General features: G+C 45.1%; 60 protein-coding genes, 5 tRNA genes and 2 pseudogenes (1 of these 67 cut by a window edge). 22 read left to right on the top strand and 45 right to left on the bottom strand.

Annotation, left to right across the window (positions count from 1 at the left end):
• From HW45_RS21995 to HW45_RS30375, 15 genes and pseudogenes are all read right to left on the bottom strand, one after another.
• Positions 1-322: the 5' end (the start) of an ABC transporter substrate-binding protein gene (locus tag HW45_RS21995; protein ID WP_038229793.1), read on the bottom strand. Its footprint begins 935 nt before the window's first position; 322 of the gene's 1,257 nt are visible here — the first part of the coding sequence; its start codon is at positions 320-322; the stop codon falls past the left edge of the window.
• 98 nt (positions 323-420) lie between these two features.
• Complete coding sequence (locus HW45_RS21990; RefSeq protein ID WP_038229791.1) at positions 421-1,875, bottom strand: ATP-binding protein; 1,455 nt, start codon at positions 1,873-1,875, stop codon at positions 421-423.
• 3 nt (positions 1,876-1,878) lie between these two features.
• Positions 1,879-2,607 (bottom strand): response regulator, encoded by a 729-nt coding sequence (locus tag HW45_RS21985; protein ID WP_006074338.1) that lies wholly within the window; start codon positions 2,605-2,607, stop codon positions 1,879-1,881.
• A 161-nt stretch (positions 2,608-2,768) separates the two neighbouring features.
• Positions 2,769-4,226, bottom strand: coding sequence for a protein adenylyltransferase SelO (locus HW45_RS21980; protein ID WP_038229789.1), 1,458 nt, complete (start codon positions 4,224-4,226; stop codon positions 2,769-2,771).
• Positions 4,227-4,650: 424 nt separating this feature from the next.
• Positions 4,651-4,941 (bottom strand): hypothetical protein, encoded by a 291-nt coding sequence (locus tag HW45_RS21975; RefSeq protein WP_038229787.1) that lies wholly within the window; start codon positions 4,939-4,941, stop codon positions 4,651-4,653.
• Positions 4,934-5,902: an OmpA family protein gene (locus HW45_RS21970; RefSeq protein WP_038229785.1), complete on the bottom strand. Its 969-nt coding sequence runs from the start codon at positions 5,900-5,902 to the stop codon at positions 4,934-4,936. The genes HW45_RS21975 and HW45_RS21970 overlap by 8 nt, the downstream gene beginning before the upstream one ends.
• Positions 5,903-5,918: 16 nt before the next feature.
• Positions 5,919-6,785: a flagellar motor stator protein MotA gene (motA, locus tag HW45_RS21965; protein ID WP_038229783.1), complete on the bottom strand. Its 867-nt coding sequence runs from the start codon at positions 6,783-6,785 to the stop codon at positions 5,919-5,921.
• Positions 6,773-7,480: a sigma-70 family RNA polymerase sigma factor gene (locus HW45_RS21960; protein ID WP_038229781.1), complete on the bottom strand. Its 708-nt coding sequence runs from the start codon at positions 7,478-7,480 to the stop codon at positions 6,773-6,775. The genes motA and HW45_RS21960 overlap by 13 nt, the downstream gene beginning before the upstream one ends.
• 9 nt (positions 7,481-7,489) lie before the next feature.
• The gene (locus tag HW45_RS21955) at positions 7,490-7,927 is read right to left on the bottom strand and encodes a flagellar biosynthesis sigma factor (protein ID WP_231892944.1); all 438 of its coding nucleotides are present in this window, start codon (positions 7,925-7,927) and stop codon (positions 7,490-7,492) included.
• Positions 7,927-9,138: a flagellar hook-length control protein FliK gene (locus tag HW45_RS28465; protein ID WP_051868287.1), complete on the bottom strand. Its 1,212-nt coding sequence runs from the start codon at positions 9,136-9,138 to the stop codon at positions 7,927-7,929. Before HW45_RS28465 ends, HW45_RS21955 begins: the two co-directional genes overlap by 1 nt.
• Positions 9,138-9,440 carry a hypothetical protein gene (locus tag HW45_RS21945; protein ID WP_038229780.1) on the bottom strand — a complete coding sequence of 101 codons (303 nt, stop codon included), beginning with the start codon at positions 9,438-9,440 and terminating at the stop codon, positions 9,138-9,140. The genes HW45_RS28465 and HW45_RS21945 overlap by 1 nt, the downstream gene beginning before the upstream one ends.
• Positions 9,424-9,828, bottom strand: a complete 405-nt coding sequence (fliS, locus tag HW45_RS21940; RefSeq protein ID WP_006074328.1) for a flagellar export chaperone FliS — start codon at positions 9,826-9,828, stop codon at positions 9,424-9,426. Before fliS ends, HW45_RS21945 begins: the two co-directional genes overlap by 17 nt.
• Positions 9,829-9,840: 12 nt before the next feature.
• Positions 9,841-11,163 carry a flagellar filament capping protein FliD gene (gene fliD, locus HW45_RS21935; RefSeq protein ID WP_038229779.1) on the bottom strand — a complete coding sequence of 441 codons (1,323 nt, stop codon included), beginning with the start codon at positions 11,161-11,163 and terminating at the stop codon, positions 9,841-9,843.
• A gap of 62 nt (positions 11,164-11,225) precedes the next feature.
• Positions 11,226-11,546, bottom strand: a complete 321-nt coding sequence (locus tag HW45_RS30380) for a flagellin (RefSeq protein WP_443083045.1) — start codon at positions 11,544-11,546, stop codon at positions 11,226-11,228.
• 368 nt (positions 11,547-11,914) lie between these two features.
• Positions 11,915-12,407: pseudogene (locus HW45_RS30375) on the bottom strand (flagellin N-terminal helical domain-containing protein); the annotation flags it as partial.
• A gap of 165 nt (positions 12,408-12,572) precedes the next feature.
• Between HW45_RS30375 and HW45_RS21925 the strand changes: the two are divergent.
• Positions 12,573-14,660: a flagellar biosynthesis protein FlhA gene (locus tag HW45_RS21925; RefSeq protein ID WP_051868285.1), complete on the top strand. Its 2,088-nt coding sequence runs from the start codon at positions 12,573-12,575 to the stop codon at positions 14,658-14,660.
• 69 nt (positions 14,661-14,729) lie between these two features.
• Here HW45_RS21925 and HW45_RS21920 read toward each other — a convergent pair whose 3' ends face one another.
• Complete coding sequence (locus HW45_RS21920) at positions 14,730-15,245, bottom strand: glycine zipper 2TM domain-containing protein (RefSeq protein ID WP_038229773.1); 516 nt, start codon at positions 15,243-15,245, stop codon at positions 14,730-14,732.
• Between the two features lie 192 nt (positions 15,246-15,437).
• Here HW45_RS21920 and HW45_RS21915 point away from each other — a divergent pair, with 192 nt between their 5' ends.
• Entirely contained in the window at positions 15,438-15,791 is a 354-nt protein-coding gene (locus HW45_RS21915; RefSeq protein ID WP_038229771.1) for a hypothetical protein, read from the top strand.
• A gap of 60 nt (positions 15,792-15,851) precedes the next feature.
• Positions 15,852-16,451, top strand: a complete 600-nt coding sequence (locus tag HW45_RS21910; RefSeq protein ID WP_038229769.1) for a thiol:disulfide interchange protein DsbA/DsbL — start codon at positions 15,852-15,854, stop codon at positions 16,449-16,451.
• A 68-nt stretch (positions 16,452-16,519) separates the two neighbouring features.
• Here the strand turns inward: HW45_RS21910 and flgA are convergent, their stop codons facing one another.
• The 19 genes from flgA to HW45_RS21815 all read right to left on the bottom strand — a co-directional run bounded on the left by flgA (position 16,520) and on the right by HW45_RS21815 (position 32,209).
• Positions 16,520-17,227, bottom strand: coding sequence for a flagellar basal body P-ring formation chaperone FlgA (gene flgA / locus HW45_RS21905; protein WP_038229768.1), 708 nt, complete (start codon positions 17,225-17,227; stop codon positions 16,520-16,522).
• Positions 17,220-17,639, bottom strand: a complete 420-nt coding sequence (locus HW45_RS21900) for a hypothetical protein (protein WP_038229766.1) — start codon at positions 17,637-17,639, stop codon at positions 17,220-17,222. The genes flgA and HW45_RS21900 overlap by 8 nt, the downstream gene beginning before the upstream one ends.
• Positions 17,629-17,916, bottom strand: coding sequence for a flagellar biosynthesis anti-sigma factor FlgM (locus tag HW45_RS21895; protein WP_038229765.1), 288 nt, complete (start codon positions 17,914-17,916; stop codon positions 17,629-17,631). Before HW45_RS21895 ends, HW45_RS21900 begins: the two co-directional genes overlap by 11 nt.
• A 60-nt stretch (positions 17,917-17,976) precedes the next feature.
• Positions 17,977-18,984 carry a hypothetical protein gene (locus tag HW45_RS21890; protein ID WP_038229763.1) on the bottom strand — a complete coding sequence of 336 codons (1,008 nt, stop codon included), beginning with the start codon at positions 18,982-18,984 and terminating at the stop codon, positions 17,977-17,979.
• A gap of 13 nt (positions 18,985-18,997) precedes the next feature.
• The gene (locus tag HW45_RS21885) at positions 18,998-20,002 is read right to left on the bottom strand and encodes a FliG C-terminal domain-containing protein (protein WP_006074317.1); all 1,005 of its coding nucleotides are present in this window, start codon (positions 20,000-20,002) and stop codon (positions 18,998-19,000) included.
• A 25-nt stretch (positions 20,003-20,027) separates the two neighbouring features.
• Positions 20,028-21,701 (bottom strand): flagellar basal-body MS-ring/collar protein FliF, encoded by a 1,674-nt coding sequence (gene fliF, locus HW45_RS21880; RefSeq protein ID WP_038229761.1) that lies wholly within the window; start codon positions 21,699-21,701, stop codon positions 20,028-20,030.
• 14 nt (positions 21,702-21,715) lie between these two features.
• Positions 21,716-22,099: a flagellar hook-basal body complex protein FliE gene (locus HW45_RS21875; RefSeq protein WP_038229759.1), complete on the bottom strand. Its 384-nt coding sequence runs from the start codon at positions 22,097-22,099 to the stop codon at positions 21,716-21,718.
• A gap of 21 nt (positions 22,100-22,120) precedes the next feature.
• On the bottom strand, positions 22,121-23,038 hold the full coding sequence (locus HW45_RS21870) for an OmpA family protein (protein WP_038229757.1): 918 nt from the start codon (positions 23,036-23,038) through the stop codon (positions 22,121-22,123).
• An 8-nt stretch (positions 23,039-23,046) separates the two neighbouring features.
• The gene (gene flgL / locus HW45_RS21865; protein ID WP_038229755.1) at positions 23,047-23,931 is read right to left on the bottom strand and encodes a flagellar hook-associated protein FlgL; all 885 of its coding nucleotides are present in this window, start codon (positions 23,929-23,931) and stop codon (positions 23,047-23,049) included.
• A gap of 10 nt (positions 23,932-23,941) precedes the next feature.
• Positions 23,942-25,321: a flagellar hook-associated protein FlgK gene (gene flgK / locus HW45_RS21860; protein ID WP_038229753.1), complete on the bottom strand. Its 1,380-nt coding sequence runs from the start codon at positions 25,319-25,321 to the stop codon at positions 23,942-23,944.
• Positions 25,321-25,917 carry a rod-binding protein gene (locus HW45_RS21855; RefSeq protein WP_235225520.1) on the bottom strand — a complete coding sequence of 199 codons (597 nt, stop codon included), beginning with the start codon at positions 25,915-25,917 and terminating at the stop codon, positions 25,321-25,323. The genes flgK and HW45_RS21855 overlap by 1 nt, the downstream gene beginning before the upstream one ends.
• Complete coding sequence (locus HW45_RS21850; RefSeq protein ID WP_051868283.1) at positions 25,917-27,044, bottom strand: flagellar basal body P-ring protein FlgI; 1,128 nt, start codon at positions 27,042-27,044, stop codon at positions 25,917-25,919. Before HW45_RS21850 ends, HW45_RS21855 begins: the two co-directional genes overlap by 1 nt.
• Positions 27,044-27,676 carry a flagellar basal body L-ring protein FlgH gene (gene flgH / locus HW45_RS21845; protein WP_051868310.1) on the bottom strand — a complete coding sequence of 211 codons (633 nt, stop codon included), beginning with the start codon at positions 27,674-27,676 and terminating at the stop codon, positions 27,044-27,046. The genes HW45_RS21850 and flgH overlap by 1 nt, the downstream gene beginning before the upstream one ends.
• A 129-nt stretch (positions 27,677-27,805) precedes the next feature.
• Positions 27,806-28,591, bottom strand: a complete 786-nt coding sequence (gene flgG / locus HW45_RS21840; protein ID WP_038229751.1) for a flagellar basal-body rod protein FlgG — start codon at positions 28,589-28,591, stop codon at positions 27,806-27,808.
• 11 nt (positions 28,592-28,602) lie between these two features.
• The gene (locus HW45_RS21835) at positions 28,603-29,337 is read right to left on the bottom strand and encodes a flagellar basal body rod protein FlgF (protein ID WP_038229749.1); all 735 of its coding nucleotides are present in this window, start codon (positions 29,335-29,337) and stop codon (positions 28,603-28,605) included.
• A gap of 4 nt (positions 29,338-29,341) precedes the next feature.
• Positions 29,342-30,568, bottom strand: coding sequence for a flagellar hook protein FlgE (gene flgE, locus HW45_RS21830; RefSeq protein WP_038229746.1), 1,227 nt, complete (start codon positions 30,566-30,568; stop codon positions 29,342-29,344).
• A 129-nt stretch (positions 30,569-30,697) separates the two neighbouring features.
• On the bottom strand, positions 30,698-31,363 hold the full coding sequence (locus HW45_RS21825; RefSeq protein WP_038229744.1) for a flagellar hook capping FlgD N-terminal domain-containing protein: 666 nt from the start codon (positions 31,361-31,363) through the stop codon (positions 30,698-30,700).
• A gap of 45 nt (positions 31,364-31,408) precedes the next feature.
• On the bottom strand, positions 31,409-31,837 hold the full coding sequence (flgC, locus tag HW45_RS21820; protein ID WP_006074304.1) for a flagellar basal body rod protein FlgC: 429 nt from the start codon (positions 31,835-31,837) through the stop codon (positions 31,409-31,411).
• Between the two features lie 24 nt (positions 31,838-31,861).
• Positions 31,862-32,209 carry a flagellar basal body protein gene (locus HW45_RS21815; protein ID WP_038229742.1) on the bottom strand — a complete coding sequence of 116 codons (348 nt, stop codon included), beginning with the start codon at positions 32,207-32,209 and terminating at the stop codon, positions 31,862-31,864.
• Positions 32,210-32,379: 170 nt separating this feature from the next.
• On the opposite strand from HW45_RS21815, the gene HW45_RS21810 reads away from it, so the two are divergent.
• The 6 genes from HW45_RS21810 to flhB are packed head-to-tail and all read left to right on the top strand — an operon-like array spanning position 32,380 to position 36,479.
• Entirely contained in the window at positions 32,380-33,147 is a 768-nt protein-coding gene (locus HW45_RS21810; protein ID WP_038229740.1) for a FliM/FliN family flagellar motor switch protein, read from the top strand.
• A complete protein-coding gene (locus tag HW45_RS21805) occupies positions 33,140-33,523 on the top strand; it encodes a FliM/FliN family flagellar motor switch protein (protein WP_051868279.1) in 384 nt (127 codons plus the stop codon). Before HW45_RS21810 ends, HW45_RS21805 begins: the two co-directional genes overlap by 8 nt.
• 26 nt (positions 33,524-33,549) lie before the next feature.
• On the top strand, positions 33,550-34,287 hold the full coding sequence (gene fliP / locus HW45_RS21800) for a flagellar type III secretion system pore protein FliP (RefSeq protein WP_038229737.1): 738 nt from the start codon (positions 33,550-33,552) through the stop codon (positions 34,285-34,287).
• The gene (fliQ, locus tag HW45_RS21795; RefSeq protein WP_006074299.1) at positions 34,284-34,553 is read left to right on the top strand and encodes a flagellar biosynthesis protein FliQ; all 270 of its coding nucleotides are present in this window, start codon (positions 34,284-34,286) and stop codon (positions 34,551-34,553) included. The genes fliP and fliQ overlap by 4 nt, the downstream gene beginning before the upstream one ends.
• 5 nt (positions 34,554-34,558) lie before the next feature.
• Positions 34,559-35,338: a flagellar biosynthetic protein FliR gene (fliR, locus tag HW45_RS21790; RefSeq protein WP_038229734.1), complete on the top strand. Its 780-nt coding sequence runs from the start codon at positions 34,559-34,561 to the stop codon at positions 35,336-35,338.
• Complete coding sequence (gene flhB, locus HW45_RS21785; protein ID WP_038229732.1) at positions 35,331-36,479, top strand: flagellar biosynthesis protein FlhB; 1,149 nt, start codon at positions 35,331-35,333, stop codon at positions 36,477-36,479. Before fliR ends, flhB begins: the two co-directional genes overlap by 8 nt.
• Here the strand turns inward: flhB and fdhF are convergent.
• Entirely contained in the window at positions 36,460-40,575 is a 4,116-nt protein-coding gene (fdhF, locus tag HW45_RS21780) for a formate dehydrogenase subunit alpha (RefSeq protein WP_038229730.1), read from the bottom strand. The two genes, flhB and fdhF, sit on opposite strands and share 20 nt — an antisense overlap.
• Before the next feature lie 424 nt (positions 40,576-40,999).
• Here fdhF and HW45_RS21775 point away from each other — a divergent pair, with 424 nt between their 5' ends.
• On the top strand, positions 41,000-41,407 hold the full coding sequence (locus tag HW45_RS21775) for a hypothetical protein (RefSeq protein WP_051868276.1): 408 nt from the start codon (positions 41,000-41,002) through the stop codon (positions 41,405-41,407).
• Between the two features lie 99 nt (positions 41,408-41,506).
• Here the strand turns inward: HW45_RS21775 and HW45_RS21770 are convergent.
• Positions 41,507-41,583 (bottom strand) — tRNA-Pro (locus tag HW45_RS21770).
• Positions 41,584-41,838: 255 nt separating this feature from the next.
• Between HW45_RS21770 and HW45_RS29040 the strand changes: the two genes are divergently transcribed.
• The 3 genes and pseudogenes from HW45_RS29040 to rluF all read left to right on the top strand — a co-directional run.
• Positions 41,839-41,979: a DUF3149 domain-containing protein gene (locus tag HW45_RS29040; protein ID WP_038229728.1), complete on the top strand. Its 141-nt coding sequence runs from the start codon at positions 41,839-41,841 to the stop codon at positions 41,977-41,979.
• 139 nt (positions 41,980-42,118) lie between these two features.
• Positions 42,119-42,700 carry a DNA endonuclease SmrA gene (gene smrA, locus HW45_RS21760; RefSeq protein ID WP_038229727.1) on the top strand — a complete coding sequence of 194 codons (582 nt, stop codon included), beginning with the start codon at positions 42,119-42,121 and terminating at the stop codon, positions 42,698-42,700.
• Positions 42,701-42,776: 76 nt separating this feature from the next.
• Positions 42,777-43,643 (top strand): annotated as a pseudogene (gene rluF, locus HW45_RS21755) (23S rRNA pseudouridine(2604) synthase RluF); the annotation flags it as partial.
• A gap of 183 nt (positions 43,644-43,826) precedes the next feature.
• On the opposite strand, the gene ybaK reads toward rluF, so the two are convergent.
• From ybaK to hemA, 8 genes are all read right to left on the bottom strand, one after another.
• Positions 43,827-44,303: a Cys-tRNA(Pro) deacylase gene (gene ybaK / locus HW45_RS21750; protein ID WP_038229724.1), complete on the bottom strand. Its 477-nt coding sequence runs from the start codon at positions 44,301-44,303 to the stop codon at positions 43,827-43,829.
• 117 nt (positions 44,304-44,420) lie between these two features.
• On the bottom strand, positions 44,421-46,085 hold the full coding sequence (gene ushA / locus HW45_RS21745; protein ID WP_038229722.1) for a bifunctional UDP-sugar hydrolase/5'-nucleotidase UshA: 1,665 nt from the start codon (positions 46,083-46,085) through the stop codon (positions 44,421-44,423).
• 373 nt (positions 46,086-46,458) lie between these two features.
• On the bottom strand, positions 46,459-47,310 hold the full coding sequence (gene kdsA / locus HW45_RS21740; RefSeq protein ID WP_038229720.1) for a 3-deoxy-8-phosphooctulonate synthase: 852 nt from the start codon (positions 47,308-47,310) through the stop codon (positions 46,459-46,461).
• Positions 47,311-47,327: 17 nt separating this feature from the next.
• Positions 47,328-48,137 carry a SirB1 family protein gene (locus tag HW45_RS21735; protein WP_006075552.1) on the bottom strand — a complete coding sequence of 270 codons (810 nt, stop codon included), beginning with the start codon at positions 48,135-48,137 and terminating at the stop codon, positions 47,328-47,330.
• 3 nt (positions 48,138-48,140) lie between these two features.
• On the bottom strand, positions 48,141-48,524 hold the full coding sequence (locus HW45_RS21730) for a SirB2 family protein (RefSeq protein ID WP_006075551.1): 384 nt from the start codon (positions 48,522-48,524) through the stop codon (positions 48,141-48,143).
• Between the two features lie 33 nt (positions 48,525-48,557).
• The gene (gene prmC, locus HW45_RS21725) at positions 48,558-49,406 is read right to left on the bottom strand and encodes a peptide chain release factor N(5)-glutamine methyltransferase (protein WP_174522836.1); all 849 of its coding nucleotides are present in this window, start codon (positions 49,404-49,406) and stop codon (positions 48,558-48,560) included.
• A gap of 9 nt (positions 49,407-49,415) precedes the next feature.
• Positions 49,416-50,504, bottom strand: a complete 1,089-nt coding sequence (gene prfA, locus HW45_RS21720; RefSeq protein WP_038229716.1) for a peptide chain release factor 1 — start codon at positions 50,502-50,504, stop codon at positions 49,416-49,418.
• Positions 50,505-50,531: 27 nt separating this feature from the next.
• The gene (hemA, locus tag HW45_RS21715) at positions 50,532-51,791 is read right to left on the bottom strand and encodes a glutamyl-tRNA reductase (RefSeq protein ID WP_038229713.1); all 1,260 of its coding nucleotides are present in this window, start codon (positions 51,789-51,791) and stop codon (positions 50,532-50,534) included.
• 172 nt (positions 51,792-51,963) lie between these two features.
• Between hemA and lolB the strand changes: the two genes are divergently transcribed.
• From lolB to HW45_RS21670, 9 genes are all read left to right on the top strand, one after another.
• Positions 51,964-52,584 (top strand): lipoprotein insertase outer membrane protein LolB, encoded by a 621-nt coding sequence (gene lolB, locus HW45_RS21710; RefSeq protein WP_038229711.1) that lies wholly within the window; start codon positions 51,964-51,966, stop codon positions 52,582-52,584.
• A gap of 11 nt (positions 52,585-52,595) precedes the next feature.
• The gene (ispE, locus tag HW45_RS21705; RefSeq protein WP_038230132.1) at positions 52,596-53,468 is read left to right on the top strand and encodes a 4-(cytidine 5'-diphospho)-2-C-methyl-D-erythritol kinase; all 873 of its coding nucleotides are present in this window, start codon (positions 52,596-52,598) and stop codon (positions 53,466-53,468) included.
• 27 nt (positions 53,469-53,495) lie between these two features.
• Entirely contained in the window at positions 53,496-54,446 is a 951-nt protein-coding gene (locus HW45_RS21700; protein ID WP_031495558.1) for a ribose-phosphate pyrophosphokinase, read from the top strand.
• Between the two features lie 121 nt (positions 54,447-54,567).
• Positions 54,568-55,158 (top strand): aminoacyl-tRNA hydrolase, encoded by a 591-nt coding sequence (gene pth / locus HW45_RS21695; protein WP_038229709.1) that lies wholly within the window; start codon positions 54,568-54,570, stop codon positions 55,156-55,158.
• Positions 55,159-55,168: 10 nt separating this feature from the next.
• Positions 55,169-56,260 carry a redox-regulated ATPase YchF gene (gene ychF / locus HW45_RS21690; protein ID WP_031495560.1) on the top strand — a complete coding sequence of 364 codons (1,092 nt, stop codon included), beginning with the start codon at positions 55,169-55,171 and terminating at the stop codon, positions 56,258-56,260.
• Positions 56,261-56,553: 293 nt separating this feature from the next.
• Positions 56,554-56,630, top strand: a tRNA-Met gene (locus HW45_RS21685).
• Positions 56,631-56,668: 38 nt separating this feature from the next.
• Positions 56,669-56,753 (top strand) — tRNA-Leu (locus HW45_RS21680).
• A 34-nt stretch (positions 56,754-56,787) separates the two neighbouring features.
• Positions 56,788-56,862: transfer RNA gene (locus HW45_RS21675), tRNA-Gln, on the top strand.
• An 82-nt stretch (positions 56,863-56,944) separates the two neighbouring features.
• Positions 56,945-57,021 (top strand) — tRNA-Met (locus HW45_RS21670).
• The last annotated feature ends 97 nt before the right edge of the window (positions 57,022-57,118 follow it).

Genomic DNA, 57,118 nt, shown 5'->3' with positions numbered 1-57,118 from the left:
CAACATCATCAAGATTGGTCAGAAAACCTAAACCTCCCCACTCTTGAATATCCTCACCTTTGATCTGGGCAGCTGACGGGGGATTACCCGAGACCGCTCGAGTTTTCAATACTGTCATAGCGCTCTCACCACCGCCACCAGCAATGGCAAAATCCTTCCAGGTGTAACCTCGCTGCTCCAATTTCTGTTTTAGGATTTGAACTGATTTAGCTTCACCGCCTGATGTCCACCAGTGCAACACCTCAACTTCACTCGCTTGCAGAAAAGTAGGGAAAATTGTGGAAGTAAGCAGTAACGCTAGTAGTGATTTACGCATATTCATTGCCGTTATCTGTGCATCGATATCACTTTGGTGATATCGAGTTATTGGATTCAGTGACTTTAACGCTCTGTCTGAGGTTAATTCAGTAGCTAGCCTGCTTAGGCCTCTAGGTTAGGCGGAATAAACACTTGTACTTCTAGCCCACCAAAATCTGCGTTACGAATGATCAAATCGCCGCCAAGGCCGTGCAAGATACTGCGACAGATCCCCAAGCCTAATCCATGCCCCTCTTTATCCGTTGCAATGCGAACATATGGCTCGAACACTTCTTCGATGCGAGCTTCCGGGATACCAGGCCCTTTATCCAAAATAGTAATGATGATCCATTTGGGATTCTCTTCAATGCTGACAAATGCTCTATTGCCGTATTTAACCGCATTATCGATTAGGTTGGTTAGCACTCGTTTAATGGCTAGTGGTTTAACAACCACTGGCTCCATTGGAAGCGCGGTGAAGCTAACCAACGTATGCACTTGGTTATGCGTCTCCGAAACACTGCGGATCATCTCATTGAGGTCAATGTAGGCATTGTTTTCATGCAAATCGGTATCACGCACACATTGCAGCGCGCCTTTCACCATCATTTCAAGGTCATCTAGGTCTTGGTTAAACTTGTCTCGCCTGACATCATCATCCAGAAGCTCTGCTCTCAACCTCAAACGTGTAATAGGTGTTTTCAAATCGTGAGAGATCGAAGAAAACAGGTGTTCACGGTCAGATACATACTGGCGAATACGTGTCTGCATACGGTTAAACGCACGTGTTGCCGTCACGAGTTCAGAAGCGCCAGCTTCTCTTAATGGTGGCTGATCGATGTCCATACTCATTTCATTCGCAGCTTTCGCCAATCTTCTCAAAGGCTTAACTTGAGCACGAACCAAAAGGAAAGTCAGGATCAGCAACAAGGTTGTAGAAGTAAATAAGAACACCATTTGATCTTGAGTCAGCATGGTGTCTTCGAGCTGGATATATGGCGAAGGCAATAAAGCCGCGATATAGATCCACTCATCTTGATTAAGCTTCAATTGCACCACCAGAATTGGCGGGTCTAGTGGACCTAGCGTTAACGTATGGTGTGCCCAAGACTTAGGCAGATCCTTGATAAAAATATCATTTTTAAGCAGTCGTAAATTCTCTGCTTTCGAGAAATTCACCTTCACAGCTTCTATGGTCGGCAGCTTCTCTTCCAGCACTTTGGTCACCGAATCCATAGACGCCAGTTTAAGCGGTGTGTCTGGAATCGGGTCAACGATAAGCTCTTCTTTATTGAATGAAACGAAGAAACGAGTACCACCCATATTACGTATCTGGTCGAGAACAATATGGCGATATTTAATCGGGAGTTTTTGGAAAAAGGTCACCGTTGAGGCGAACATGGTCGCCATACTAGCAGAGGTATCACGAATACCAGATAGCTCATCTTGCTTAGTTTTTTGGTACCAAATTGCCGTAAGTACACCTTGAGAGCACACAACTGCCAACAGCGTCAGCAGCAGTGTTCTCGCGACTAAAGAGTTAGGGCTAAAACGCTTTAGCCAATGAGTTCTAGACATGTGTTATTGGCCATATTCCACTGGAACAGACAGAATATACCCATTACCACGCATGGTTTTAATGTAGTGTGGGAAGTTTTTACTGGTGCCTAATCGATTTCGAATTCGGCTCAATTGAACGTCAATACCTCGTTCGTAAGGCAAGGCTTCACGACCACGAGTCGCAAACGAAATAGTATCGCGATCAAGAATTTCGTTCGGGCGCGACAAAAACAGCATTAGCAACGCAAAGTCACTACCGGATAAATCATGCGTACGGCCATTCACCTTGTTGGTCATACGATGTGCAATAGTATCCAAATGCCAATCACCAAAATCAATCGTTCTTGGTGGCGTTTCTTCTGCCTTATCACCATTGAGATGGGTCCGACGCAACAGCGCTTTAATTCGAGCCATCAACTGACGCGGACTAAATGGTTTCGCAATGTAATCGTCAGCACCGATTTCTAAACCAATAATTTGATCGGTTTCATCGGATACTGCGGTTAGCATAATAATGGGTACTTGCGAGTCTCGTCGAACACGCTGACAAAGAGTAAAACCATCGTCTCCTGGCAGCATGACGTCGAGCAGAATAAGATCCGGGTAGCCTTTGGCCTTAATAAACAGCTCCATTTCTACCCCATCTTCAGCAGTAGAAACTTGAAAGCCAGATTTCGTCAAATACTCATCGAGTAAGAGACGGATCTCTTCATCGTCATCTACAACCAAAATGTGCGTCTTAGCCTGCATTTTATTTCCTTAAGTCTGCACTTACTCCCTATAGTGTAAGGCTTTAGAGGGAATTTTATTATTGATTCGTTTATAAAATTTGCAGCTCGAATTTGCGCAAGGTCACAAAAATGACATGATGATACTTTTTAGCCATAAAGGGTTAACAAATTGATTCATCTTTATGATGAGCAACTGATTTCCATGCGTTTACCCCATTCAGGTGGAAGCTTGGCAAATTCTTCATGCTCTGCTTGTTCCTCGTAAGGGAATTTGAGTAAATCTGCCAACTGATGAACCAGTGAAAAATCGCCTTTCTCGGCAAGTTCTATGGCCTGTTGGGCCAGATAATTTCTGAGAATGTACTTTGGATTCGCTAAACGCATTTTTCGGCAGCGCTCAGCTTCGGAATCATTTTCTAACATACAACGTAGCAGGTAGCTTTCTACCCATGCTTGCGCTTTAGCACGATCGATAAACAGGTCAACAAGAGGGGCAATGCCGGTTCTATCGATATTCGATAGAGCTCTAAAGAATCGGGTGTAATCCACTTTTTCACTTTCCATGAGGTCAAAGCTTCGATTAAAGAAATCTCCATCCTCACTCTGCTTAGTCGACAACCCAAACTTGTCACGCATTTGGCGACTGTACTCTGTCTGCAAGATTGGCGTAAAGGTTTCCAATCCATGATCTAAGTCTTCTCTATCGACAAGTGGAGACAAAGCGTGAGCTAACGCGGTGAGATTCCACATCGCTATGGACGGTTGATTGTCGAACGCATAACGACCTTGGTAGTCGGAATGATTACAAATATAACCCGGTTCGTAATCATCCATAAATCCAAACGGGCCATAGTCAAATGTCTGACCCAATATCGACATGTTATCGGTGTTCATCACTCCATGAGCAAACCCTTTGGCTTGCCAGTGAGCAATCATTTCTGCGGTTAATCGAACAACTTCAGCGAAGAAGGCAACATAAGGCTTGTCAGCGTCTAAACAATCAGCGAAATGCCACTCAATTACTTTATCCGCAAGTAGGCGAAGCTGCTCATGCTGACCGGTATAAAAGAAATGTTCAAAATGACCAAAGCGAATATGCGTGTTGGCAGCGCGAACCAATAACGCTCCCTGCTCCACTTGTTCTCGATACACGGGCGTATCGCTAACCATCATTGCCAATGCTCTAGTGGTAGGAATACCTAACCCTGCCATGGCTTCGCTGCACAAATACTCTCGAATTGTCGAGCGTAGTACCGCCCGACCATCACCCATACGCGAATAAGGCGTTTGTCCCGCGCCCTTGAGGTGAAGATCGAAAGTCTGCCCTGATTTTCCTGCGACTTCACCCAGCAACAAACCACGACCGTCACCTAGATCAGGGTTATAAATACCAAACTGGTGACCCGCGTATTTCATTGCAAGTGGCTTGATGTGCTCATTCGATACACTGCCCGAGAGTACATCAAGTAAGGCTTGTTCGTCTTCAACCAGCTCTGGAAATCCGAGTTCACCTGCCAGTTCTTGATTCCAAGCAACCCAACGAGGATTATCGAGAGGCATCGGTTCAACTTGGGTGTAAAAGCTATTCGGCAGAGCTAAAAAGCGATGAGAAAAGGACAATGAATCCAGCGAAAACATAGGCGGCTCTATACAAGTCTTAATAACAATTACTTAGAGTATAGCGAGTCGCAGTGGATAGAAAACAAACGAAAAGTGTGGGTATTAACGAAAAGTATGGGTATTAGAAAAAAGAAGTTCTATAACAGGAAGAGAAAAGGATAAACGATTTACGTTGCCTAGAGGAACGCCCATCTACTAAACAAAGTGTCTGCGTTTGGGCTGTCCCCTAAGAAGTCTAAGTTATTAGAGCATAGCCAGAATGGCTACCACTGTACCGAGAGAGAACAGGCAAGTGCGACTAATAACGCCGAGGTTGGAAGGTTGAATCATTTCTTGATGCATAGGCAAACTCTCCTTTTTGTTACACTACCATTACAACTTAGGCCTAAATGGTTATTTTTGCAACGCTGTTCTCAAAAATCTTTGAAATAGAGCCAAAAAATCACCAGAAAACGGTCAAAACAACGATGGTGCAACCAAGAAAAGTTGCAAAGCAGATTGGGATAACAAGGTGCTTGTCTCTATCCAGTGAAATAAAGCCTGGCGGCTGATTGACGACAACGGTCACCAATAGGATATTGTACAATGCGATCAAAACCCCTATAAGAAAAACATCAAAATATACTAAACTCGTTGCCAAATAGACGTAAAAACCAATTAATACATAATCTATAACCACTAACCAGGCTAAGCACTTTCGCATGTTCAGCACTGAGTGAATGAGTTCAGTCATAACGGTTCATCACTTCAAATGACGTAACTGGCTGATTATATTCTGCTTGTTGCAGCGCCTTACGCTGAGATTCTCGTAAAACTATGTCGAGTTCTTTTTCTGCCAATGGCGAAGGTCTGGTCGCTTGATCTAAGGTAAAGGCTTTGTAAACCTTGTTCAGTTGTGCCAAAGTTTCAGCGGTTAAAATGTACAGCTCGATTCGGCGATTAATACCGGATTTGGCATTGTTAAAGTCAATTGGTGCTGTATCACTCATCCCCGTTACTTGAAAAATATGACGCTCTTGAAGGCCGCCCTTATCCAAATAGTAACGAGCACTATTAGCACGATTGCTTGAAAGCTCCCAGTTAGTCATTCGACTTCCTTTATAACGACTTGCATCCGTGTGTCCGGTGATAATCATTTTGTTTTCGATTTTTTCTAGTAATCCGGCAAGGTTCAGCAATAAGTCTTGATAGAAAGGCGTTACCTTCGCCCCTCCTCGGAAAAACATCGGGCCTTTATCAGAGTCTGCGATGACTAGCTTTACGCCTTGAGGTGTTACTAACACACTGACGCTGCCAAGGGCATCAATACCGGATAGCTCTTGCTTGACTCGCTGTGCCAAAACTTCCAGTTCTTGTTGGCTATTAAACTCACCCTTAAGTACAGAAGTGTCATTAATGCGATGCAGTTCAGCGTCATAATGGGAGGTTGCCACATGAGGTAGTGGCAGTGGGTTAATTGAGTTACCGCCACTTTCGTTAGTTCCTAAGTGCATGATGGGATCATTGCCATAGGCAAAGTAATTCAACAATTTCTTCTGGTCATCCACATCAACGACTTGCAGTATCCACAATACAAGGAAAAGACACATTAGTGAGATCATCAAATCTGCCATGGCAACTTTCCATCCGCCGTGTTGCAGCTCGCCGCGCTTACGGCGCCCTTTTTTATTGATGATGATGTTTGGCTGTTCCATCATTCGCTCCTTAGCCTTATGAAGGCTGCTGTCTGAGCACTTCGACTGCTTTTTCTAGCTCAACAAATGACGGTTTATAACGAGTTTCGATGTTTTTGCGTCCAGCATTAGCACACATGTGCGCCGATTGACCTTGAGCGTAAGCAGACAGGATTGATTTCACACACAGTAGTGGCGCTAACTGATTCTCGGAAACATCTTTGATACTGCTAGACATTGGTCCAAGCACACAATAGCAACCAAAAACCCCAGTAAATGTTCCTACCAGAGCGCCAGCGATATTCTGACCAATCTCACTGATCTCACCATCAAGGCCTTGCATCGTCAGAATGATCCCCATTACCGCAGCTAAAATACCAAGCCCCGGCATAGCCTCAGCGGTAGCGTGCAATTTCTCGGAAGGCTTGGTGTATTCATCCTCTAGATGCTCGATCTCTTCTTCTAGAAATGCTTCCAACACATGTTGCGATTGCTTACCAGTAATCACTTGTCGAAATGAATCAATAATGAACTGAGTCGTAAGAGCGTCACTCGTGATCTTTGGATACTTATTGAAAATTTTACTTGAATCAGGATTCTCAACATGGATATCTAACGCTTTGATATTCTGAACTCGCGCAGTATTGATTAGCTCAAACATTAACGATAGTAACTGTTGATAATAGTCCTTGTCATAAGGCGTAGAACGAAAAGCGATGCCAACTTGCTGAGCCATCAGCTTCATCGTTGCAGACGTGGTAGACATTAACAAACTAGCAAATGCCGCCCCAAAGATGATTATGATCTCCGACAGCTTGAAGATAAATTCAAACTTCCCACCAAGAAAAATGAAGCCGCCAAAAATAACGCTAAGCACGATAACAATACCGATTAGTTTTTGCATACTTCACTCTCCTTCATTCTACTTTTGAGAATGTCCAAACCTCGGTGTTTTAATCGATGCACTTTGATTTCGTTGATATCGAGGACCAGCGCCGTCTCTTTGGTGCTTAAACTTTTCACATAAACCAAGTAAAGAATGCGCTGCTCCATCTCAGGGAGCGTATTCAATACTTGTTTCACCTCATTAAAAAGCACTTCTCTGTCCGTCTCCGGAACGGCTGTCACCACCGTTTCCAGCTCAATATCATCAAACACATCCACTAACGTCATCGCTTGTTGATAATCATTACTTTCAATGCCTAAATGATGACAAATCTCATTGGTTGTGGGCTGTCTTCCCAACTGCTGAACTAGTTGTCTTTCAGCGTGCTTGATTCGATTCACCAATTGACGTTTATCTCGCTCCATATAGTCGCGGCGCCTGAGTTCATCGACTAATTCACCTCGAATTCGTACCGCCACCGCCCGTCGAAAATCATCATTAGCAACATGGTCAAACTTCCTAAGCTCGATGACCAAAGTCATCATGGCCGTTTGCCGTAAATCCTCAAACGTTCCTTCATCAACCGCGTAGCGATATTGATAAAGCAGTCCGTTAATCAGCTTGATGTTTTGTTGCAGCACCAATTTTTCTAACTCCTGCAACGTTGCTTGGTCGTTAGTTTGGGTGTGCTGGTATTTGGGCTGCATCAACATAGTAGCGACCTATTGAAATACCGCTTTGGTGACAAGTACATCACCAACTTGTAAGCTCGGTAGCTCATCTAAGTCATCTTTGAGATCATCTTGAATCACATAGATAAACTGTTTGTTGTAGAAATAAGAGGCCTCTTTGACGCTGAATTTTTTGATGATGCGGTTCTTAATTCGGCTTAATTGCTCATACACATATGCACCGTTTTTCTGTGGGGTAAACATAGAAACATCAAGCAAAAGCAAGCTTTGTCGATTGCCCAAGTTAATTGGCACCAGTACATTTTCCAGCTGAATTTCAACCTGCTGCATTTTGGCCGGCTCAGGATTGTTCGGCGAGAGCCAAGCGGTCAAGGACTCCATATTTAGCCTATTACTTTGGTACAACCAGAAACCTGTGATCGAAAGCGCGAGAGTAACGACGAAAGTGACAATAATTTTAGTCATCATTAAGCCCTCGCAATGTAAGCACGATATTCCAAAACATCGCTGTTATCTTGATCAGAAAGATCATTCGCTCTCGGGCTAACCTCTTGCTCTGAATGATCGCTCTGTTCTTGAGATTGAAACTGCTGTGAGTTCGATTGTTCCAAAGAAATATTTACCTCAGATAGCTCACTATTTTGTGCGACAAGCTCCGCTCTCAAACGTTCTGACGTTGCTAAAATTGCCTCTCGCGTGGCTGCGGATGTGGCGCTCATTTGTATTGTGACCCGCTCGCCATCAACTTTTACGTGCATCTCCACTTTGCCAAGCTCAGGCGGATCAAAGCGTATTCGAGCAGCTTGATTCATGGTGTCCAATTGAAGCTGAATTTTATCTCGCAGCACTTGGTAAATTTGTCTTTGACTATCCACGTCAAGCGCTTTACTTACCTCAATAGTCTGTACAACTCGACTTGCTGTCGTTTCATTGGCTAGATACAGCGCTTCGACGGGTTGATGGTTGATTGCCCCAATAGGTAATTGCGCACTAAGCTTTAAGCTTGCTGGCGTCCAAGGATTCATGGAGCTAGCCTTGGGCGCAATGCTAGGCAACGACGACTCCAAGTTGGGCAAAATGGGATTAGTCTGAGGAGTATCCTTTGGTAGCCATCTATCCTTGATGTCCAATATCACGGCACTCAGTACCTGCTGAGAAAAAGAGGTATCGTTTGAAGTCACTAACACTTCATCATTTTCGTACTCGTCAGCTTCAAAAGAAAAACTATAGGGCTGCGATGACGCTGCTAGCACTTCGATAGAAGCAGCGATTGAGCGTGCAACTTCATTTAGTCGAAACGGTACCTGCTCTGCTGGCAGAGGCAAGCTAGCATTTGGCATCTGCGCGGGCTTTTCAAGCATCAACAGACTTACTGGTTCCAAAGGCGTCTCATTGAGTTTATTCTTGGCGCTCTCATTTACGCTGCGAACATCGACCTCAGAAACCACGACGCCTTGTTCAATAGGTAAGGACTGCTGCACCTGATTAAGCACTGAGAATAGTGTCTGAAATGATTGAGCGAGTGGCGTCATTCGGGTTTCCCCAAGCTCAGAAGACAATGAACTGAGAGCAGTAGAGGTCGAATTGCTCTTCACCGTAGCATCCACCGCCGACAGCAAATCAAAAACCAATCCATTGGTCGCCCAACTCTTTGAAGCCATATTCCCTTGCAGTTCCATCACTGTTCTCCTGCTCTCACTTGTGTCTGGGCATACGCTTTATCTCGCTCGCGCAGACTTGAATTGTCACTAAGCTGCTGTTTAAGGATGACTTGTTCATGCTCTACTAATGCTCTGCATTGGTTGTGAACACTTTTCAACCGCACAACCAGAGGCAGATAGCTTGGATGTGATTGCTCTATGGTTAGCAGCACCGGTTTGAGCAAACGATTTAACTTTTCTATCTCAGAAAATTGTTTGTTATTGACCGCCAGTTCTAACTTGAGAACAAGGCGTTCTACCTGTTCAGGACTGGGCTTCATCAAGCCACTCCATTGCACCTTCCCATCCCTCTTTGAGATCCGTCATCACTTCAATAAGCTTGTCAATCAGCTCGGTATTCATCTCCTTAGATGCTTCAAATACAGTCGCAATGCCATGCTCATAGAGTGCATGTATGTTCTGAATCAAAGCTTCACCTGTCGACAAATCGAGAGAAGCATCTAGCCCAACTAAGATATCAATGGATTTTTGAGAAGCTTTGGATTTGAGCTCAAGATCCTTATGCTCTATCGCGTATTTAACGCTTTCTAACTCCTGAATCAGACGCTCATGTAGCATACATATCAACTCAAAGCTCGATGAGACCGATGCGTTAGCAGCGACTTGAACATTGGCATAGTTAGCTTGTTGCTGTTTTCCTAATAGCATGGCGGTTTCTCCTTAAACCGTGAAAAGTCCGGAAACGGAATCTAATTGGCTACTTAGTGAGTTCAATTGAGTAAACTGGGCAAGGTAGCGGTTATAGTAGGTTTCATAACGCATATCTAAAGCGGATAGGGCGTCATTGATACGACTTTTTTCATCGTTCAAGGTATCAATTCGGCGATTGAGCGAGCCGTTTGAGAAGTCGATATAGCTCTCTAACTGCGCTTCAAACGCCTCAAACACACCACCTGTACCTGTAAATAGTGTTTCAAAATCGATGCTAGAAGCCGCACTTTCAAACGTACCCGAGTCCAAACTCAATTTGCCGTCGCGACCAATTTCCAGCCCCAACTCAAAAAGTCGAGTTCCGTCATAGTCAGCTCTAATAACCGTGGATAATTGATTTTTGATATTGCGTATTGTGCTATCGGAAGCGAGCACGCCGCGTGCTTCATCTTCGCTTCCTGATTGAGTCAGGTTGCTAATTTCGTTGACGGCTTTGTTGTAGGCATCTACAAACTCTTGTAGCGATGCTACAGTGGCGGATATATCATCACCTATACTGATGCTAGTCGCGGTATCACCGCTGGTGTTGGCTTTGAGAACCGTGAGGTCTGCACCATCTATTAAGTTTTCGAAAGTATTGCTAGAGCTGGTCAGCTCCGTACCAAATTCATTGCCGAGAGTAATAATGGCATCTTGACCAGCTTGTAACGGCGCCGCACTTGCCGCTGCTACCGTAGTATCCCAACCACTTGCCGCATCAGCAGATAAGGTGAAACTGGCATCAACTCCTTCATTGTCAGAGCCAAACAACACTTTCATCGCCCCTTGCGACTTCACCAACGTTGCTTGAATTGAACCGTCAAACTGGTCATTGAAGTAAGTGACAAATTCACTGTAGGTGACATCACCACTAATGTCTGTATCGGCATCCATAATGTTGATGTTGGTCGTGACGCCGCCTTGAGTCACTGAAAAACTTCCAGCCGCAGCCATTACATCATTCGGATCGGTAGAGCTAGCATCAAATACGACCTGATGATTAGAAGCCATCTGCTTAACGAAGACATCAAGATTGACGTCTTCAGCCCCTGGACTGGTCGTTAATGAAAAGTAGTCTTCACTAGAGGTTGATGTTGAGGTTTGAGTAAGACTAGAGCCCGTTTTAGTAAACTCGTAGATTTTGTCTTCGAGAGATTGTAATGCCGTCTTAACTTTAGTTATGGCTGATGTTTGAGATGTTATCGTCGACAACTTTTGGTTGTAACGTAATTGAAATGGTTGTAAATCCAAGTTGGCGAAATTACTGGCGAGCTGAACCGCATCGACATTCATAACATCATCCTCGCTATAGTTGCAAGGAGGTACAACTCAACCCTCCCCAAGGTTTGTTCAGGTTATCCCAGCAAACTCATCGCAAGCTGTGGAACCATTTTCGAGGCACTCAACATTGAAGCACCTGATTGCATTAGCATTTGTGATTTACTCATCATTCCAGATTCATAAGCAAAATCGGTATCCATTATACGACCTTTCGACGTGTCCAAGTTCTCTGTTATATTGCCAAGGTTGGTTATCGTATGATCGAGACGGTTTATGTTTGCACCAAACTTAGCTCTGGCCTCTCCAATATAACCAATGAGATTACTTATCTCATCGATAGCAGTACCAGCACTGGTTTGGTTTGCTATCGATAGTGCAGAAAGGCTGTTTGACATTATGTCGTTGTATGAGGTAGCTGTGAGCGAGAAACTCGCCCCTGTCTCATCATACCTTGCACCAGCAGCATTTTGCGCTGTAATGCTCGCATTCATACTGGCAGTCGTCGCCGTCAGAACAGCACCTAAATCCGTTACAGCATTTGCATCACCCGCTTCAGCAGCATCTGATAGTTCCTGAAAGTCGGCGTATGAGCCTGCTAAAGCGGTCGTATAGTTGACCCCTGACCCTAGCACGGTCGTTTGATTTCCTGAGGCGATATTGTCAGCTTCCAATGCAAAATCCTGTTCCGCTCTCGAGCGCAATTGCGCATCTACCGCATTAAAACCACTTGCAAACGAACTAACTTGCGATAGCTCTGTTTCAAGATCAACTGTCAATGTATCGGTCGACGTATCACCTATTTGGAACGTCACTCCTCCAGATGCCCCAAAAGACGCACCATCAAGTAACGTATTTCCACCAAAGTTAGTATTGGAGAAAATGTTATCAAGCTCAGCTGCAAGTTGATTGAACTCGGCATCCAGAGCTTGGCGATCTTCGGAGGTGTACGTACCGTTAGCCGCTTGCGTTGCTAAATCACTCATTCGATATGCAATATTAGTCATCTCATCCATCGCACCTTCCGCAGTCTGCATCATAGATATTGCGTCTTGCGAATTACGCATAGCCACACCTAAACCGCGACTTTGCAGGTTTAATCGATTAGCAATCTGTAAGCCTGCGGCATCATCTGCCGCTGAGTTAATTCGAAAGCCTGTAGAGAGTCTTTCCATAGACTTAGTGAGCGCGTTATTAGTCGATTGCAACGTATTTTGCGTCACCAAGCTTGCGTAGTTAGTGTGTACTGATATAGCCATCTGATGATCCCCATCTGTGTTTGCTGTTCAGTTATTGCTAACGACAGTGGAAAAATTCCATTTCATTTTTTTTCGAAAAAATCACTAAACCTTAAAATTGCAAGACTCAAAAATGAGAAGTGCGTGAAAAATATCCTAGTATTTTAATCAACAATAACCACAAAAATGGCTGTTATGGGAAACGTATTTAAGGCAGTGGCATCAAGGTTAACGATTCCAATCGTATTACTCATGATCCTCGCGATGGTGATTCTGCCGTTGCCTCCGATCCTGCTTGATGCGTTTTTTACCTTTAATATCATGCTGGCCATTGTGGTACTGCTGGTTAGTAGCACAGTCACTCGAGTTCTCGACTTTTCTATTTTTCCTTCCCTGCTTCTGGTCGCGACATTGCTTCGTTTAACGCTGAATGTGGCATCAACCCGTATCGTTTTGCTTGAGGGTCATAACGGTGGCGATGCTGCGGGTAAAGTCATCCAATCGTTTGGTGAAGTCGTTATTGGCGGTAGCTACGTTGTGGGTATTGTGGTGTTTGTGATTTTGATGATCATTAACTTTGTGGTGATCACCAAAGGTGGAGAGCGAATCTCAGAAGTATCTGCACGATTTACTCTTGATGCGCTACCAGGAAAACAGATGGCAATCGATGCCGACCTTAACGCAGGAGCCATAGATCAAAACGAAGCCAAAGCTCGACGCTTAGAAGTCGGTGAAGAAGCGGAATTTTACGGCGCCATGGACGGGGCGAGTAAGTTCGTTCGAGGCGATGCTATCGCCGGGCTATTGATCCTTTTCATCAACCTAATTGGTGGGGTCCTGATCGGGATTTTTGAACATGGGCTTTCCGCAGAAGACGCGTTTCAAACCTACGCTTTACTTACCATAGGTGATGGTCTCGTAGCCCAGATCCCATCACTATTACTCGCGACTTCCGCTGCCATTATCGTGACGCGTATTAGTGACAATGATAATGACATGGCACAAACCGTAAAGAGGCAATTACTCGCCTCGCCAAACAACCTTTATATGGCGGCGGGCGTAATGTTCGTCATAGGTAGCGTACCGAATATGCCTCATCTGGCTTTCTATACTTTCACTGTCCTACTAGCATTTGTCGGTTGGCGTCAGTCAAAGTTTCAGGCTACCTCTGAACAGGTTGAATCTGATGTAGACTCTTTACCTCGTACCAATCATGAAAGCACGATTGACTGGAGCATCATTCCCAATGTCGATGTGATAGCGCTCTCTCTGGGATTTAAATTGGTGCCTCTTGCCAGTAACAAGAAAGGAGGCAATCTGATCAAGAGTATTCGCGGCAGCCGAAAAACACTGAGCGAACAAATTGGCTTTGTGATTCCAGAAGTGATTATCACCGATAATCTCGCGCTCAAACCCTCAGAATACGCAATTAGCATTGATGGTGATGAAATAGAACGTGGTGAGGTCTATGCCGATAAGTCCATGGCGGTGGGCAACCGAATTGATCATCCTGACCTAGATGGCATCGTGGGTGTCGACCCTGCTTATCAGCTTCCAGCTCTGTGGATCAATCAAGCAGATAAAACCAAAGCCATTAACCTCGGATTTCAAGTCATTGAGGTGTATGACGTAATTGCGACTCACGTCAGTAAGGTATGCAGTGAACATCTCGATAATATCTTTAATTATGATGATGTTAAGGCAATCAATCATCGACTCGCTATTCACCACCCAGAACTGGCGGAAAACCTCGCCAACGTCATATCACCTAACCTACAAATGCAAGTGATTCGCCAGTTGCTTGCTCAGCAAGTGCCAATCATTAATGTACGAACCATAGCGAACACTATTATCGAAAGTATCGATACCGTTAAAGACCCTATTCTGCTGTCGTCGAATATTCGTGTGGCGTTAAAACGTACCATCGTGAATTTGGTGTCACCCAACAGCAAAACCATTAACGCCTTTATTATCGGTTCTGCACTGGAAAATGAGCTTAAGGCCGCGATTTCTCTTAGCCAACAGAGTGACCCTAACATTCCATTAGATGCCATCCCTGTCGAGCCCTCTGTCTTACAGAAGTTTCAAAATCGTATGCCGACCATAGTACAAACCATGCAAAGCCAAAATCTGCCACCCGTTATCGTTGTTCCGCCCACCACACGACCTATGGTGGCCAAATTAGCTAAGGCTTTTGCCAAAGAGCTTATCGTGCTTAGCTACAATGAAATTCCGAATGAGTATGGGTTAAACGTACTTGGCGATGTTGAGTAGAGTCAAAAAAAACCGAGTTACGTTAATAACTCGGCATCAATTAACTCATTTTTTGGGGGGCGGAGACGTTTATTGAGGAATAACAACTTGCCCTGAAACAATCGGAAAAGTATCCGTCTTTGGCTTACTATCCATTCGGATAGTCGTTGGAGCACCTGAGACTTCATAAGTGACATCGTAGCCGACCACTTTGGTAGACGTAGTGTATTTTGTTGTGCAGCGCCTTTCTGTTGTACTTATGGTGTCATTCTTCTGAGCATTTTCTTGGATTTTTCTTCCTGTCATAGCACCCGCTACGGTACCGACTGCCGTTGCGACGGTTTTTCCTGAACCTCCACCAACTTGATTACCTAATGCAGCACCTGCGGCCGCCCCACCTAGCGTCCCTAAGAGTTTATTCTCGTCTTTAACTTCAGCCTGTCTCGTCACCACTACATCATTACACTCTTGATGCGGCGTTTTTACTGCCTTGGTCACCGCTTCTACGAAAGTTATTTTGGCTTCCGTTGGTGCTTCTTGCTCTTTTTGGCAACCAGACACTACCAACATCGCGATTACGGCCAGCGCCACTGCTTTCTTGTTCATGGAATTCTCCTAATTATTGTTGCTGTGGCTGCATGATAAGGAGAAAAGAACCATGTATTTCAGCGGTGAATGAATTCTATGTCATTGTCTGGTAAAGAGTCAGAGCACTATTAGCGCAGCGTCAAACTGCGATGGTAAACCTGTATTTTTAATGTTCCTAGGGTATGATGCTCGCGTCCTAATCGTTGTTTGATGACCATGTTTTCTCGCTGCTTTACCGTTACACTAGCTCTGTTCCTATCAGTCGTTATGCTGATGGTGAGTTTTGTCGCGATCGGTAACGAGTCAAACGAAGCCTTTTCACATTCTCTCTCAACGCTCGATACCCACACCAACTCAGTTGTCTCTAACAAAACACTATCAAACAAAGTGGAAATGGCTAGTCCACATCAATGCTGTGCCTCATTTTGTTTGCTTAAAGTTCCTTGTGGACAATCATTGGTCGTACTTAACTCGGGCACCACGTCGCTCGCCTTAATGTCAATTGATGACATAGGCAAAGCAGTTGGCAGAGTTCAAATCCTTTTCCGCCCTCCTATCGCATAACTCCGTTTCCCCAGCATTTAACGCGAGATTTCGCACCCTATTTTTTTCGGAGTTATCCCTATGAAGGCATTGTTTACCCTTTTTTCTGCGCTACTACTCAGCGTATCGGTTCATGCGGCTAAATTTGAGCAAGGTACTCACTACAAAGTACTGGATGTTAAAAAGTCAGCCACACCCAAAGTAACCGAGTTCTTTTCATTTTATTGTCCACACTGCTACAAATTCGAATCTGTAGTAGAAAACCTCAAGCCTGCGCTAGCTGATGGCGTTAAATTTGAGAAAGTGCACGTTGCGTTTATGGGCAATGATATGGCAGTACCAATGGCAAAATCGTACGCCACCATGGTTGCCTTAAAGGTAGAAGATAAGATGGTTCCTGCGATGTTTAATCAGATCCACGAAATAGGCAAAAGACCAGTTGACGAGCAAGAGCTCAAACAGATCTTTGTCAGTAATGGTATTGATGGCAAAGCCTTTGACTCGGCGTACAACAGTTTTGTCGTCAACTCAATGCAGAAGAAATTTGATAAGCAGTTTGATGCAAGCACATTAACTGGCGTACCCGGCGTATTGGTTAACAACAAATACATCGTTCAGCCGACGGGTATTAAAAGTTATGAGGAGTACAACGAATTAGTGAATTACCTGCTCACACTGTAGTGGCTTTAGTTCTACTCAGAAAAGCATAACAAAAACCTAGAGCATCATCTTTGCTCTAGGTTTTTTCGTTAGTACACTCTCACTCGGTTTTTCTTGATCACCACACCTCGCAATAGTTTCCCTGACTGCTGGTTTTGAACCGATACCGTGTCGCCTACTAAACCACTTTCAAGTGCCGTTCCCAACGTCTCTAACCGTATCGTCTGTGACTGGTAAACCACATCAACGGCCTGACCTTTCTCCACATCGTAATCAAGATACAAACGTGATGTGGTCAACAGTTCCCCCTTATTCACCGAGCGCTTCAGCTTACTTCCCACGACTTCACTGGGTTTAAAAAATACCTTTTTATCGGTGTAAAGCGTAATCGGCTTTATTGCGATGTCGGAGGGAGATAAGCGCTGGCCTTTTCGCAAAGCTTTATCGGCTGTCACAGCCCAGATAGTGAGGCTGGCTGACGAAGTTGCAGATAAACTCCACCTCTGAGCTTCACATCGTAATGTCCACTTCTGCTTTCCCAGTTTAATCTCACTACGATGATGAATTGCGACTGGTTTTGAGCAAGGCTCGAGTTGATGAATAGCTTTTGAAAAACGAATGCTGACATCGAGTTGATACTGTTGCGGGTAGCGGTAGCGAACTGTCTGCTCTATCAGCGAATGAATACGAGTGGAAAGGTGTTGTTCGAACTCAGAACTCGAAGCAACAGCGGCTTGCATATTAGTGATGCAGCCGTACGCGATAAGCAATATGAGTAATAATCCGGTCTTAGACATTAATCCTTAACTTATGTTTTCCAAGCGCTTCCTCCATCGCTTGGTGCTGCATCAGCATGATATTACCTTGGCGCTCCAGCTTGGTCTTACATTGTCCAATTGATTGTTCAATCTGCTTATCCAAAGCTTGAACTCGTTGCAGCACCCCACCTTGTAGTTTTGCCTGTATCACTTTGGTGTATAGCCTGTCCTGACAACCCAGCCGCTTTGCCATTGCGTAGCGCTTTAGGTCGGCTTCAGCCAATCGATGAGTTAGTGAAGTGATGGTTTGGTTAAGCGACTCTAATTTTTGATATTCTCGATTGAGTATCGCCGCGCGAATATCGTCTAGCCCAGAAGATAGTTGCCGAGAAAACTCCAAAATATGCTGACCATAGGTAATGTAGCCTATCAGCGTGCTTTTATTGCCCATGGTCTAGTCTCGCTATAACTTTCGCTAGCTCATCCATATCAAACACCAACTCCCCTGAGGCTATTTGCGCTTTGATTTGTTCAACCTTGGCGCTATCAATATCTTCAACTCCATCAAAAAAACTTTTCGCATTTTCCAACAAGTCCACTTCATGTTGTGACAGGTTTATCTGCTTCACCTTGACCTTTTGGTCTGGCTCAACCTTTTTGTTTTGAACCACATCAACTTGGGAATGCGGAACAATATGCTTCACATTGTCGATCTTGATTTGACTCATATCCCGTTACTCACTTTGCTCGCTACTAATTAACTATAACGGCAAAATTTCACGTCTGTTTCACCTTTTTCTTAGTAACTTGATAACGTTGTCTCGGCTAGGGCCGCTAAAACCACGATGAATGGACTTCAACGATAGCTCTGGGTTATTTGCTAAATGCTGTTTAAAGCTGCCAAACTGCTCTAATTCAGGGTGGGTACAAAAAGCAATGAGTTGATTTGCTCGTACTTTTTTTGTTTTTAGTACTTTCGAAAGCGCTAAATACAACTTATTGACGCGCTCAAGCAGTGCTTCGATATGTTGTATCGCACCCGATTCATTCACTAGTAAACGACCAATAGTGTCTAGTACTGGATAACTGGCTTGAGCTTGAACAGCTATCGGAGCACCCTCAGCGTAACGCCCACCCTGTCCGGAAACGAAAACTTGGCCGTCCCACGCACGCCAATGCTCATCTCGCATTCCAATCACAAACTCTTGTTGTTGATTAAGTCGTAACTGCAAATGGGCATACGCAAACATCATCTTAAACTGCTCTAACAAGACTTCACGGTCTTCTGTACGCTCAAAGGCTAACGCCACCAGCCGATTGTTGATGTAGAGCGACACCACCTCATCTCGTAAACGCTCTCGTTGGAAATCGAGCCCTGGTATCGTAAATTCAATGAGAGGATTATCGGTTTGAATAGGAGCAAAGCTAGAATCTACGACATAGTGACCAAACAAGCGCTTTTGACTCCAAAACAGTAACTTCTTCTTGATGGTATCGATTTGGTTGGCTTGATCTGGACTGTAATGCGCCAACTCAGCAATCTGTCTAAGTTTGATAAGTTCACTAGCGACAGTTCTTAGAACTTCTCCGGCCATCATTAAGCGGCTATACATCTTGTGCGAATCGGACACCTCTGCGATAAGCTTGGGGCGTTCTTGCAGGTTCATCTGCATCATTTGCTGGTGTAACAAGACTGATGAGGGTTGGCGTGTCGAAAGCTTTTCAGGACGTTTTATCTTGCCCGCACTCGCTGGATTGACCTGGTTTTTCCTCTGTGTAATCCCGGTTAACTTCATCCTACCTCTCCCACTAGGTCAATCGTGGCTCGTTGGCAAAGTTGAGCTTGATTATCTCTTCAGACTGCATCTGCTTAACAATGTCGATCACTTCTTTTCGAGCCTGTTCTACCTGACTTACGGGCACAGCACCGATACGTACCAAATTTTCTTTTAGCTCGGTAGAAACCCGCTGTGGCATAGAGTTGATGATGTACAGGCGGCAATCTTTATTTGTCCCTTTAAGGGCGTAGGCCCATAGCTCAAGACTGACTCTTTCATTAATGAGGTTGATAGTTTCAAGGTCTTGATTAAACAGAGTGAAGAAGTCAAACATCGCCTCTTCTACCAGCTCAGCAGCTTCTTCATCGTGGTCGTGAAGGAATTGGAATAAGTTGCTCTTATCGCCGGAATAGCGATTAATAAGATTTGCCACCACCTTAGAGCCTTGTAAGCTTGCTGAACCACCGCTGTGATAGTTGATTTTGCAACGATCGATAAGGTCCTTTAGCGTCTCCATTAACCCAGAGGTCAAAACCTGTGTTTTGGATATTTGCAGAATCAACTCGTGGCACTCTTGTTCATCATATTCGTCCATGACTCTAGCGCTGTACTCAAGTGGCAAATGAGCAATCAGTAACGCCTGCAAATTAATGTGTTCTTTCTTGAGGTCGTTGACCAACAAATCAGGCGGAATCCAAGCCAGTTTTTCTGCGTGCGAACGAATCTCATCACCGTAGATTTCGGATACCAAATCCCGCGCTAAGTTACCATTGAGCGTCTTCTCCAAGACATTGGTTATATATTGTCTTGTCCCACCCAGAATGCCCGAGTGCTTTCTAAAATCATCAAAAAAACCGGACAGCGAAACCAGTGCATCTTTAGCCTTAATGTCTTTCATTTTACTCATCGCATGAGTAATCTGTTTGATCTCTTCATGGGTGAATCCTTTGAGAACTTCAGATCCAATATCTTCACCCATGCTCAATACCAACATGGCGACACCATCCACAGACTGATAAGTTTGCTTGTCATCCATACACGTCCCCTCTGATAATCCTTTGCTATGCCTGAATCCACGTTCGCAAAATCTCGGCTACTCGATTTGGGTCTTCTTTAGCGATAAGTTTCAGGTGCTTGATCTGCACCTCTAGCGGGCTATCGGCCGATGGCAAATTGTCATCCAACGCTTTGATACCCGTAGCATCAATGCCTAGTGATTCCAGTTTCGACTGTAAGGCCGCTTCTGCAGCGCGCTCTTCTTTGGTAATCACATCATCGTATTCCATGCTCTCGGCTTCTTGCTCCTCCTGCTCAGCGGACTTGGTTAAATATTGAGCCAGCGGGCGCAAGACCACCATGATCATTAAACCACTCAACATCACGCCCAATAGATACTTAAGTGGCTGCATTATATTGGTGTTTTCAAACCACGCTACGGGGGCTTGATCTGGAATACTGGCAACCACAAACGGGAAATGTGTGATGTGTATGGTGTCACCGCGCGTTTCGCTAAACCCTATTGCAGAGCGAACCACATTTTCGACATTAGTAAGCTCTTCCGGTGTCCAGGTTTGATTGGCGTTAGCCAAGTCATTGACGACAATAGAAACAGACAGGTTTTGTAACACGCCCTGTTGATGTTGGATATGACGTACTTTGCCACTCACCGCATAATCTCGTGACGTTTCGCTGCGATTCACCTTAGCGTTTGGCTCCGGCTGAGGCTCGCCGTCGGTCACTGGGGGCGTGTTACTCAAGGCCCCCGGAATACCCAGAGCCATTGAGGATTCATTAATATCGTTAAGCAAAGTTTCCTTTCGCACGACTGGATCAGCATAAATCTCTTCTGTCTCTTCTATGCGTGAGAAATCAATATCACTAGCGATTTGAACTCGGAAATTACTGGCACCTAGAATTGGGGTCAGCATATCTGTGGCTTGCGCAACTAAGGTTCTTTCTAGGTTACGTTTATAGTCAGATTGCTTACCTGTAGTGACTGTGATATCCCCAACGGTAGCATCGTTAGATAATAAGCGGCCATGCTGGTCAACGACTCTCACATGTTCCGATTTAAGACCAATGACAGCCCCAGATACCAAATTGATCACTGATTCAACTTGAGTCGGTTTGAGATCCATTCCATTGATAATGTGGACGATAACAGACGCTCTTGGTTGCTCTCCGTCTTCACGCATAAACAAGCTTTCTTTCGGAATAGCAAGATGCACCCGAGCTAAGCTGACCGCACTCATAGTGGTTATACTGCGTGCTAACTCCCCTTCTAACGCATGACGGTAACGGGCATTCTCCATAAACTGGCTTTCACCAAGGCTTTTTGAACTATCGAGCGAATCAAAGCCACTTGGCAGTTGTTCTTTTAACCCTTTTGACGCCAGAATCATGCGAATTTTGGCCACATCACCTTCTGGAACCAATATTTGACCATCATCTTGGCTGAGCTGGTAACGTATTGATTCTTCGTCAAGAAGCTGCAGAACTTGACTAGAATCGAAGTTGGCTGACTTGCTATACAGTGGTCGAAACCGCTCTGCTGATGTCCACAGCATAATGACAATGATCGCCGCCGTTATGGTGGCGAATATGGTGATAATAATGACATTGCGTTGCGAGCTTTGCCAAAATGTATTAAGCCAGCCAGAAGCTTTGTCGAGCTTCTCTTTCGCCGCCCCCATATTGTTGGCTAACGCTGGTTTTGTTTCTAATTCTGCAGCCATCGCCGTTCCCTAGCCTAAATGGGCATTTTTATGATGTCTTGGAAGTTCGACACCATTTTGTTTCGCACTTGCATCAATGCGTTAAAGGACAATTGCGCTTTTTGCGACGCGACAGTTGCGCCTAAAAGGTCATCACTTTTACCTAATTCTACGGCAGTTATCTTGTCAGACGCGTGAGCTTGGTATTTGTCCACCGTATCCAGGATCCCTTTAAAAGCGTGGCTGAACTGCAATGCACTCTCTGAAACTGGGTTGACTTGGGTATTGTCATGAATAATGCCCTTTACCGCTGCCGATACCACCGTTTGATTGGAAAATGGATTGGTCGCGATTTGTTGCTGATTGTGCATTTTGCCAATTAGCTCTTGTTGTAATTGCATTGCGCTGATTTTTTCCATTACTCGCTCTCCATCGCAGCATCACTTACGTACCAATCGAATTTCTACGCGACGATTTTTGTCACGACCTTCTTCAGTGGTGTTGTCATATTTAGGGTAACGGTCCCCATGTCCGCGTATCTCTATCATCTTTTTCGACACCCCATTTTCAACGAACCACTGTGCCACATCTGACCCACGCTGCTTTGAAATTTGCAGATTAGCCACGGAATCCCCTGAATTATCGGTATAACCATCTATCAAAATCTTAACGATTTTAGGGTCACGTTTTACCAGAGAACTTATGTCATCAATGGTACGTTTTTGCAGTTCCGTTAAGGCCACAGCACCACTCTGAAAATGCAGTTCAACGCGACGTGCATGTTGAAAGTTCACGGGAGGCAAACCAAAGCGGCAATGGTTAAATTCATCCAGTGCGGGTCTGAAATTCGTGGTCGGGAAATAGATATCAAAATCCATAGCATTAATGTTGAACCAGGCTCCACTAGCCATGTCTTCTAATAGCAGCGTCGCACCATCTGCCGTGACTAAAGCGGAACCTTGTTGTTGGATCTTTTCAATGGTGGTTGTGGTATAGGATTTAGAAATACCCCAGACTGGCTCAGTGGTGTTAAACGAAGTGGAAGAAGGGAGTGAGCGTACGCCACGTTTCTCCACTTTGATTTTTAAAGGGTTGGCAGCCAGTAGAACAAACTGTACCGAAAAACCGGTATGAGGGTCGAAAGATTGCAAGACACATTGGTCAACAGATTGATTAAATTGCCATTGCACACTATCAAACGGAACAATATAACGCTGAGCGAGAGCCTGTGTAGGCATCATCACGTTAGCTACTATCAGGCTAACCATCATCAAACGAATTAGGTACAAGGCCCCAGACATAGACAGTAGTCGAGCCCCGAACCAATTCGGTAATTTTGTATGACGAGGTTTAGCCATATCGCTTCTCATATCAAATCAAACAGAGAAATGCCGGCGACGCGCGCAAAGGTTTTTTGCGTGGCTTCTAGAGCAATCATACCTTGGTTAAGTTCCACCGAAGCTTCTGCATAATCCAACTCCTCAAGTTCTGAGCGCACCGTTTCAGCAAAAAAAACCATATCAATGCTGGTTTCTTTGAGTCTATCCAAGGCGTTATATTGGCTACCAATATCGGTCAAAGACACTAACAAGTTCTGATGCAGAGCTTGATTAGTATCGAGCGCACTATCTAATGCTGCCGTAAACCCAGCTGTCGGAACTTCCAACTCGGCGATTGCATTGTCCAAATCAGTAAAAATAGCGTTGGTGCCGATAATATCCGTTATAGTTAGATTGCTTGGCACATATTGGTCATCGCCAACTTTGGTTTCACGATAATCTGAATTACTGTTTAAGGTATAAGGCGGTGTTGTCGATATGGCTTGGTTTGTTATGTCTGTACCTGAAAACAAATAGCTTCCTTCATTCGCTTGATTTAACGTGGTGAGCATCTCTGTTTTCAGCGATTTCAGCTCTAACACTATCCCAGCACGACTTTGTGCATCCAACGTACCATTCTTACCTTGAAGTAGTAGCTCATTGACTTGTTGGGACAGCTCTTCTAACGTATTCACATTGGTTTCATAGCGCGTCAACTGAGACTGCACATTCTCAATATTGCGCTGGTATTGCTGATTATCAGAGACCGTCTTTTTTAGTCCTTCAAGGCGCACCGCCGCAATCGGGTCATCGGAGAGATGGTTAAGCTTCAACCCAGTCGACATCTGCTCAAACACTTTATTAAGACGAATGTTGTTATCCATTAGCGAACGCTGCATAACCGCATTAAATTGTGAGTCCGTTACTCGCATCACTGCTCTCCTAAAACGCTTTTAACAAGGTCTGAAACATTTGATTGGCCGTACTTATCACTTTCATATTTGCCTCATAGGCATTGAGATAAAGCAACATGTTCGCAGCTTCTTCATCCGAGTTCACCGCGCTGACACTATCTCTGGCGACTTGCGCATCTTCCACGCTAATTTGTGCTGCTGTCGCTTCACTTTCAGCTTGTCGGGTAAAAATACCGATGTCTCCCAACAACCCCGAATAAGCGCTATAGGGCGTTTTACCAACAACCGACCCATTGGTTAACGGTGTTTGAGATAGCATGGAAAGATCTTTGAGAACATCACCGTTTCCGGAAAGCGTTGCACTAGAAGAGAACGCAAGCTCTTGTGCGCTAATCGCAGGGTCGATGGCAAGCGAGTGCGCCTCACTCCCCGTCGTGTAAGTAAACAAGCTTTGCCCAGCGACTCCATTAAGATCAAAGCCCGTATTTAAGGCATTATTGACCCCGTCAGCGAGCCCTTTTGCGAGATCGGCCAACGTCGCTTTAATCGGCTCGTATTGGCTCAGCTTTAAGGCTTCTAGCGCACCAAGTTCTCCACCTAGCGAGTCATCAACCGCAGTCGTCATTGACTGGAAAGTAATTGAAAGATCGGTGCTGTAAGGGTCACCACTCGAAAAGTCGCGAGTTAGTGAAGCCGAAAAACCACCAATAACTAGCGGCTGTCCATTAGGCGTGGATAACTCAACGCCTCCCGCGGTGTATATCACTTGCACATCCAGCGACTTTGAGAGCTCGTTAAGCTGCTTGTCCATCTCATCTTGTAGTCCTGCTACACCTTTACCGAGCAGTGCGTCTTCTTGAAGTTTTTGATTTAGAGCTGCGATACTTTCAAGTTGGCTGTTTACATGAGAAACGATGGCTCCGTATCGTTCGCTTTGCGCCGCCCCTTGCTGACTAAGTTGAGCTGAAACTGAGTTGAATTGCTGTGCTAACGCATCTGCGTTAGTTAGCACTTGTTGTCTAAATGCGATGTTCTCTGGAGTCACACTGGCTTCATCAATCGCGGCAAAAAAACCATTCAGACCCTGCGTTAAACTCAAACCGTCAGCACCCAACAGATTTTCAATATTAGATAAACCGTCAAAATAGCTTTGTGAATATTGCGCCGATTCGGTAGCTTCGCGTAAACGATTAATGGAAGACTGCTCTGCAATCCGAATAATATCGCCCACTTCAACACCCGCCCCCAAATTGATCCCGTTGACGAAATTTCCAGACGATGTTGCTTCTAAACTGACTATCTGACGACTATAACCCGGTGTATTCACGTTGGCGGTATTTTGCGCCGTCGTGTTTAACGCCACACGATTGGCAAGTACACCACTGAGTCCAATATTGACCATTCCCATTATTTACTCTCCTTATCTAGAGGACGGTTGGGAACTTGCGATGACAATTGCTTGAATATCATCTCGGCGAGCCCAAATGAGGATTGGCGGCTAATACGCTGCGCCAACTGGGCATCGAGCATTCCTTGAAACATGCCATCCGATTTCATGGACAGCGGATTGTTTTCATCACTCATAGCCTCGCTAGCAGAGCGCATACGAGTGAGCATTTGTTGCAGAAATAACGCCTCAAATTGCTGCGAAGCGGCCAGCAATCCCGCCCCAGAATTATCGTGTTTCATTCGGGCTAAGGCATGATTGTCTAAATAGAAATTCGCGACATGTTGGCTCGCCTGCATATGAGCAGGAACCGAACGTTGTTCAGAGAAAGTTGCCAGTCCTGCTCGTTGCGAACTTTCAACCATCAAGGTTTCAAAACTCGCGGTTTGCGCTTGTGCAGGGCTCGGCGAATGTAATGACGACGCCACTACGGATACGTCAGCTTTGGTGGATGCAACGTTCTCTATCCCAGGCTTAATTTCACAACGCTGCTTTACTGTGAAAGGAACTTGGCTAGGTAATTGGGTTATTAAAGTCAGTGCGTTTGAATCAAGCATTAGATCACCACCAAATCACCGTTGATAGCACCTACTTCATCCAGCGCTTGTAAGATTTGCATCAACGCTTCTGGAGTAGCGCCAATATTATTAATCGCATCGACGATTTCTTGCAGATTGGTACCACGAGGCCACACCATCGTTGTACCGTCATCTTCATCGACGCTGATTTGAGTATTTTGGACAATGGCTGTTTCACCCGCAGTATTGAACGCACCTCCCGGCTGTGACACCGACTCGGATTCTAAAATTGTCACGGTAATTCCACCTTGGCTTACCGCCGCCTCGGAAACCGTCACATTCTGGCTGATCACTACAGTGCCTGTTCGCGAGTTGAACACCACCTTAGGCAAACGACGACCTTCTTCGACTTGCAACTCTTGAATCATCGCAACAAACATCACTCTGTCTTCGCTATCAATAGGTGCGGATACTTCAACTTGGCCTTTATTGAGCGCCTTCGCAACTTGCCCACCAAATGTCTGATTGATCGCTTTGGAAATGTTCAGTGCAGTTTCGTAATTAGGCTGTTTGAGCTGCAAACGAATCGTCGGATCCCGGTCAATACCGGTTGAGATTTCTCGTTCTAAGGTCGCACCATTGGGTATGCGGCCAACGGTCGGGGTATTTCGAGTCACGCTGGTGCCGTTTTCACCCGTAGCATTAAACCCGCCAACTACCAAGCTACCTTGAGCCACCGCATAAACTTCACCATCAATACCTCGAAGTGGAGTAAGTAACAAAGTCCCACCGCGCAGGCTTTTGGCATCCCCTAACGAAGACACCGTTACGGTCAGGGTTTGACCCGCTCCTTGATGTGGCTCGACCGCGGCAGTAACACTCACTGCGGCAACGTTTTTCAGTTTAGGGTTAGTGCTGTCGTCAAGTTGCACGCCAAACTGTTTGATCATATTCACCACAGACTGCTGGGTGAACTTCACTTGCGATTTATCGCCGGAACCATCTAGCCCAACCACCAAGCCATATCCAATCAGTTGGTTTTGTCTGTCGCCGTAGACCTCCGCTACTTCAGCAATCGCTCTTGCGGCCAAAGCTGATGGTGCCCAACTAAGTAGCCACAAAGGCAACAACAAATGGATGAGGTAACGCCATTTCAACGTCATCATTAAAACGGCATCCAAGGTGAATTAAAGAATTGAGTCAGCCAGCCAGCGGTATTAGTATCGGCAAAAGTGCCTCTGCCTGCATATGTGATACGCGCGTCTGCAATACGTTGAGAAGAAAGTGTATTGTCGGCTTGAATGTCATCAACTCGCACATTCCCCGTCAGTCGGATGTATTCATCGCCTTGATTGAGTTTCAGCCATTTCTCCCCTCGAACTCTGAGCACGCCGTTAGGCAGTACATCATATACTGTCACCGTAATAGAGCCTGATAAGCTATTACCCTGTGTAGATGCAGCGGCACCATCAAAATCTCGTGTTGCATCAAGAGCGGCGCTGCCTTCAGCGTAGGTCGTCGTGCCAAGAGTCGGCGCAGCAATCGTCGCGCTGGAATCTTTACCATATTGAGTCGAAGCACTTTTATCAGATTCTGTTTTCTCATCAAGCACTACGGTAAGGATATCTCCCACTCGATAAGCGCGGCGGTCTTGAAACAAAGTCATGGCCGTCGTTCCGGTATACAAACTGCCCTTGCTAACTCGAGTGACCTGATAGTCTAGCTCCGGCGGAGCATACGCTTCATCATTAGGAGACGGTGGGATAAATTCATCCTGGCGACCTGCGCAACCAATCATATTCACGACCAGAAGTGCGACTACTGCGATGTAATAAAGCACACCAATCGCATGAGACTTTGCAAGCCCCGCTTTATTCGCTTTTTGCTTTTCCATCTCAGCTTCCTTCATGCCTGACTCGCCTTGGCGCTATGACTGCTGAGCTATGTATTGCAGCATTTCATCGGCTGCACTGACCATTTTTGCGCTCATTTCATAAGCTCGCTGAGTAGCAATCATGTCGACCATTTCCTCCACCACTTGCACATTAGAGCCCTCAAGTGCGCCTTGCTTTAATTGCCCTGACCCCTCGGTTCCTGCTACTAGCTCTACCGCTTCCCCAGAGCCTTCCGTTTCAGCAAACAAGTTGCCGCCTTGCGCAGCGAGTCCCGCTGGGTTCATGAATTTCACTATAGTAATTTGGCCTAACGCCTCTGGATTTACTTGCCCCGGAATCGTTGCGGTTGCTACGCCATCAGCAGTAATACTCACTAACGTAGCTTCTGGCGGAATGACAATTTCAGGGATGAGTGGGTAGCCTTGTGTATTGACCAACTGTCCATCTGAATTGGTTTGAAATTGTCCATTTCGCGTGTAAAGAAGCTCGCCATCCGAGTTCTCTATTTGGAAAAAACCATCACCAAGTATGGCTAAGTCAAATTGTTGGTTGGTGTTTTGAACACTTCCCTGAGTAAAAACTTTTTCTGTCCCCACTACGCGAACGCCATTTCCTAACTGAATACCTGTGGGATGTTCATTCAGCTCGGTGGTTTCTGTACCCGCCTGCTTATCGACGCTGTAAAACAGGTCTTCGAATACCACACGATCTCGCTTAAAACCGACCGTATTGATATTGGCTAGGTTGTTAGAAATGGCGGTCATTTTCGCATCTTGTGCAGCCATCCCTGTTTTGGATATCCATAAAGCACTGTGCATAATTTTCTTCCTTAGGCTTTAAGCAGCTTATTCCCTATCTGAGCGATTTCATCGGCCGACGCCATGACTTCAATTTGCATTTCGTATTGTCGAGTGAGTGACATAATGCTGACCAGCTCTTCGAGGCTTGATACGTTACTCGCCTCTAGATACCCGGAACGTACTTGAACCGTAAAGTCTTCAGCTAACACGCCGCCTCCTTTAGGAACAAAGTGGCCGCTGGCATGCATGGTCATTTCATCGTATTCAGGCTTGACTAACTTGAGCGCACCTACTTCGACCGAGGCTTCTCCACCAATTGGAGTCACTGAAATCAGGCCATTTGCACTGACGGTAATAAACTCAAAATCGGGCAGAACCATAGGGCCTTCGACCGACATAACACGGCGCTCACCAAGATAAAGCTGACCATTGCCATCCAATCGAAAATTTCCCGCTCGGGTATACAGTTCATTCGGTTCGCCATCCAAGCCTTCTAAGGTAATAAACCCATCGCCATTAATAGAGACATCCAAAGGGCGCTCGGTGCGAATATCTTCACCTTGCGCAAAGTTATTAATTGACGAGTTGGTTCTAGAAGTCACGGAAGTCAAAAACCCTGAGCCTTCCAAACGCATTGGTGAGGAGTGTTCCATCAGGGCCTTAAACCCGACCGTGTCGGCATGAGAGAGGTTGTTGGCGCGAACGTGCTGAGCGAGCATGGTTCGCTCAGCACCTTTCGCTGCACTAAACAGTATTGGATTCATAGTCCTACACCACGTTGAATAGCGCTTGTGTTAACTGATCTGAGGTTGAGATAGATTTGGTGTTGGCTTGATAGTTACGCTGTGCGGTCATTAGAGCCACCAACTCAGAAGTCAGATCCACATTCGAGCCTTCCAAAGCCCCTGATGTTAAATCACCGAATACGCCACTGCCTGCTGTACCTAAAACTGGAGTTCCGGAACTAAAGCTTTGTAGCCATGCAGTATCACTGGTTTTAATCAGGTTTTGAGGAGCCGCAAAGTCAGCGAGTACTACTTGCCCTTGTAGTTGAGATTGTCCATTGGTGTAGGTGGCAAAAATACGTCCATCATTCTCCATTCGAACACTGGCATAATCACCAGAGGTATAGCCATTAGGGCTATTTTTGGACACCACAAAGTCACTACCAAACTGAGTAACCGACGATAAATCTATATTGACTGTCACACCGTTTGCGCCATTAGCGGGGTCAAAACTCACACTATAGTTCCCCCCAGATGCAATGGTTCCATCTGCGTTAAAGGTAAAGTTAGCACTATCGGTGGTGGTTGGAGAGCCAGCCGGAACCAGAGCATCAGTCCCATCTATTGCTTGACCGTCCACTAAGACGTGGACATCCCAGTCATTGGAAGCTCCTTTCACAAAGTACTGACTTACTGTGTGTGGATTGCCCAACGAGTCATAAACTGGGGTAGTGTAAGAGTGGTTGTAGGTAGAAGAATCGCTGTAATCAAATGCCGCAGCAGGGACTTGCTCTCGCGCATCTAAATTAGCCACAAACTCGATGCTGTCAGTCTCTCTTGCTTGCAATGAAGCCGTACTGATTTGTACTGTGCCAACCGAACCCAAGAGCAGATTATTATTACCATCCACCGAGTAACCTTGCAGCGCGGCACCGCTATTGGCGGTAATAACACCATCGGCATTCATATTGAAAATACCCGAGCGGGTATAGAGAGTTTGCCCTTTGCTGTCTTCTAAAACGAAGAACCCATTGCCACTTAAAGCCATGTCAAGTGAACGCCCAGTGCCCGTTACTGTGCCACTTTTCTCAAAGTTTTGCGACACACCGACTACTTCAACGCCACCAGCTTCACTCCCACTGTAAACCGACGCAAATTCGGTTCTCGACTCCTTAAAGCCTGTTGTTGAAACATTAGCAATATTATTGGAAATAGTGTTGAGCTCTGAGTTAGAGGCATTTAGCCCACTCAGTGCAATACTAAAGCTCATAATGTCATCCTCTTCATTCAAAAGAGGCTATCTCCGCTAACTCTCTGGTTAGCGGAGAACGACAGCCGTCATCTTACTTACAAAAACTTAAAAAAGGTCAAAGACCAAAAATACTTGCGAAAATACAACTTAATTAGAGAAGGCTGCCACGTCGTAAAACGCCACCATACCCACTCCTTGCACTTGCAGGTGACTTGTTCCACCTACAAGCGGTGTTGTCACCTGTTCAACCTTGCCATGCTGATAAATCGCTGGCTGGTAATTTTGTCCACTGTCCAATATCACGTTCATTTGGTACGAGCCATTCAGCCCCATCGCTTTGGCATCAAAAGCAAAATCAACACGCCCTGCGCTATTGGGGCCTAACGCAACAGTTTTCACTTGCCCAAGATGATTCACTAACTCGACAGTCACAGTATTGGAAGCGGCCTGCAGTTGAACATAACCTGTGTGTGTTCCCTCACCCGATGCTGACAGTTGGTCACTTTTGACGGTGACTGTTTTGTCCACCAAGGCTGCAGTACTCAGAACTTGCAAGTTATCGAGCATCGTAGTGTTGTTTTGCATCAGCTGAACTAAGTTCTCTGTGCTCTCAACTTGAGAAAACTGTGCCAACTGCGCAACGTATTCCGTCCCATCAGTCGGGTTCAACGGATCTTGGTTTTCAATCTGCGCCACCATCAAGGTGATGAATTCATTCTTTAACGCCCCTGCACTGTTCGGGTTTTCTTGAGGGGGCAATGTTGAAGCAGACTCAATATTATTGACCTGCGCCGCTCCGGATATAGTCGTCATAGGTACGTTCCTTAGAAATCACTGATTCGCAATAGCAGGGCACTGCTAACTGCGCCACAGTCCCATTAGTGATTGCTGCATAGACTTGACGTTACCAAGCACTTCGACACTGGCTTCGAAGCTACGAGTCGCCGAGATCATATCTGCCATCTCATTGACGACATTGATTCCTGAGTAGTAAACATAACCTTCGTCATTTGACAGAGGATTGTTTGGTTCATAGCGCCCCTCCATCATCGAGGACACTTCAACAACGTCGGCGATACGAATTGGTACCACGCCTTGATGTTGGGTTTCTTGTGCATTGAAATGGTTATAAACCGCTGAAAATATCGGTTTGAGTGGTTTATAAACTTTTGAAGGGTCACCAGAAACAGAATCGGCGTTCGCCAAGTTACTGGAGATAGTGTTAAGCCTGACGGTCTGAGCACTCATTGCCGAGCCCGCCGTTTCATAGATACCTAAGAATGACATGGTGTCCCTACCTAATCAATTCACTTACTGGCCCTTGATGGCCGTTTTGATACCGTTAATTTTCGACTGCAAAAATGCCAAGCTTTGGTGATAGTCCATCACATTTTTGGCGAATCTTGCCTGTTCATTTTCGAGCTCAACGGTATTGCCATCTCGCGTTCTTTGCACTGGAATCCGATATTGTGCTGAGGTATCGATATACCAATCTTTGCTGTTACCAATACCACTCAATACTGCATCAAACTTGAGATCCATTGCCTTGTAATTTGGGGTGTCCACATTGGCAATATTCGAGCTTAATACCGCTGCTCTGTCCAAACGAAACTGCACTATCTTGGGGTGAACCCCAAATGCATCGTCTAAGTGAATCATGCCCTAGCCTCATCCATCATCGACCCAAATTAAAAGCAAAATAGGTCGTTATAGTTTTGTGTATTTCTCACTCAACCCAAGTTGAAATGAGAATGCTATAACCTATAGTTAGGAATAATTAGCGTGTCAAATTTGAGAACGCTCACAAATAGTAATTATTGGGACTTGACATGAAAAAATGTTCGTTAACCGAATTCGGCAACCCGAGTATTAAGATGCGTAAATTCCTGCTCAAACACGCCGGACATTTCTCTAATGAGGTTGTTGATATTTTTAAATTTAACTTCTCTTGTCGACACGTTAAAGCCAGTTTTTCAGAGGCACACAAACCACCTAAAAATAGCATCAAAACAGTGCTAAACATCGAAGATTTCGGTCATGTTTTTTTCTTTATCGAGCCACAAGCTGCCGATATTCTGCTATACAAACACTTGAATACTCCTTCACCTACCCGAAAATCGAAGAGAAACAGTAGTGACACAACTCTCACTCAAACCCACTTGAGATTGTTTCAAAAACTCACTATGGCGATCACTAACACCCTTACCGCTGATGCCAGCCATTACGCTGTTGAGCATACAGATCATCAGCCTTCGGACATTGGTACTACCATCACCTTCAGTTTCGATGATCAACAAATTGACATCACGTTTATGTTGGATGACAGATACGTTAAGAAGCTACGCGACATGATGGAAAGTAACGAAACTTTCGATAGAGAGGAAATCTTAAACAATTTGCGATATCAACCGGTTGAACTGGGGTGTGTAATGCTCCACGGACAGTGCACGTTACACGAGTTGTCTAAACTGCAACCCGGTGATTTTATGCCTATGACCTTATGTAAAAACTTAACGGTCAAAGTAAATGGGCACCCAACTTTTTTTGGCAAACTTCAATCTATTAACTCTGAGTTAGGAGTAGAAATCGATGGCTAGTGATAAACAAACTCCGCCCATTGACAATTCAATGAGCGACCTCAACTTGCATGAAGAGTTACCAGATCTAGACGATTTGGATTTGGACGACCTTGCAGACGATATTGAATTCGAAGCTGAGCAAAATGATGTCAGCAATGTCTCTCTACTGAAAAGCATTCCTGTCGACATCACGGTAGAAGTTGCTCGTAAAACGTTAATCCTAGACGAGCTGCTTAATTTAAAAGCCGGCAGCGTAGTCATGCTAGAGAAACACGAAGGTGACCCGGTCGATATAAAAATCAATGGTACTGCATTTGGTACTGGTGAAATCGTCTCAAAGAATGGTCAATATGGCGTTAGGTTGTTGAGCATTATAAAAAAACCTAGCAAGTAGCTGTTTGGGCGAGCTCAAGGACGACAATGCCAATACGAATTTTACTGATGGTGCTTACTTTTTGGTTCTCTCCTGCGCAAGCAGAGGAGCTGACTATATTAAGTGAAACCAACACATCCGAAGGGACTGAATACAGCGTTAAGCTGCAAATTCTGATTTTGATGACGATGCTGAGTTTTGTGCCAGCGTTTGTCATCATGTGCACCAGTTTCACAAGAATCGTTATTGTGTTAGCGATCTTACGCCAAGCCTTAGGATTACAGCAAACGCCTCCTAATCAGGTTTTAATTGGTATTGCACTTATCTTTACTTTGCTGATTATGCGCCCTGTCTGGACCAAGATATACGACACGGCTTATGTTCCTTATTCCACCGACGATATTACTCTAATGGAGGCCTTAGCCTCGGCAGAAAAACCGCTGCGCCGTTATATGTTGGACCAAACCCAGCGCAAAGCGCTCGAGCAAGTGACGAAAATAGCTGGAGAGAAAACCCTCGCCTCAGATGAAGAAATCCCCTTCTTAATATTACTGCCCGCTTATTTATTGAGTGAGTTAAAAGTAGCGTTTCAAATTGGTTTCATGCTGTTTCTGCCGTTTTTAGTGATCGATCTCGTTGTCGCATCTGTACTGATGTCCATGGGTATGATGATGCTTTCGCCACTCATTGTTTCCTTACCCTTTAAGCTCTTAGTATTTGTCATTGTTGACGGGTGGGGCTTGCTGATGGGTAGCCTTGCCAATAGTTTTTGGATTAGCGGATGAGCCCAGAAGAAGCCGTCACGCTGGTCAGTCAAGCCATATGGGTCATCATCCTGATGGTCTCTGTGCTGATTGTGCCCAGCCTTATCGTCGGCTTAGTGGTAGCCATCTTCCAAGCTGTTACCCAAGTCAACGAACAGACGCTGAGTTTTCTTCCAAGGCTTCTAGTGACCTTACTGTCCATCATTTTGGCGGGGCATTGGCTGCTACAGGAAATCAGTGACCTATTTCTGTTTATCTTTGATGCGATTCCGACCAAAGTTGGGTAATCGTGATGCAGCTTACATTTACTGAAATCACTCAATGGCTTGGTATTTTATGGTGGCCATTTGTCCGTTTAACAGGCCTATTTCTTATTGCGCCTTTCTTTGGTGACAATGCGATTCCTGTAAGAGTTAAGCTGCTGTTTGCTTTTATCTTTTCGTTACTGCTGGCTCCGCTGGTCCAAGAAGTGCCACCCTTTAATCCATTTAGTATCGATACCCTATTGTTTTCGCTGTATCAGTTAATTTTTGGTTTCCTCGTTGGCTTCGCCGTTATGATCTTCTTCACTATTTTTTCCATTGCAGGACAAGCTATTTCGATGCAGATGGGACTAGCGATGGCGGTAATGAATGATCCAGCTAATGGCATCAGTATCGCCATTATTGGACGGATTATGTTTATCACCTCAATGCTACTATTCCTGTCCCTTGATGCACATTTGGTGGTGCTTTTGGTGTTTAAAGAAAGCTTTACCTATTGGCCGCTTGACTCCGCTTTCCCCTTCAGCAGTATCGATTATGTACTCAAAATGGTGTCGTGGATGTTTGCGACAGGTTTGCTAGTGGCGGTGCCTGCGATAGTGGTGATGCTGCTTAGTAACATCACTTTTGGTCTGATGAATAAAGCAGCCCCTTCCCTAAACGTGTTCGCACTTGGTTTTCCAATGACCATGTTACTGGGCTTATTTGCGTTAATGGCCTCCTTAACGGGTATTGGCGATCACTACTTAGATTTAGTTCTGGAACTTAACCAACACCTGCATTACATGTTGAGGCTGCCTAATGTCTGAGCATCAAGATTCGGGCGATAAAAGTGAACAGCCCAGCCAACATAAACTCTCCAAAGCTCGCAGAGAGGGACAAGTTCCGCGTGCCAAAGAGTTTGTCTCTTCCATTACCCTTATAAGCGTAGTGGCCTATTACGTCCTGAATATCGATATGATCAAGCAAACATTTATTGAGCTGTTCTTAGCCAGTTTTCAATTCGATACTCAAACCATCAGCCATTGGATGACTTCGGTCGAACTGTTAGGCACCGCCCTTTTTTCCATGGTGATGTTGTTTTTTCCTCTATTGATTTACCAAATTATCGCCGCCATAGTTGGTTCTACTTTATTGGGAGGGTGGATTTTCAGCCCTTCACTACTAACGCCCAAGCTTGAAAAAATCAGTCCCATAAAAGGGATAAAGCGTATTTTCTCAACACAGTCAGTGGTGGAGCTGTTTAAAAATGTGTTTAAGGTAACGCTGTTTTTCAGTTTGTTGTACTGGGTGATTTCCAGCTATGTCTCCGTCATCACTAACCTAGTAAGTGCCCACTTTGATACTGTGGTGTTCACTGTCGCTACGATTACCATAGAGTACCTTGGTTACTTGCTGCTTATTGTTCTGATATTTGGCCTTTTTGACTTCCCCTACCAGCGTCATGAATTTACTAAGCAAATGAAGATGACTAAGCAAGAGGTAAAAGATGAGCACAAGGAGCAAGAGGGACGCCCCGAGGTGAAAGCGCGAATCCGACAAATCCAAACTCAAAATGCCAAACGAGGTGCCAATGAAAGAGTGCCAAAAGCCAATGTGGTGCTTATTAACCCTACGCAATATGCCGTCGCCTTGATTTATGATTTGACTCAGGCCGACGCACCTTTTGTTGTTGCGAAAGGCAAAGATGAAGTGGCGGTATACATTCGTGAATTGGCAGCGAAACACAGTGTTGAAGTGGTGGAAAGTGCTGAGCTTACTCGAGCTATTTACAATACGACCCAAGTTGACCAAATGGTGCCTAATCAATTATTTGTGGCTATCGCTCACATTCTTACCTACGTTAACCAACTGAAAGCATGGCGCCAAGGACAAAGAAGCAAGCCAAATGGCTTGCCTCGTTTCGATATCCCTAAGGTTTGGTCTGATCCTAATGAACCGGCTGAGTAACCGTCTCTAGTCTAACAGCCGACACTTTAAACTCAGGTATTTTGGCGTAAGGATCCGTAGCAGTATTGGTTAGCTTGTTCGCTGCAGACTCGGCAAAGTGGAACGGCACAAATACCACACCTTGTTGCATTCGCTTAGTAACAAAAGCAGGCGCACTAATTTCACCACGGCGCGACACCAGTTTCACGGTCTCACCATTAGCAATACCTAGTCGCTCTGCTTCTTCCACACTCACCATAATGCGTGGTCCCGCAAGATTGTCTAACCCTTTAGTTTTACGAGTCATGGTACCTGTGTGGAACTGTTCTAGAAGACGCCCCGTCGTCAATATTAACGGGTATTCGTCATCAGGAAGCTCTGCGGCATATTCGAATGGAATGGCTTTCATCGCCCCTTTACCGCGAACGAACTGGTCTTTGTGCATGATGCGCGTACCAAATGGCTTAACCTCATTACACGGCCACTGCAGACCATTACCACCGATCGACTGCCAACGAATACCATAATATTGCGGTGTTACATCGGCGATTTCCTCAGTAATATCCTGCACCGTTTGGTAAGCCCAGTCACTGCCCATAGCATTAGCGATTTCTTGAATAATGCGCCAGTCTTCTTTCGCTTCACCCGGTGCTTGAACCGCAGGCACTAAACGCTGAACTCGTCGTTCTGTATTGGTAAAGTGTCCAGCCTTCTCTGCAAACGAGTAAGACGGCAGAACCACATCCGCGAGTTGCGCGGTTTCCGTTAGGAATATGTCCTGAACCACTAAGAAGTCGAGCGACTTCAATCCATGAATGGCGTGTGCTTGGTCTGGGTCACTGAGCACAGGGTTCTCTCCCATGACATACAACGCCTTAATGTCACCATCACAGGCACCATCAATGATTTCCGTCAGCGTTTTACCTTTCTCTGTCGGTAAGGTCTCGCTATTCCAAGCCTTAGCGAATTTGGCCTGAACCTCTGGATTAGTGACCTTCTGATAGCCTGGATAATCCGTTGGCAGAGCCCCCATATCACATGAGCCTTGAACGTTTGATTGACCACGTAGAGGGTTAATGCCGCCACCTTCAACCCCGACGTTGCCGCAAAGCATTTGTAGATTAGCTATCGAGCGCACGTTGTCGTGACCTGTCGTGTGCTGCGTGATTCCCATCGAGTAGAACACGGAAGTCACTTTGGCCGTACCAATAAGCTCTGCCAATCGCTCGATATCGAACGCAGCCACGCCAGTCACCAACGCAGCGTTAGCCGGTGAGTAAGACTCTTTACGAATCTCTTCAACCAAATCGCTGTAACCTTCGGTGCGCTCTTCGATATAGGCATCATCCTGCCAGCCATTTTTATCGATCACATGCATGATTGAGTTAAGCAACATAACGTCTGTGCCTGGACGATGACGAACATACAATTTGGCATGATCGACCATATCGATACGTTTTGGATCGGCCACAATCAAGGTTGCCCCGTCCGCAACTGCTTGTTTGATATGAGAAGCAATGATTGGGTGAGCAGCACTGGTATCTGAACCAATAATAAAGATAACGTCCGAGTGTTTAATACTTGGAATATCGTTGGTCATCGCGCCACTACCAAACGCTGCTTCCAAACCTGTTACTGTCGAGGAGTGACACAACCGCGCACAGTGGTCGATATTGTTGGTGCCAATCTCACGACGGAACAGTTTTTGGAAGGCGTAGTTATCTTCGTTGGTGGTCTTTGCCGATGAGAAACCGGCCAAGCTGTCACTGCCATACATAGACTTAATTTTACTCAGCTTATCAGCGACGTACTGCACGGTTTCATCCCAAGAGGCCGGTACCAATTCGCCTGCTTTTCTAATCAGTGGCGTAGAAAGTCGCTCTTCACTTTGGATGAAATCAAAGCCAAAGCGGCCTTTCACACACAGCATACCTTGGTTTACTGGAGACGTTTTATCCCCTTTGACGTAACGAATTTTATTGTTCGCCGCATCCACGTACAGCTCAACACGACAACCTACCCCACAATAAGTACAGATAGTTTTCACCGGTGTCAGCATCTCGATTCGACCGTGGGATTTATCTCGCTTATCAGACAGTGCTCCCGTTGGGCACACCTGAACACACGCACCACATTGAACGCAGTTGCTGTCGCCCATAGTGGCACCGTTAGGGAAAGAAGGACGGTGTGAAGTTTCTGAAAAGTTTAAAATACCGTGAACCGATTCGGTCTGACACGCATGAACACAGGAGCCACAACTAATACAACGGTTGGCATCGAAAACAATAAACTCGCTGGTTTTGTCCACTGGGAACATTTTGCGCTGGTTAATGTTTATCTCTCGATAATCCACTTTGTACTCGGTGGCGTAATCGCGAAGGTCACATTGAGTGTTTGCTTGACAGCCGCACTCTAAACAGCGCGCAGCCTCAGCAATAGCCTTCTCATCCGACATACCTAGTTCAACCTCTTGATAGGTTGTTTGGCAGGCTTCTACCGACAACTGCTCTGCTTTAGCTCGCGCTTTGGCTTTTTCTTGCAGATATTCTGTTTGGCGAACTTCGCTCAAACGCTCTGCTTTGTGACTATTAAACGCTCTAGGTTCAGGTTTAAAGTGACCTTGAAGAATGTAACGCTCAATAGCATCGGCAGCTTTCTTGCCATCAGCGATAGCTTCAATGGCCGTTGCTGGTCCACGTCTGAAATCACCAATACTGTATACATTGTAACCATGGTGCATCGAATCACCGTCAGAAGACGCAGTACCCCAATCGGTCAAAGGTAAAGGATGTTTGGCGGATTTAAGAAACTCGACGTCCGGTTTTTGCGATAACGCTGAGATAACAGTATCAAAAGCGACAGTCTCAGTTTTACCAGTAGAGACAGGGCGACGTCGACCAGAGCTATCAGGCTCACCCAACTCCATTATCTCTAACTCAATATGCTCAACACGCCCCTGTGAATCGGCAAGGTTGCATTTAGGATTGGTCAAAAACTTAAACTTAACCCCTTCTAGCTCTGCCGCTTCAATTTCATGCAGTTCGGCTGGCATCTCATTTCGAGTGCGACGATAAATGATGGTCGTCTCCGCACCTTCGCGAATGGCAGTTCGCGCACAATCAATCGCGGTATTACCACCACCGATAACGGCCACCTTCTTGCCAATGGTGAAGGTTTTGTCCGTCATATGGTCTTTTAGGAAATCAACACCAAGTACACAGCCCTCTATGTCAGAGCCCGGATACGGCATATTGACCGCCTTGGTTGCTCCAACAGCAAGGCAGACCGCTTCATAGTTGTCTGTCAGCTCATCAAGAGCAATATCTTTACCAAGAAGTGTGTTGGTATGGATTCTCATCCCACCACGGCGCATCAGCTCAATTTCTTTATCCAGAATATCTTTCGGCAAACGGTACTCTGGAATGCCATAGCGAAGCCAGCCACCAGCCTCTGGCATGGATTCAAAAACGTCGACAGCAAAACCTTGGTAGCTAAGGTAATAACCACATGCCAATCCACCCGGCCCTGCACCAACAATGGCGACTCGGTGGCCGTTGTAAGGGAGTTTCGGCGGCTCAAATTGCTCGGCTAGCGATAAATCAATATCCGCAGCGTGACGTTTCAGCTGGCGAATTGCGAGCGGTTCGTCAACCAAGGTACGACGACATTCATGTTCACAAAAAGCAGGACACACACGACCAATGGAAATCGGCATAGGTAGCGTGTCTTTGATGATTTTTACGGCTTCGTGATGATCGCCTTGTGCGATATGGTGTAGGTAGGTTTGAATATCGACATGTGCAGGACATGCGACTTTGCAGGGTGCTTCACAGTCGGCATTGTGATCCGCAAATATTTTATTGAGTGCCTGTCTTCTAAGGTTGTTAATTTGAGCAGACTGAGTAACGATGGTCATGCCATCTTGGATTTTTGTCTCACACGCCTTAACGATACCTTTCCCCACCACTTCCACGACACAAAGGTCGCATGACTGCTTGTCGTTGTGCTTACTGATGGAGCAAAGAGAAGGGACATCAACTTGAATATCTTTTGCGACATCTAGGATGCTCTTGTTTTCGCGCAGAAGATACGTTTGACCGTTGATAATTACATTCATATAGAGCTATCTCTTTCAGATCGATGAAAAAACTCCACTGAACTCGCACTCGAAAGCACACGACGTTATCGCCGTGTAAGAAAGGTAACACGCAGTTTATTGACGCTATCTAGCGACTGAAAAACCTCGTAGACACAAAACCTTGTAATAAGTACGACAAACCATCAGTCAATCTCTGCTCTAATGATCCGTGTCACAGTGGTAGAACAAATCTAAAATGAGAAATCTTGGTGCTCTCAGGGAGTCCCCCTTCAAGGGGATTTAAATTAGGAGCGAAACTACCTTAATTATACCCACACTATAATTAAGGTCAAACATCCCTACTTTAAGTGAGTGTAATTCTCATTGGCGTAAAATGGTAAATAGTGAATCGCAGTGATTGATACCTTAATCGGGTCAGCAGAAATCATAACGAGGATTCAAAATGAAAGTACTTAAAGATATCACCATCAGCTCTATTATCACTACTGTCGTAATGCTAGTACTCAATGCTTCTTGGGACTGGGTGTTCATTGCAAGCCTTGAAGTGGCAGTATACGCATCAGTGGTGTTAACCGGCATGCTTAAAGGTGCTATCTCGCTTGAAAAAGTTATGGCGTCGTACTTTCTTAAGCACAAAACTCTACCAAAGCTAAAACGTGGTATTTCGTCTTACATCATCTTAGTGGGCTCGAAGTTTCTCGCCATGGGCATTATCGCTATGCTGTTCGGTCAGCATGTGGCCTTTACTGGAGCATTTGGTGGCGTTGTCGCGTTCTTCGCTATTATCTTTGCCGTACTTGGCTTGGAAGGTGTCGTAGCAAAACTCGGCAGCAAAGCTAGATTAGCTTAAAGAAGTGTTTGATACTCAGAAATGCAAAGAACCTCGCTAAAAAGCGAGGTTCTTTTGAAAGTAAAAAGCCCCGCTATGAAAGCGAGGCTTTTTGAAAAGTGGTCGGTGAAGAGGGATTCGAACCCCCGACCCTCTGGTCCCAAACCAGATGCGCTACCAAGCTGCGCTATTCACCGAGATTGTTGTCTTGAGTTTTGCTCAACAACGGATGCGTATATTAATGATAAATTCATTTGAAGCAAGGCTTTTATAACAACTTTCTTTGCATTTGAGTTTGATTGCTCATCATATCGCCAGAAGCACGAAAAATGTGACCAAATACACACAGTGACATACAGGTTATTAACACTCAAAGTACAATTGATCCAGATCAGTGTTCATTTTAACACCAAAAGTTAACTTATCCCTGTCGTCAATACTTTGGAGGAAACATGGACTTTTGGCTTGATCTCCTATTTGGTAATGCAGTGGGCTTATCTTCAATGCTAGTTATCTTTGCAGCGCTGGGCTTGATGCTGTTTTACGGTGGTTTCTTCATCTACAAAGTAATGAATGACAAATCTCCTCACTAGAATCGCTTAGCTTCTATTTCGAATAGAAAACCGCTATGCACCGGAGTGGATCGCCTGTTCACTCCGGTTTTTTATTGCTCTCACCTCTTGCTAATATTCGTATATACTCCAGTTAAAATGGCTTATCCGAGATGAAGTTATGTCTCAAGACGATGATCTAGATCTATTCCAACAGATGATGGGCGATGTGAAGCCGATTCACAGCGACACCGTTGAACTTAAAAAGACCCACCAAGTGTCTGACGCGCATTTGGCCAAGCGACAAGCAGCGCTTTGGCTTTCTGAGCAAGACCCTGAGTACCTTTCAATTGATTATGCTCCGATGATCAAACCAGACGACTTAATTGAGTTTAAGCGTGATGGCATGCAGGAAGGTGTCTATCGCAAACTGAGACTGGGTAAATATCCGCTGCAAGCAAAACTCGACTTGCACCGGAGAACGCTTAAAGAAGCACGCGATGAAGTGGTGAAGTTTCTGCAACAGTGTATGCGTATGGACATCCGCACTGTGCTTATTGTACATGGGCGCGGCGAACGCTCTAACCCACCAGCATTAATGAAGAGTTATCTTGCACATTGGCTAACTCAGATAAAAGATGTTCAGTGCGTTCATAGTGCGCAGCGGTTCCATGGAGGAAGTGGTGCGGTCTACGTTATGCTAAGAAAGAGCCAAGAAAAGAAGCTTGAGAATCGAGAGCGTCATCAAAAACGTACGAGTTAAGTGACTTACCGCTCAGTTGAGTATAAAATACGCGACCTTAATTTTGTGTCTGACCAATATAGAGTGAATACTGCGCATGCCTAACGCTGCTGAAGGAAAACGCCTTAACAAATACATTAGTGAAACTGGCTTTTGTTCTCGTCGTGAAGCTGACAAGCTGATCGAACAACAACGTGTCACTATTAACGGCAAAATTCCTGAGATGGGAACCAAAGTGTTGTCAGGAGACAATGTTGAAATCGACGGTAAACCAGTTCGCAGCAAAGAGAAGCCAGTCTATATTGCGTTGAACAAACCAACGGGTATCACATGTACAACCGAACGTGATGTTCCGGGCAACATCGTTGATTTCGTTGGCCATCACAAACGTATCTTCCCAATTGGTCGACTAGATAAACCGTCCGATGGTCTTATCTTTTTGACTAACGATGGCGACATCGTTAACAAGATTCTCCGTGCGGGTAACAATCACGAGAAAGAGTATGTAGTACGTGTCGACAAACCTGTTACTCGTGATTTCTTGAAAAAGATGGGCTCAGGTGTTGCGATTCTGGACACTGTAACTCTGCCTTGTCGTGTCGAGCAAGAAACCAAATTTTCTTTCCGTATTACCCTAACTCAAGGGTTAAACCGTCAAATTCGCCGTATGTGTGAAGCACTGGGTTTCGAAGTGTTAAAACTTCGCCGAGTCCGCATTATGAACATCTCTATTGATGGAATTCCCAATGGCAAATGGCGCTACTTAACTGATCAGGAAGTGGCTGAGATTCACCGCCTTTGTGAAGGTTCAGTGAGTACGGAAGAAGCATCACGCAAAGATGCTAAAGGTCGTCATATCACTAAGGCTACCGATGCTAAGCTGCATGACGCTCGAGCAGAAGCAAAGCGTGAAAAAATGAAAACCTTCTCAGGACACGGTGCAGATGAGTTTCGTCGTAGCCCGAATAAAAACAAACGTCACAAGCAAGAGCAAGGACGTTCAGAAAAGGCTCGTAATCACCATGGTAAGACGCAAAACCGTAAACCGGTCGCTGCTAAACCAGATTCATCTAAACCAAGTAAGCCGAAAACGCGCGTTGGCGGTACCCTATCCCTCAAGAAATAGTCAGTTGTAAATGAGGCCTGCTTAGGCCTCACATAAATTGACAAACTTCGCTCGCGTTAGCATCGCCAAGTCACTCGGTGCTAACTCAATCTCCAAACCTCTTTTTCCAGCACTGACGCACATTTGCGCTCTCGCTTCCGCTGAGATATGAATAAAGGTCGGTAACAACTTCTTTTGACCAAGAGGGCTGATGCCACCCAACACATAACCAGTGGTTTTTTGTGCGATATCCTTATCTGCCATCTCTGCTTTTTTCCCACCAGCCGCCTTTGCTGCGAGTTTTAGGTTTAGCTTTTCTTCAACAGGTATCACCGCTACAGCGAGGTTTTTCGGTTCTCCATTGATGGCGAACAGTAGAGTTTTAAATACGGATTCAGGATCTTGTCCTAACGCTTCTACCGCCTCTAAACCATAACTTTCATGCCTTGGGTCATGGTCATATTGATGAACGGTATGAGTGATTTTTTTCTTTTTGGCAAGGTTAATAGCCGGTGTCATAACGTATCCTTGGTAGTTGCTACCGTTAACGTCGACTCTTGAGATTAGAGTCGTCAAAATAGAAAAGCGGCGCCGAATGGCGCCGCTCTATTTTATCTACTAAACCGGAATAAAAGTCTAGTTCTTATAGATGATTTCGCCTTTAGGCTGATACTTATTCACATCGATTGGGCTGTTTGCTTCTAGGTACTCTTTAAGTACTTCCGCATCCACAAAACCAGTGTTTACGTGACCAGGGTGACCTGTAAGCTTCGGATAACCGTCACCACCAGCTGCGTTAAAGCTTGGTACAGTGAAACGGTATGTTGCTTTAGGGTCTAGAGGCTTACCATTGATAACAACATTCGATACTGCATCTTTACCCACTGTCATTGAAATGCCAGCGAATTGAGCGTAAGCACCAGAATCTACAGGTTTCGTTGCTACTACGTTCAAGTAATCGACAACTTCAGCACCTGTCATATCGGTGTAAGTAATAATGTTGCCAAATGGCTGTACGATAAGTACATCTTTGTAAGTCACATCACCTTCAGCGATAGAGTCACGTACACCACCAGAGTTCATGACGGCAAAGTCAGCTTTAGCACGTTCCATGTGAGCCGTACCAATTAGACGACCTAGGTTAGTTTGCTGGAAGCGAACAACATTACGGTCACCCTCTAGCTTGCCGTTCGTTTCGCCAATTTTCGCACCTAGTTGCTCTTGGCCTTTTTCCTGGAATGGCGTTAAGAATGCCACCATTTCTGCATCTTTCTTGATTTCATCTTCAACAAGAACACGTTGCTTCTTGCCATCGATCTTAACTTTCTTCTTAAGGTTTACAGGGATAAGGTCATAGCTGACCATATCTAGCTCACCATTTTTGAACTCGTAGTCGGCACGGCCAACGTATTTACCCCACTCGTACGCTTGCACAATCCAAGTGCCGTTTTGGATGTCAGGCTTACATTCATCACTTGGCTTGAAGTTCTTCTTAACGACGTTAGGACCTTCCATACAAACCGGCTCTTGTGAGTGACCACCCACAATCATGTCTAGGTCGCCTTCATCAAGGTAACGAGCAAGCGCAACATCACCTGGGGCGTTTACACCACGCTTACCATTTTCGTAGTGACCCATGTGGGTAACTGCGAAAATTAGATCAGGTTTCTCTGTCTCTTTTAGCTCAGCGATCAGTTTCTTTGCTTCTACTTTCGGATCGCGGAACTCGATACCACCGATGTATTCAGGGTTACCGATCTTCGCAGTGTCTTCCGTTGTTAGACCAATAACAGCGATCTTAATGCCCTGCTTGTTGAAAATGTGGTATGCATCAAACAGGCGTTCACCTGTTTTCTTGTCATAAATGTTTGCAGACAGCATTGGGAAGTTAGCCCACTCTTTTTGCTTAAATAGCACTTCTAGCGGGTTGTCGAATTCATGGTTACCAAGTGCCATAGCATCGTAACCAATCATGCTCATACCTTTAAAGTCAGGCTCAGCATCTTGTAAATCAGACTCTGGAACCCCAGTGTTGATATCACCGCCAGATAGAAGCAGTACGCTGCCACCATCCGCTTCAACGTCAGCACGAATTTGGTCAATCAGCGTCTTACGCGCTGCCATACCGTACTCACCATATTTGTTTTCCCAGAAGCGACCGTGGTGATCGTTAGTATGAAGAATAGTGAGCTTATAAGTCTCATCAGCATTCCATTCTTGCTCTGGTTGGGTTGCGCATCCTGCTAGTGACGCGATGATAGCCGCACTTAGTACGGACTTAAACATAAGGCTTTTTTTCATTTTCATACCTTTGAATTTTGGGGATCCACTGCCTATAGCGTTGTATAAACGCCACACATTTGCCGATTTGTAACGAATAGACATAAAGAGAAACATCGACAAAATATGCGATAGTTTAAATTAACCCTACGAACATAACATTCTCATTTCACTTTTATGTAGTCTATGTCACAAGTTGCTGAGTATCAGGTTATAAACTCATCAGAATAAATTTGTGATTCTACATAAGGTTAATTAAAGCCCTGAGGTATGGCGAGGGATTCAGCTGTTACGAGGTTGTAATTCTGAGAAGAAACGATTGCTCAACATATTTAGTGAACATAAAAAAGAAGCCAGTCTAAATGACTGGCTTCTATATCAGAAATAAGCACGTTTATTTAATGTCGATGTGCTCAAGACCTTTGATAAGATCATCCAACGCTTTCATTTGCGCTAAGAATGGTTCTAGCTTATCTAGAGGCAGTGCTGACGGACCATCACATAGTGCTTTATCTGGATTCGGGTGCGCTTCAATAAATAGACCCGCAATTCCCGTCGCAAGTCCCGCTTTTGCAAGCTCGACCGTTTGTTCACGACGACCACCAGATGCCGCACCCGATGGATCACGCATTTGTAGTGAGTGCGTCACATCGAAAATGATTGGGCTACCGTTAGAAGCTTTTTTCATTACGCCAAAGCCAAGCATGTCGACCACAAGGTTATCGTAACCATGACATGAGCCACGTTCACAAAGAATGATTTTATCGTTACCACACTCAGCGAACTTATCAACAATGTTACCTACTTGTCCTGGGCTCATAAACTGAGGCTTCTTAACGTTGATAACCGCATTTGTTTTTGCCATCGCTTCAACAAGGTCAGTCTGACGAGCTAAGAAGGCAGGTAGCTGAATAACATCTACCACGTCGGCAACAGGCTGTGCTTGCTCTTCTGTATGAACATCCGTAATGATTTTCACGCCAAAGGTGTCTTTTAGCTCTTGGAAAATCTTCATGCCTTCTTCAAGGCCAGGACCACGATAAGAATGCACTGAGCTACGGTTCGCTTTATCAAACGACGCTTTAAATACGTATGGAATACCTAGCTTTTCTGTCACCTTCACATAGTGCTCACAGATTTGCATCGCTAAGTCACGTGATTCCAGCACATTCATTCCAGCAAAAAGCGTGAACGGCTTATCATTTGCTACCGGGATATCACCTACGTGTACCGTTTTCATTTCCATGTTTGTTATCTCAATATTTAGTGAAGAGTGACAGGTGAGCGACTGATCGCCGAAACCTGCGTTTTCAGTAATTCTATTGCCGGATCATCTGGGCACTGATCGATGAAATACTGAAAATCAGTTGCCGCGATTTGATGACAATCCAGTTGTTGATAAATATAGCCTCTATCCCGAATCTCATAAGGGTCATCGGGAACAAAAGTCAAAGCCAGATCGGTACATTGCAATGCAAGCGTGTACTTCTCTTCTCGCAATAGTGCGCTTTTAAGTAAAGCTAGCCAGCGACCAATTACCGTTGGGTTATCAACTGTCGCTAAATGTTTTGCCTCTAACTTCACCAACGGACCATCGTTGCCAATTAGCCAAGCGTGTAGACGCTTCTTGCTAACATATTCCCCATCGTAAGGGTTGATGTAACTTGGTGCTTCATTTGGCCAACAGACTTTAATCAAAAACTGCGTTGGGAATGTTACGGCTTCTAATGGAAGACCGAGCTTTCTCCCCAAGTAGAGCAAGATAGCTCCTAGACTAACCGGTATGCCTTTGCGTCGCTCAAGGACTTTATCGATAAACGCATTTTCAGAGGAAAAATACGCATCATGGTCCCCACTAAACTGCCACTCGGTGTAAAACAGTCTTAGCAGCGAGTCTAAGCGCTGCTTATCATCGCGCAAATGGAACAATTGCTGCTCAGCTTCTTCTAATAAACGAGCTAGCTCTAATTCCGCCCAATGATCTTGAGTATTTGGATCCACCGCTTTGTTTAAGATCAGTGCTCCTTCAACCAACTCAATAGCATCAAAATCTTCGTCAAACAGTTCAATCATTGCTTACCCCATAAGGAATGGCGTTTTCAGCATGGCAATCTTAGCTGCCATCATTAACCATCCCAATGCGCCTAAAAACGCACATGTTCTTAATAAGTTGTTCTTTGCTAATTTAATCGTGAAAAACGCCAACGCAAAATAAGCCATAATGCAGGTGACTTTTTCGGTCATCCACGGCGCTGCAGCCGTAAATGGGACAAAACCTGTGATTGCAATCAAACCAAAGCCTGATAGCAACAGTAGTGAATCATTAATGTGAGGGAAGCGCTTCAAAAACGGATGATTCACCTTCGGGGAGTTAGCGACCAGTAAGCCAAATCGTACTGATAGCAACACCACTGATATGGCGATGGTCATCAAGTGAAAATGCTTTAATCCTTCATACATGCTGCTTCTCTCTTTCTCTTTATTGTATTTCTGTTATGGGTTCCATTGCCCAAGAGTCACACGATCATTGCCGGCGTAATCTTGTTCAGTGACAACATGACAAAAGCCATTGCTTGCCAAGATTTCTCTTACAGCTTGCCCTTGCTCAAAGCCATGCTCAAACAACAACCAGCCGCCCTCAAGCAAATGAGTGGGCGCTTGAGCCGTGATGGTCTCAATATCCGCCAGCCCATTATTCTCAGCGACTAATGCCGTTGATGGCTCAAATCGAACATCACCTTGAGATAGATGGGGATCATTTTCGTCAATGTAAGGGGGATTGGAAACAATTACGCTAAATTTGTGCACAAGATCGACAGGTTCGAACCAACTTCCCTGCGCAAACTGACAATTGGTAATATTGAGTTTTGTCGCGTTGCTTCGAGCGAGCTCTACCGCTTCCGTTTGAAAATCGACTCCCATTACTGAGCGTGTTTTCAGTTCTGAAGCCAGTGCCAACGCGATTGCTCCGGTACCCGTACCTAAGTCTAAAATATCACCATCATTCACGAGAGCCTTATCAAGTGCGAGCTCAACTAAGCGTTCTGTATCAGGTCTTGGGATAAGCGTGCTTGGAGCGACATTTAAAGGTAGCGACCAAAACTCTCGTTCACCAAGAATATACGCCACGGGTTCGCCTGCGATACGACGATTTAACAGCGCCTCGAACTGCTCTGCTTCATTAGACGTTAATGCTTTTTCAGGCCAAGTAAGTAGATAACTACGTGGTTTTTCCAGAACATGACACAACAGGACCGCCGCATCTAATGAAGGTGATTCGCTACCAGACCCAGAAAGAATAAGCGATGCTCGTTTGAGCACCGCTTCAATAGACATATCCAATGACATGGATTAGTTGTGCTCCGCTAGAGCCGCAAGTTGGTCTGCTTGGTGTTCTTGCAGTACCGGATCAACAAGAGACTGCAAGTCACCTTCCATGACTTCAGACAGACGATATAACGTCAAGTTGATGCGATGATCTGATACACGACCTTGTGGGTAGTTATAAGTGCGGATACGGTCACTACGATCGCCTGAACCTAACAGGTTACGACGGGTATCTGACACTTCAGCTGCACGTTTTGCTTCTTCTGCGGCAATAATACGCGCCGCAAGAACAGACATCGCCTTCGCTTTGTTCTTATGCTGAGAGCGCTCGTCTTGACACTCAACCACAGTCCCTGTTGGTAAGTGAGTAATACGAATAGCTGAGTCAGTAGTGTTAACGTGCTGACCACCCGCGCCTGATGCACGGAACGTATCGATTTTAAGATCAGCCGCTTTGATCTCTGGGATCTCTGCTTCAGGAATTTCAGCCATAACCGCAACAGTACATGCTGAAGTGTGAACACGACCTTGAGATTCTGTTGCTGGAACTCGTTGAACACGGTGGCCGCCAGATTCAAACTTAAGCACGCCATAAGCACCATCACCAGATACTTTAGCGATCATTTCTTTATAGCCACCTTGCTCTGATTCATTTGAGCTCATCACTTCGATACGCCAGCCTTTCTTCTCCGCGTATTTGCTGTACATACGGAATAAGTCACCTGCGAAAATACCTGCTTCATCACCACCTGCACCAGCGCGGATTTCTAAGAAACAGTTACGCTCATCGTTTGGGTCTTTAGGTAGAAGAAGTACCTGTAGCTCATCCGCTAGGCGCTCAATAGTCGCTTTCGCTTCTTTAATTTCTTCTTGTGCCATTTCACGCATTTCTGCGTCATCTTCGTTTGCCATATCTTCAGCCGCTTCAAGATCTTCTTGCGCTTGCTGATAGGCTTGGAAACACTTGGTCACTTCTTCAAGTTGCGAGTACTCTCTTGAAAGAGCGCGGAATTTGTCTTGGTCTCCAATGATCTCAGGATCGCCAAGTAGATGCTGAACTTCTTCATATCGTTCAACAAGAGTTTCCAATTTAACTAAAATGGAGGCTTTCATAATTGCAGTCTTTTCTCAGGGTAAGGCTTATTTAGTTTGGTCTAAACCCAAACTTTGTCGGATGACCATCAGTTTAGCAGGATCTCCCTGCTCAGCGGCATCTTGTAGCGCTTTTGTCGGCGCATGAATAAGCTTGTTTGTTAATTTATTACTCAGCTCAAGCAGAACTTTCTCAGGGTCTCCCCCTGCTGCTAACGCTTGTAAACTTTTTGACAGTATATCTTGTCGGGTGTCGTTTGCGTGTTTTCGGTATTGTCTGATGCTATCAACCGCTTGCAGTGAACGCATCCATGTCATGAATTGCGCACTTTCTTCACTAACAATCGCTTCTGCTTGAATCGCTTCGACTTTACGTTGCTCAATATTGCTATCGACGATAGATTGCAAATCATCAACCGTATATAGATACGCGTCACTCAACTCGCCCACTTGCGATTCAATATCTCGTGGGACGGCGATGTCGATAAGCAGCATAGGTTGATAGCGACGTTGTTTTATCGCTGATTCAACCATCCCTTTACCTATAATAGGCAGCGGGCTCGCAGTTGAGCTAATGACAATATCTGCTTTAGGTAGTACATCAGGTATTTCATTAAGTGCAATAACTTGTGCGCCAAACTGATTCGCTAATATTTCCGCTCGCTCTTTGGTTCGGTTAGCCACAATCATGTTCTTGCAACCGTGACCTTCCAAGTGCTTGGCCACCAGTTCAATGGTTTCGCCTGCACCAACTAAAAGCACTGTAGAGTCAGCAATCGACTCGAAGATTTGTCGAGCTAGGGTACAAGCCGCGTAAGCAACAGAAACGGCACTACCACCAATTTCGGTTTCAGTACGCACTCGCTTAGCAACAGAGAACGTCTTTTGAAAGAGTTTCTCAATGCCACCCTCTACAGATTGATGCTCACGGGCATCACTGTAGGCTTGCTTTACTTGTCCAAGTATTTGTGGTTCACCAAGGACGAGTGAATCTAAACCACATGACACTCGCATCAGGTGTTTTATTGCCGCTTGCTCTTCATAAACATACAGAGAAGGCTTCAACTCTTCTGCTGCTACATCGTGGAAACGAACAAGCCAGTCTATTAATTGTGATTTGTTGGAATCACCAGTATCACAGTAAATTTCGGTGCGGTTACACGTTGACAGAATCACAGAGCCATTAACTTTGGTATTTTCTCTTAGCTCATTCAGGGCTCTGTTGAGTTTTTCAGGTGGAAACGCCACCTTCTCCCTCAGATCCACTGACGCCGTGTTGTGGTTTATACCAATTGCAAGCAATGACATGTAACGCGAATTCTCTGATACAGATTTGACAAATAGGCCAGAATTTTACTTGATGGCACCATTTATTGAAAGTCTCTTACCAATATGTTTTCCTGAGTTTGTGGGATTGATGCTATAGTCTGTCAATATTGTATTGAATTTGCACAATAAACCATCACGTAAGTTGTTTCCTATGTACAAACTCCATCGACGTCTTTTTTATTTTTTTGCGGCATTATTTCTGTTTGGATGCAGTAGTTTGCCTCCAGAGCCAGAAAGTGTTGAATGGCAAGCACATAAAACCGAGCTTGAGTCTCTTACTCAATATACGGCCAGTGGCAAACTCGGTTATATTTCCCCAGAACAGCGCCAAACTCTCAACTTTCATTGGAGTCATTCCGATAATTTCACCCAAGTCCGTCTGACTACCTTTCTTGGTCAAACCGTGTTTAATCTTACTTCAACACCAAACGGTTCTTTTATCGAAACGTATGATGGACAAAAATTATCCGGGAAAGATGTAAATGTGCTCATTGAGCAATTAACCGGGCTGGATATCCCAATCGAACAATTGAGCGATTGGCTGGTTGGCCTACCTGCGACTGCCGATAGCTATCAGCTAAACCAATTTAATACCGTCGGCAGTTTACAAAAACGTATTGCCAACAAAACATGGAACCTTGATTACAATGAGTACCGCAGCTTTACACTAGAAGGGACAGAGAACTCATTGCCCATGCCGACTAGGATGCAATTAGTGCAAGGCGATACCAAACTCAATCTTGTCGTTTCAAAATGGACAGTAACACAGTGACCCAACATAAAATGATCACCGACACTACTTCATGGCCTAGCCCTGCCAAACTCAACCTGTTTTTATACATCACAGGTCGCCAACCTAATGGCTACCATGAATTGCAGACCTTGTTTCAATTCATTGATTTATGCGATGAACTGACTATTACCGCCAATACTAGTGGTCAAATTACTCTATCCCCAGATATTGATGGTGTCGCCACCGAAGACAACCTAATCTGGAAAGCAGCATCTGCGCTTCAAAACAGAGCTAACTGTACTTATGGTGCTCATATAGAGCTTAACAAGATTCTTCCCATGGGTGGCGGGATTGGTGGTGGTTCATCCAATGCGGCTACCGCACTAGTAGCATTGAACTTTCTTTGGCAAACCCGACTGACAACGGATGAGCTAGCGGAAATAGGTTTGGCATTAGGTGCTGATGTGCCTGTGTTCGTTCGCGGCTTCGCAGCTTTCGCTGAAGGTGTCGGCGAAAAACTGTCTGAAGCTACCCCTAAAGAACAGTATTACCTAGTTATTAAACCTGAAGTTAGTATTGCTACCGTCGATATATTCACACATCCTGAATTAACCAGAAACACGCCAAAGCGAGCATTATCAATGCTTTTGGACTCACCTTACGTAAACGATTGCGAAAAAATTGTCCGAATGCTGTATCCAGAGGTTGATAACCAACTTTCATGGCTGCTACAATACGCGCCGTCAAGATTGACGGGGACTGGATCTTGCGTATTTTCTGAGTTTAACAACGAGGAAGAGGCAGAAAAAGTCCTTGAAATGCTTCCTGACAATGTCTCCGCTTTTGTAGCAAAAGGATGCAATCGCTCTCCTTTACTAGAGACTTTGGCTAAGTATGAATTAGCCCTATTACAATCTGTTTAAACTGGACGCAACCCTGAGGTTTCCACCGTGCCTGATATGAAGCTATTTGCTGGTAACGCTACACCTGAACTAGCCCAACGTATTGCTGATCGTCTATACATCTCTCTAGGAGATGCTACTGTTGACCGTTTCTCTGATGGCGAAGTCGCTGTTCAAATCAATGAAAACGTTCGTGGTAGCGATGTATTCATCATTCAGTCAACATGTGCGCCAACTAACGACAACCTAATGGAGTTAGTGGTAATGATTGATGCAATGCGCCGCGCTTCAGCAGGCCGTATTACTGCTGTTATTCCTTACTTTGGTTATGCTCGTCAAGACCGTCGTGTACGTTCTGCTCGTGTGCCAATCACTGCAAAAGTTGTTGCAGACTTCCTGTCTAACGTTGGTGTTGACCGCGTTCTTACTATCGACCTACACGCAGAGCAAATTCAAGGCTTCTTCGATGTACCTGTAGATAACATCTTCGGTACTCCAGTGCTTCTTGAAGACATGGCTGACCGTGGTCTAGAAGATCCTGTTGTTGTTTCTCCAGACCTTGGTGGTGTTGTACGAGCTCGTGCAACAGCGAAAGCACTAGGTGATATCGACATCGCTATCGTAGATAAGCGTCGTCCACGTGCTAACGTTTCTGAAGTAATGAACCTAATCGGCGACGTTGAAGGTCGTGACTGTGTTATCGTTGATGACATGATCGACACTGGCGGTACGCTATGTAAAGCAGCAGAAGCGCTTAAAGAGCGTGGTGCTAAGCGTGTATTCGCATACGCAACTCACGCAGTATTCTCTGGTAACGCAGCGAAGAACATCAAAAACTCGGTTCTAGACCAAGTTATCGTGACTGACTCAATTACGCTTTCTAAAGAAATGGCTGCAACAGGTAAAGTAACGCAACTTACTCTATCTAGCATGCTTGCAGAAGCTATTCGTCGCATCAGCAACGAAGAGTCAATCTCAGCAATGTTTACTAGCAAGTAACATTCGCACCTAATTTGAAAAAACCACTTCCTTATGAAGTGGTTTTTTTGTCTTCGCGTTTTTTGTACAGATTTAGTGTGCTATCATACCGCGCTTTTGAGATTCAAGAGAGATCTTAACGTTGACTCAGCAGATAAAATTGCTTGTAGGCCTTGCTAACCCAGGTCCTGAATATGTGAGAACTCGTCACAATGCAGGTGCATGGGTGGTAGAGGAACTCGCTCGTATCCACAATGTTACGCTAAAAAACGAAGCTAAGTTCTTCGGTCTCACTGGAAGAATTTTAGTGAACGGCAGTGATTTAAGACTGTTAATTCCAACCACATTCATGAACTTATCTGGCAAGGCCATCGCAGCCTTAGCAAAGTTCTACCAGATAAAACCTGAAGAGATCATGGTCGCTCACGATGAGCTAGACTTACCTCCAGGCGTTGCAAAGTTCAAGAAAGGCGGCGGTCACGGTGGTCATAATGGTTTGAAAGATACCATTAGCAAGCTGGGTAACAACAAAGAATTCTATCGTCTTCGGATTGGCATTGGTCATCCGGGGCACAAAGACAAAGTGGCGGGTTATGTCCTTGGAAAAGCGCCAGCAAAAGAGCAAGAATGCCTTGATGCTGTCGTTGACGAATCCGTCCGTAGTTTAGACATCTTACTAAAAGATGGACTAACAAAAGCACAAAATCGCTTACACACCTTCAAAGCTGAATAAGGTTACAATCATGGGTTTTAAATGTGGCATCGTTGGTCTACCAAACGTTGGTAAATCAACTCTGTTTAACGCACTGACTAAAGCAGGCATCGAAGCGGCTAACTTCCCGTTTTGTACTATCGAGCCAAACACAGGCGTAGTACCTGTGCCAGATCTACGTCTAGATGCACTAGCGAAAATTGTTAATCCACAGAAAATTTTACCAACAACGATGGAATTCGTTGATATCGCAGGCCTAGTTGCTGGTGCGTCAAAAGGTGAAGGTCTTGGTAACAAATTCCTAGCTAACATCCGTGAAACTGACGCGATCGGTCACGTTGTTCGTTGTTTTGAGAACGAAAACATTGTTCACGTAGCAGGTAAAGTATCACCAATCGAAGACATCGAAGTGATCAACCTTGAACTAGCTCTAGCCGACCTTGATTCTTGTGAGCGCGCAATTCAGCGTAACGCTAAGAAAGCAAAAGGTGGCGATAAAGACGCGAAGTTTGAGCTAACCGTACTTGAAAAACTACTTCCAGTTCTAACGGAAGGTGGTATGGCACGTACTGTTGATCTAGCGAAAGAAGAACTAGCAGCTATTGGCTACTTAAACTTCCTAACGCTAAAACCAACCATGTACATCGCAAACGTTAATGAAGATGGTTTTGAAGATAACCCATATTTAGACGCTGTTCGTGAGTACGCAGAGAAAGAAAACAACGTTGTCGTAGCCGTATGTGCAGCTATCGAATCAGAGCTTTCTGAGCTTGATGATGAAGATCGTGAAGAGTTCCTTGCTGATATGGGCATTGAAGAACCGGGCCTAAACCGCGTAATTCGTTCTGGTTATGAGCTACTTACTCTGCAAACCTACTTCACCGCTGGTGTGAAAGAAGTACGCGCATGGACTATTCCTGTTGGTGCAACTGCGCCTCAAGCTGCAGGTAAAATCCATACAGACTTCGAAAAAGGCTTCATCCGTGCAGAAGTTGTTGGTTATGACGACTTCATTCAATACAACGGTGAATCTGGTGCAAAAGATGCGGGTAAATGGCGTCTAGAAGGGAAAGAATACATTGTTAAAGATGGTGATGTTATTCACTTCCGCTTTAACGTATAAGTTGCCGAGCACCTAAACTGACTAAAAAGCCAGCAATCGCTGGCTTTTGTTGTTTTATAAGGTCTGCCATTGTTCAGTCACTTTGTAAAAACACATTAACTTTATGGTAGAGCGATGATAATTGAACAGCAGATTTAGATCAGAAACAGAGCGGTTTGATTAAAAAAAGTTCGAACGGCACTTTTTCGCAAATTTCTTCGCAAAAAAAGTTGACGCATCAAATTCAACTCCGCATAATGCGCCCCGTTCTCAGCGATAAGGCAACTTTCGAAGAGAATCAACAATATGGAAATGGCTACGTAGCTCAGCTGGTTAGAGCACATCACTCATAATGATGGGGTCACAGGTTCGAATCCCGTCGTAGCCACCATTTCCTAAGCACTCTTGTTTAGAGTATTTAGGAAATATGCGGAAGTGGCGGAATTGGTAGACGCACCAGATTTAGGTTCTGGCGCCGCAAGGTGTGAGAGTTCAAGTCTCTCCTTCCGCACCATATTTAGTGTGATTGACACTTTAATCAATCTTGTTGGGCTATCGCCAAGCGGTAAGGCAGCGGCTTTTGATGCCGCCATTCCCTGGTTCGAATCCAGGTAGCCCAGCCACAATTTAAGTGATAACGTTTTTTTTAGAAAAACAGTTGGCACTAGAGCGCAGTTTGTATTATATTCTCTCGCTCTCAAGAGTGGCTACGTAGCTCAGCTGGTTAGAGCACATCACTCATAATGATGGGGTCACAGGTTCGAATCCCGTCGTAGCCACCATTTATTTGAACTTGTAGGTTCGCCTTCAAGTACAACGTTAAGATCGAGTTTTACCAATTACTCTCTTAACTACAAGTTTGTTGCGGAAGTGGCGGAA

Source organism: Vibrio sp. ER1A (assembly GCF_000733315.1).
GTDB classification, from domain to species: domain Bacteria; phylum Pseudomonadota; class Gammaproteobacteria; order Enterobacterales; family Vibrionaceae; genus Vibrio; species Vibrio mediterranei.
The sequence above is the reverse complement of the archived record's forward strand: the minus strand, read 5'-3'. Positions and strand labels throughout refer to the sequence as shown.

Coding starts and splice junctions, on each gene's coding strand:
- HW45_RS21990 (WP_038229791.1), bottom strand. CDS start 1,875: ATGTCTAGAACTCATTGGCTAAAGCGTTTTAGCCCTAACTCTTTAGTC.
- HW45_RS21985 (WP_006074338.1), bottom strand. CDS start 2,607: ATGCAGGCTAAGACGCACATTTTGGTTGTAGATGACGATGAAGAGATC.
- HW45_RS21980 (WP_038229789.1), bottom strand. CDS start 4,226: ATGTTTTCGCTGGATTCATTGTCCTTTTCTCATCGCTTTTTAGCTCTG.
- HW45_RS21975 (WP_038229787.1), bottom strand. CDS start 4,941: ATGACTGAACTCATTCACTCAGTGCTGAACATGCGAAAGTGCTTAGCC.
- HW45_RS21970 (WP_038229785.1), bottom strand. CDS start 5,902: ATGGAACAGCCAAACATCATCATCAATAAAAAAGGGCGCCGTAAGCGC.
- motA (WP_038229783.1), bottom strand. CDS start 6,785: ATGCAAAAACTAATCGGTATTGTTATCGTGCTTAGCGTTATTTTTGGC.
- HW45_RS21960 (WP_038229781.1), bottom strand. CDS start 7,480: ATGTTGATGCAGCCCAAATACCAGCACACCCAAACTAACGACCAAGCA.
- HW45_RS21955 (WP_231892944.1), bottom strand. CDS start 7,927: ATGATGACTAAAATTATTGTCACTTTCGTCGTTACTCTCGCGCTTTCG.
- HW45_RS28465 (WP_051868287.1), bottom strand. CDS start 9,138: ATGGAACTGCAAGGGAATATGGCTTCAAAGAGTTGGGCGACCAATGGA.
- HW45_RS21945 (WP_038229780.1), bottom strand. CDS start 9,440: ATGAAGCCCAGTCCTGAACAGGTAGAACGCCTTGTTCTCAAGTTAGAA.
- fliS (WP_006074328.1), bottom strand. CDS start 9,828: ATGCTATTAGGAAAACAGCAACAAGCTAACTATGCCAATGTTCAAGTC.
- fliD (WP_038229779.1), bottom strand. CDS start 11,163: ATGAATGTCGATGCGGTTCAGCTCGCCAGTAATTTCGCCAACTTGGAT.
- HW45_RS30380 (WP_443083045.1), bottom strand. CDS start 11,546: ATGTCAAACAGCCTTTCTGCACTATCGATAGCAAACCAAACCAGTGCT.
- HW45_RS21925 (WP_051868285.1), top strand. CDS start 12,573: ATGGCTGTTATGGGAAACGTATTTAAGGCAGTGGCATCAAGGTTAACG.
- HW45_RS21920 (WP_038229773.1), bottom strand. CDS start 15,245: ATGAACAAGAAAGCAGTGGCGCTGGCCGTAATCGCGATGTTGGTAGTG.
- HW45_RS21915 (WP_038229771.1), top strand. CDS start 15,438: ATGACCATGTTTTCTCGCTGCTTTACCGTTACACTAGCTCTGTTCCTA.
- HW45_RS21910 (WP_038229769.1), top strand. CDS start 15,852: ATGAAGGCATTGTTTACCCTTTTTTCTGCGCTACTACTCAGCGTATCG.
- flgA (WP_038229768.1), bottom strand. CDS start 17,227: ATGTCTAAGACCGGATTATTACTCATATTGCTTATCGCGTACGGCTGC.
- HW45_RS21900 (WP_038229766.1), bottom strand. CDS start 17,639: ATGGGCAATAAAAGCACGCTGATAGGCTACATTACCTATGGTCAGCAT.
- HW45_RS21895 (WP_038229765.1), bottom strand. CDS start 17,916: ATGAGTCAAATCAAGATCGACAATGTGAAGCATATTGTTCCGCATTCC.
- HW45_RS21890 (WP_038229763.1), bottom strand. CDS start 18,984: ATGAAGTTAACCGGGATTACACAGAGGAAAAACCAGGTCAATCCAGCG.
- HW45_RS21885 (WP_006074317.1), bottom strand. CDS start 20,002: ATGGATGACAAGCAAACTTATCAGTCTGTGGATGGTGTCGCCATGTTG.
- fliF (WP_038229761.1), bottom strand. CDS start 21,701: ATGGCTGCAGAATTAGAAACAAAACCAGCGTTAGCCAACAATATGGGG.
- HW45_RS21875 (WP_038229759.1), bottom strand. CDS start 22,099: ATGGAAAAAATCAGCGCAATGCAATTACAACAAGAGCTAATTGGCAAA.
- HW45_RS21870 (WP_038229757.1), bottom strand. CDS start 23,038: ATGGCTAAACCTCGTCATACAAAATTACCGAATTGGTTCGGGGCTCGA.
- flgL (WP_038229755.1), bottom strand. CDS start 23,931: ATGCGAGTAACGGACTCACAATTTAATGCGGTTATGCAGCGTTCGCTA.
- flgK (WP_038229753.1), bottom strand. CDS start 25,321: ATGGGAATGGTCAATATTGGACTCAGTGGTGTACTTGCCAATCGTGTG.
- HW45_RS21855 (WP_235225520.1), bottom strand. CDS start 25,917: ATGCTTGATTCAAACGCACTGACTTTAATAACCCAATTACCTAGCCAA.
- HW45_RS21850 (WP_051868283.1), bottom strand. CDS start 27,044: ATGATGACGTTGAAATGGCGTTACCTCATCCATTTGTTGTTGCCTTTG.
- flgH (WP_051868310.1), bottom strand. CDS start 27,676: ATGATTGGTTGCGCAGGTCGCCAGGATGAATTTATCCCACCGTCTCCT.
- flgG (WP_038229751.1), bottom strand. CDS start 28,591: ATGCACAGTGCTTTATGGATATCCAAAACAGGGATGGCTGCACAAGAT.
- HW45_RS21835 (WP_038229749.1), bottom strand. CDS start 29,337: ATGAATCCAATACTGTTTAGTGCAGCGAAAGGTGCTGAGCGAACCATG.
- flgE (WP_038229746.1), bottom strand. CDS start 30,568: ATGAGCTTTAGTATTGCACTGAGTGGGCTAAATGCCTCTAACTCAGAG.
- HW45_RS21825 (WP_038229744.1), bottom strand. CDS start 31,363: ATGACGACTATATCCGGAGCGGCGCAGGTCAATAATATTGAGTCTGCT.
- flgC (WP_006074304.1), bottom strand. CDS start 31,837: ATGTCATTCTTAGGTATCTATGAAACGGCGGGCTCGGCAATGAGTGCT.
- HW45_RS21815 (WP_038229742.1), bottom strand. CDS start 32,209: ATGATTCACTTAGACGATGCATTTGGGGTTCACCCCAAGATAGTGCAG.
- HW45_RS21810 (WP_038229740.1), top strand. CDS start 32,380: ATGAAAAAATGTTCGTTAACCGAATTCGGCAACCCGAGTATTAAGATG.
- HW45_RS21805 (WP_051868279.1), top strand. CDS start 33,140: ATGGCTAGTGATAAACAAACTCCGCCCATTGACAATTCAATGAGCGAC.
- fliP (WP_038229737.1), top strand. CDS start 33,550: ATGCCAATACGAATTTTACTGATGGTGCTTACTTTTTGGTTCTCTCCT.
- fliQ (WP_006074299.1), top strand. CDS start 34,284: ATGAGCCCAGAAGAAGCCGTCACGCTGGTCAGTCAAGCCATATGGGTC.
- fliR (WP_038229734.1), top strand. CDS start 34,559: ATGCAGCTTACATTTACTGAAATCACTCAATGGCTTGGTATTTTATGG.
- flhB (WP_038229732.1), top strand. CDS start 35,331: ATGTCTGAGCATCAAGATTCGGGCGATAAAAGTGAACAGCCCAGCCAA.
- fdhF (WP_038229730.1), bottom strand. CDS start 40,575: ATGAATGTAATTATCAACGGTCAAACGTATCTTCTGCGCGAAAACAAG.
- HW45_RS21775 (WP_051868276.1), top strand. CDS start 41,000: ATGAAAGTACTTAAAGATATCACCATCAGCTCTATTATCACTACTGTC.
- HW45_RS29040 (WP_038229728.1), top strand. CDS start 41,839: ATGGACTTTTGGCTTGATCTCCTATTTGGTAATGCAGTGGGCTTATCT.
- smrA (WP_038229727.1), top strand. CDS start 42,119: ATGTCTCAAGACGATGATCTAGATCTATTCCAACAGATGATGGGCGAT.
- ybaK (WP_038229724.1), bottom strand. CDS start 44,303: ATGACACCGGCTATTAACCTTGCCAAAAAGAAAAAAATCACTCATACC.
- ushA (WP_038229722.1), bottom strand. CDS start 46,085: ATGAAAAAAAGCCTTATGTTTAAGTCCGTACTAAGTGCGGCTATCATC.
- kdsA (WP_038229720.1), bottom strand. CDS start 47,310: ATGGAAATGAAAACGGTACACGTAGGTGATATCCCGGTAGCAAATGAT.
- HW45_RS21735 (WP_006075552.1), bottom strand. CDS start 48,137: ATGATTGAACTGTTTGACGAAGATTTTGATGCTATTGAGTTGGTTGAA.
- HW45_RS21730 (WP_006075551.1), bottom strand. CDS start 48,524: ATGTATGAAGGATTAAAGCATTTTCACTTGATGACCATCGCCATATCA.
- prfA (WP_038229716.1), bottom strand. CDS start 50,504: ATGAAAGCCTCCATTTTAGTTAAATTGGAAACTCTTGTTGAACGATAT.
- hemA (WP_038229713.1), bottom strand. CDS start 51,791: ATGTCATTGCTTGCAATTGGTATAAACCACAACACGGCGTCAGTGGAT.
- lolB (WP_038229711.1), top strand. CDS start 51,964: ATGTACAAACTCCATCGACGTCTTTTTTATTTTTTTGCGGCATTATTT.
- ispE (WP_038230132.1), top strand. CDS start 52,596: ATGATCACCGACACTACTTCATGGCCTAGCCCTGCCAAACTCAACCTG.
- ychF (WP_031495560.1), top strand. CDS start 55,169: ATGGGTTTTAAATGTGGCATCGTTGGTCTACCAAACGTTGGTAAATCA.